This is a genomic window from Serratia sp. TSO36 (genome assembly GCF_057808395.1).
This window is the reverse complement of sequence record NZ_JBJZOU010000004.1, coordinates 1-57671: the sequence shown is the minus strand read 5'-3', so window position 1 is coordinate 57671 and position 57671 is coordinate 1. Positions and strand designations below refer to the sequence as shown.

The 57671-nt window shown below is 59.7% G+C and carries 41 protein-coding genes, 1 tRNA gene and 2 rRNA genes (1 of these 44 running past the window's edge); 13 read left to right on the top strand and 31 right to left on the bottom strand.

Annotation, left to right across the window (positions count from 1 at the left end; all coding sequences use genetic code 11):
- The 3 genes from groL to ACK3CV_RS02020 all read right to left on the bottom strand — a co-directional run.
- A protein-coding gene (groL, locus tag ACK3CV_RS02030; protein ID WP_004929662.1) for a chaperonin GroEL crosses the window boundary here: on the bottom strand, positions 1–61 show its start. 1586 nt of this gene lie to the left of the window's left edge; the window shows 61 of its 1647 coding nt (coding positions 1–61); it begins with the start codon at positions 59–61; the stop codon falls past the left edge of the window.
- 44 nt (positions 62–105) lie between these two features.
- Positions 106–399, bottom strand: coding sequence for a co-chaperone GroES (locus ACK3CV_RS02025; RefSeq protein ID WP_004929661.1), 294 nt, complete (start codon positions 397–399; stop codon positions 106–108).
- A 189-nt stretch (positions 400–588) separates the two neighbouring features.
- The gene (locus ACK3CV_RS02020; RefSeq protein ID WP_033636764.1) at positions 589–1077 is read right to left on the bottom strand and encodes an FxsA family protein; all 489 of its coding nucleotides are present in this window, start codon (positions 1075–1077) and stop codon (positions 589–591) included.
- Positions 1078–1446: 369 nt separating this feature from the next.
- On the opposite strand from ACK3CV_RS02020, the gene aspA reads away from it, so the two are divergent.
- The 6 genes from aspA to ACK3CV_RS01990 all read left to right on the top strand — a co-directional run bounded on the left by aspA (position 1447) and on the right by ACK3CV_RS01990 (position 7294).
- A complete protein-coding gene (gene aspA / locus ACK3CV_RS02015) occupies positions 1447–2883 on the top strand; it encodes an aspartate ammonia-lyase (RefSeq protein ID WP_004929659.1) in 1437 nt (478 codons plus the stop codon).
- A 125-nt stretch (positions 2884–3008) separates the two neighbouring features.
- Positions 3009–4310 (top strand): anaerobic C4-dicarboxylate transporter, encoded by a 1302-nt coding sequence (locus ACK3CV_RS02010; protein ID WP_164038670.1) that lies wholly within the window; start codon positions 3009–3011, stop codon positions 4308–4310.
- A gap of 109 nt (positions 4311–4419) precedes the next feature.
- Positions 4420–4743, top strand: a complete 324-nt coding sequence (cutA, locus tag ACK3CV_RS02005) for a divalent cation tolerance protein CutA (protein ID WP_004929657.1) — start codon at positions 4420–4422, stop codon at positions 4741–4743.
- Entirely contained in the window at positions 4719–6443 is a 1725-nt protein-coding gene (locus ACK3CV_RS02000) for a protein-disulfide reductase DsbD (RefSeq protein WP_060438179.1), read from the top strand. The genes cutA and ACK3CV_RS02000 overlap by 25 nt, the downstream gene beginning before the upstream one ends.
- Before the next feature lie 39 nt (positions 6444–6482).
- On the top strand, positions 6483–7058 hold the full coding sequence (gene dicD / locus ACK3CV_RS01995; protein WP_033636761.1) for a division control transcriptional repressor DicD: 576 nt from the start codon (positions 6483–6485) through the stop codon (positions 7056–7058).
- A gap of 160 nt (positions 7059–7218) precedes the next feature.
- A tRNA-Phe gene (locus ACK3CV_RS01990) sits at positions 7219–7294 on the top strand.
- Between the two features lie 1089 nt (positions 7295–8383).
- Here ACK3CV_RS01990 and ACK3CV_RS01985 read toward each other — a convergent pair.
- The 10 genes from ACK3CV_RS01985 to ACK3CV_RS01940 form a co-directional block, all read right to left on the bottom strand.
- Complete coding sequence (locus tag ACK3CV_RS01985) at positions 8384–8932, bottom strand: helix-turn-helix transcriptional regulator (RefSeq protein ID WP_164040433.1); 549 nt, start codon at positions 8930–8932, stop codon at positions 8384–8386.
- Between the two features lie 123 nt (positions 8933–9055).
- Complete coding sequence (locus tag ACK3CV_RS01980) at positions 9056–9880, bottom strand: MrpH family fimbial adhesin (protein ID WP_164040431.1); 825 nt, start codon at positions 9878–9880, stop codon at positions 9056–9058.
- 153 nt (positions 9881–10033) lie between these two features.
- Positions 10034–10561: a fimbrial protein gene (locus ACK3CV_RS01975; RefSeq protein ID WP_164040429.1), complete on the bottom strand. Its 528-nt coding sequence runs from the start codon at positions 10559–10561 to the stop codon at positions 10034–10036.
- 10 nt (positions 10562–10571) lie between these two features.
- Positions 10572–11054: a fimbrial protein gene (locus ACK3CV_RS01970; protein ID WP_192839560.1), complete on the bottom strand. Its 483-nt coding sequence runs from the start codon at positions 11052–11054 to the stop codon at positions 10572–10574.
- A 14-nt stretch (positions 11055–11068) separates the two neighbouring features.
- Complete coding sequence (locus ACK3CV_RS01965; protein WP_239504675.1) at positions 11069–11560, bottom strand: fimbrial protein; 492 nt, start codon at positions 11558–11560, stop codon at positions 11069–11071.
- Positions 11561–11609: 49 nt separating this feature from the next.
- Complete coding sequence (locus tag ACK3CV_RS01960; RefSeq protein WP_049194495.1) at positions 11610–12266, bottom strand: fimbrial protein; 657 nt, start codon at positions 12264–12266, stop codon at positions 11610–11612.
- Positions 12267–12293: 27 nt separating this feature from the next.
- Complete coding sequence (locus tag ACK3CV_RS01955) at positions 12294–13046, bottom strand: fimbria/pilus periplasmic chaperone (protein WP_049194503.1); 753 nt, start codon at positions 13044–13046, stop codon at positions 12294–12296.
- A 17-nt stretch (positions 13047–13063) separates the two neighbouring features.
- Entirely contained in the window at positions 13064–15604 is a 2541-nt protein-coding gene (locus tag ACK3CV_RS01950; RefSeq protein WP_164142023.1) for an outer membrane usher protein, read from the bottom strand.
- Between the two features lie 46 nt (positions 15605–15650).
- Complete coding sequence (locus tag ACK3CV_RS01945) at positions 15651–16193, bottom strand: fimbrial protein (RefSeq protein ID WP_053091686.1); 543 nt, start codon at positions 16191–16193, stop codon at positions 15651–15653.
- A gap of 89 nt (positions 16194–16282) precedes the next feature.
- On the bottom strand, positions 16283–16831 hold the full coding sequence (locus ACK3CV_RS01940; protein WP_049194491.1) for a fimbrial protein: 549 nt from the start codon (positions 16829–16831) through the stop codon (positions 16283–16285).
- Between the two features lie 416 nt (positions 16832–17247).
- On the opposite strand from ACK3CV_RS01940, the gene ACK3CV_RS01935 reads away from it, so the two are divergent.
- Complete coding sequence (locus tag ACK3CV_RS01935; protein ID WP_049194490.1) at positions 17248–18000, top strand: winged helix-turn-helix domain-containing protein; 753 nt, start codon at positions 17248–17250, stop codon at positions 17998–18000.
- A gap of 69 nt (positions 18001–18069) precedes the next feature.
- Here ACK3CV_RS01935 and ACK3CV_RS01930 read toward each other — a convergent pair whose 3' ends face one another.
- The 11 genes from ACK3CV_RS01930 to fes form a co-directional block, all read right to left on the bottom strand.
- Entirely contained in the window at positions 18070–18561 is a 492-nt protein-coding gene (locus tag ACK3CV_RS01930) for a hypothetical protein (protein ID WP_152903828.1), read from the bottom strand.
- Positions 18542–19369 (bottom strand): winged helix-turn-helix domain-containing protein, encoded by an 828-nt coding sequence (locus ACK3CV_RS01925; protein WP_239504676.1) that lies wholly within the window; start codon positions 19367–19369, stop codon positions 18542–18544. Before ACK3CV_RS01925 ends, ACK3CV_RS01930 begins: the two co-directional genes overlap by 20 nt.
- A gap of 229 nt (positions 19370–19598) precedes the next feature.
- The gene (locus ACK3CV_RS01920) at positions 19599–20216 is read right to left on the bottom strand and encodes a DUF2238 domain-containing protein (protein WP_049194489.1); all 618 of its coding nucleotides are present in this window, start codon (positions 20214–20216) and stop codon (positions 19599–19601) included.
- 121 nt (positions 20217–20337) lie between these two features.
- Positions 20338–21357, bottom strand: coding sequence for a 7-bladed beta-propeller protein YncE (yncE, locus tag ACK3CV_RS01915; RefSeq protein ID WP_405051226.1), 1020 nt, complete (start codon positions 21355–21357; stop codon positions 20338–20340).
- Between the two features lie 106 nt (positions 21358–21463).
- Entirely contained in the window at positions 21464–22324 is an 861-nt protein-coding gene (locus tag ACK3CV_RS01910; RefSeq protein WP_004930014.1) for an isochorismatase, read from the bottom strand.
- A 3-nt stretch (positions 22325–22327) separates the two neighbouring features.
- On the bottom strand, positions 22328–23956 hold the full coding sequence (locus ACK3CV_RS01905) for a (2,3-dihydroxybenzoyl)adenylate synthase (RefSeq protein ID WP_164040423.1): 1629 nt from the start codon (positions 23954–23956) through the stop codon (positions 22328–22330).
- Positions 23957–23963: 7 nt separating this feature from the next.
- Positions 23964–25169: an isochorismate synthase gene (locus ACK3CV_RS01900; RefSeq protein WP_164040421.1), complete on the bottom strand. Its 1206-nt coding sequence runs from the start codon at positions 25167–25169 to the stop codon at positions 23964–23966.
- Between the two features lie 211 nt (positions 25170–25380).
- Complete coding sequence (entS, locus tag ACK3CV_RS01895) at positions 25381–26637, bottom strand: enterobactin transporter EntS (RefSeq protein WP_033636752.1); 1257 nt, start codon at positions 26635–26637, stop codon at positions 25381–25383.
- 176 nt (positions 26638–26813) lie between these two features.
- Positions 26814–30758 (bottom strand): enterobactin synthase subunit F, encoded by a 3945-nt coding sequence (locus ACK3CV_RS01890; protein WP_164040419.1) that lies wholly within the window; start codon positions 30756–30758, stop codon positions 26814–26816.
- Positions 30759–30790: 32 nt separating this feature from the next.
- Positions 30791–30997 carry an MbtH family protein gene (locus ACK3CV_RS01885; RefSeq protein ID WP_033636748.1) on the bottom strand — a complete coding sequence of 69 codons (207 nt, stop codon included), beginning with the start codon at positions 30995–30997 and terminating at the stop codon, positions 30791–30793.
- Positions 30972–32345: an enterochelin esterase gene (gene fes, locus ACK3CV_RS01880; RefSeq protein WP_072265060.1), complete on the bottom strand. Its 1374-nt coding sequence runs from the start codon at positions 32343–32345 to the stop codon at positions 30972–30974. The genes ACK3CV_RS01885 and fes overlap by 26 nt, the downstream gene beginning before the upstream one ends.
- Positions 32346–32629: 284 nt before the next feature.
- Here fes and ACK3CV_RS01875 point away from each other — a divergent pair, with 284 nt between their 5' ends.
- Positions 32630–34912, top strand: a complete 2283-nt coding sequence (locus ACK3CV_RS01875) for a TonB-dependent siderophore receptor (RefSeq protein ID WP_164040417.1) — start codon at positions 32630–32632, stop codon at positions 34910–34912.
- Positions 34913–34968: 56 nt separating this feature from the next.
- Here ACK3CV_RS01875 and ACK3CV_RS01870 read toward each other — a convergent pair whose 3' ends face one another.
- The 3 genes from ACK3CV_RS01870 to ACK3CV_RS01860 all read right to left on the bottom strand — a co-directional run bounded on the left by ACK3CV_RS01870 (position 34969) and on the right by ACK3CV_RS01860 (position 41330).
- Positions 34969–36201, bottom strand: coding sequence for a YncE family protein (locus ACK3CV_RS01870; protein WP_033636746.1), 1233 nt, complete (start codon positions 36199–36201; stop codon positions 34969–34971).
- A gap of 47 nt (positions 36202–36248) precedes the next feature.
- The gene (locus ACK3CV_RS01865) at positions 36249–39158 is read right to left on the bottom strand and encodes a condensation domain-containing protein (RefSeq protein WP_164040415.1); all 2910 of its coding nucleotides are present in this window, start codon (positions 39156–39158) and stop codon (positions 36249–36251) included.
- 78 nt (positions 39159–39236) lie between these two features.
- Positions 39237–41330 (bottom strand): TonB-dependent receptor, encoded by a 2094-nt coding sequence (locus ACK3CV_RS01860; protein WP_033636744.1) that lies wholly within the window; start codon positions 41328–41330, stop codon positions 39237–39239.
- Positions 41331–41864: 534 nt separating this feature from the next.
- Here ACK3CV_RS01860 and ACK3CV_RS01855 point away from each other — a divergent pair.
- Both ACK3CV_RS01855 and ACK3CV_RS01850 read left to right on the top strand, forming a co-directional pair.
- Complete coding sequence (locus ACK3CV_RS01855) at positions 41865–43475, top strand: condensation domain-containing protein (RefSeq protein WP_164040413.1); 1611 nt, start codon at positions 41865–41867, stop codon at positions 43473–43475.
- Between the two features lie 64 nt (positions 43476–43539).
- Entirely contained in the window at positions 43540–46635 is a 3096-nt protein-coding gene (locus tag ACK3CV_RS01850; RefSeq protein ID WP_164142025.1) for an amino acid adenylation domain-containing protein, read from the top strand.
- A 42-nt stretch (positions 46636–46677) separates the two neighbouring features.
- On the opposite strand, the gene ACK3CV_RS01845 is transcribed toward ACK3CV_RS01850, so the two are convergent.
- A complete protein-coding gene (locus ACK3CV_RS01845) occupies positions 46678–48021 on the bottom strand; it encodes a condensation domain-containing protein (RefSeq protein ID WP_033636741.1) in 1344 nt (447 codons plus the stop codon).
- A gap of 274 nt (positions 48022–48295) precedes the next feature.
- Positions 48296–49612, bottom strand: coding sequence for a glutamate/aspartate:proton symporter GltP (gltP, locus tag ACK3CV_RS01840; RefSeq protein ID WP_015376334.1), 1317 nt, complete (start codon positions 49610–49612; stop codon positions 48296–48298).
- A 900-nt stretch (positions 49613–50512) separates the two neighbouring features.
- Here gltP and acs point away from each other — a divergent pair.
- The 3 genes from acs (at position 50513) to actP (ending at position 54523) form a co-directional block, all read left to right on the top strand.
- Positions 50513–52471 carry an acetate--CoA ligase gene (gene acs / locus ACK3CV_RS01835; RefSeq protein ID WP_033649947.1) on the top strand — a complete coding sequence of 653 codons (1959 nt, stop codon included), beginning with the start codon at positions 50513–50515 and terminating at the stop codon, positions 52469–52471.
- Positions 52472–52562: 91 nt separating this feature from the next.
- Entirely contained in the window at positions 52563–52874 is a 312-nt protein-coding gene (locus ACK3CV_RS01830) for a DUF485 domain-containing protein (RefSeq protein ID WP_004930047.1), read from the top strand.
- Positions 52871–54523 (top strand): cation/acetate symporter ActP, encoded by a 1653-nt coding sequence (gene actP, locus ACK3CV_RS01825; protein WP_130042843.1) that lies wholly within the window; start codon positions 52871–52873, stop codon positions 54521–54523. The genes ACK3CV_RS01830 and actP overlap by 4 nt, the downstream gene beginning before the upstream one ends.
- A 347-nt stretch (positions 54524–54870) precedes the next feature.
- Here the strand turns inward: actP and rrf are convergent.
- Both rrf and ACK3CV_RS01815 read right to left on the bottom strand, forming a co-directional pair.
- Positions 54871–54986, bottom strand: a 5S ribosomal RNA gene (rrf, locus tag ACK3CV_RS01820).
- A 98-nt stretch (positions 54987–55084) separates the two neighbouring features.
- Positions 55085–57671, bottom strand: a 23S ribosomal RNA gene (locus ACK3CV_RS01815); the annotation flags it as partial.

Sequence of the window (57671 nt, the reverse complement as noted above, 5' to 3'; positions counted from 1 at the left end):
TCACGCCGCGGAGCATTTTCACGCGAGCGTCATTGCCGAATTTTACGTCTTTAGCTGCCATTGGTATTTCCCTTCAACTCGTTCAGTTCAGAAGATAAAGCGCAATTACGCTTCAACAATTGCCAGAATGTCGCTTTCGGACATGATCAACACTTCTTCATTGTCGATCTTCTCTGCTTTCACGCCGTAGCCGTCGTTGAAAATCACGATATCGCCAACTTTCACATCCAGCGGTTGGATGTTGCCGTTTTCCAGCACACGCCCTTTACCCACTGCAACCACTTCACCGCGAGTGGATTTGCCCGCAGCAGAGCCAGTCAGGACGATGCCGCCAGCAGATTTTGATTCAACTTCTTTGCGCTTGACGATAACGCGGTCATGCAATGGACGAATACTCATTGAACGCTCTCCTGTAAGAAGGTCTCTATCAGATTTAGGGTTGTACACCGGATGGTTGTTATTACCGGCCTCGTGGCATTTGAGATGGGGGCGTTCCAGCCCCCTTCAAGGGGGCTAACGAAAAAAATTTCGCATTTTTGGCCGCGCGGGTGCTACAGAGAGAAAAAACGCGGCCTGAGCCGCGTTTGCTTAACGATCGTGAGGCTTGCGCTCCTCGTCCGGGCGGTGTTCCAGCACCGAGCGTTCGTCGTCCTTGCGCTGGAATTCACCGTCGAAGGTGTTGCCGTTGGCGGCGTCACCGCCCGTCCAACCGCCGGGGCGATAAACCGACAGATGCGGCATCAGCTTCAGCGTCAGCGTTTTTTGCACCGGCGGCAGCAGCAGCAACAGGCCGAGGAAGTCGGTGAAGAAGCCCGGGATCAGCAGCAGGAAGCCCGCCAGCACCAGCGACACGCTTTTCACCATTTCCGCCGCCGGGCTTTCGCCGGCCGCCAGTTTTTGCTGCATCTGCACGAAGGTTTTCATGCCCTGATTGCGCACCAGCGAAATGCCGACGCAGGAGCTGAACACCACCAGCAGCAGGGTGACAGCCACGCCGAGCACGGCGGCGACTTTGATAAAGATGGATATTTCTATGTAAGCCAGCAGAAATATCAGCAGTAGCGGTAACCAGCGCACCTGGTTCTCCTATCGGTAGGTAAAGCGCGGCCGCCACGGGGCGACGGCGCGAAAAAAGAGGCCGTAAACGGCCGACACCATTACAATGAGGGCATCCCCCCACCATTTCAACCGAGAGCCGGTTTTTATTGCTAAAGTTCACAAACGTGAAAGAAGTCACAGAACCGGAAAAGGGCATATCCTTAAACACCATAAGGTGATCTGGATTCAGTCATTTCTTACCAACCAGCATATGATCTGGGCAGCAACGGGCGATTTGGTTAATCGTTTCACGCCCCAAGCCTTCGGCAACATTAATTTAGGCTGTGCCCTTATTAGCCTTGACCTGACACATTATTAATTCGGCAGCAACACATAGAGAAGGTTCTCATGTCAAACAACATTCGTATCGAAGAAGACCTGTTAGGAACACGTGAAGTCCCCGCAGACGCTTACTACGGAGTCCACACTCTGCGTGCGATTGAAAACTTCTACATCAGCAACAGCAAAATCAGCGATGTCCCCGAGTTCGTTCGCGGCATGGTGATGGTGAAAAAGGCCGCGGCGATGGCCAACAAAGAACTCAAAACCATCCCGCGCAAAATCGCCGACGTGATCATCCAGGCCTGCGACGAGGTGCTGGATAAAGGCAAGTGCATGGATCAGTTCCCGGTGGACGTGTTCCAGGGCGGCGCAGGCACCTCGCTGAACATGAACACCAACGAAGTGCTGGCGAACATCGGCCTGGAGCTGATGGGCCACCAAAAAGGCGAATACCAGTACCTGAACCCGAACGATCACCTCAATAAGTGCCAGTCCACCAACGACGCCTACCCGACCGGGTTCCGCATCGCGGTGTACGCCTCCAACCAGAAGCTGATCGACGCCATCAACCAGCTGCGCGAAGGCTTCGACCGCAAGGCGAAAGAGTTCGAAACCATCCTGAAAATGGGCCGCACCCAGCTGCAGGACGCGGTACCGATGACCCTCGGCCAGGAATTCCACGCCTTCAGCGTGCTGCTGAACGAAGAGACCCGCAACCTGCACCGCACCGCGGAGCTGCTGCTGGAAGTGAACCTGGGCGCCACCGCCATCGGCACCGCGCTCAACACCCCGGAAGGCTATCAGCCGCTGGCGGTGCAAAAACTGGCGGAAGTCAGCGGCCTGCCGGTGGTGCCGGCGGAAGACCTGATCGAGGCCACCTCCGACTGCGGCGCCTACGTGATGGTGCACAGCGCGCTCAAACGCCTGGCGGTGAAACTGTCCAAAATCTGTAACGACCTGCGCCTGCTCTCCTCCGGCCCGCGCGCCGGCCTGAACGAAATCAACCTGCCAGAGCTGCAGGCGGGGTCGTCCATCATGCCGGCCAAAGTGAACCCGGTGGTGCCGGAAGTGGTCAATCAGGTGTGTTTCAAGGTGATTGGCAACGACACTTGCGTTACCATGGCGGCCGAAGCGGGCCAGCTGCAGCTGAACGTGATGGAGCCGGTGATCGGCCAGGCGATGTTCGAGTCGATCCACATCCTGACCAACGCCTGCTACAACCTGCTGGAAAAATGCATTAACGGCATCACCGCGAATAAAGAAGTCTGCGAACACTACGTCTTCAACTCGATCGGTATCGTCACCTATCTGAACCCGTTCATCGGCCACCATAACGGTGACATCGTCGGGAAGATCTGCGCCGAAACCGGCAAGAGCGTGCGTGAAGTGGTGCTGGAACGCGGCCTGCTGACCGAAGCCGAGCTGGATGACATCTTCTCCGTGGAGAACCTGATGCACCCGGCCTATAAAGCCAAACGCTATACGGATGAAAATGAACAATAACAGACCAACCCGGTAGCCCTGAAAGGCACGCTAAATCCTCTGGATAGCGTGCCTTTTTACTTTTAGGCGCCCACAAAATTTTAACGTTTGATTTTCAATTTCTCTCATTTTAAGGAGTAAACACTATGCTAGCCGTAGAATTGGTTATCGTTCTGCTGGCCATCTTTTTAGGGGCCAGGTTGGGCGGTATCGGTATCGGGTTCGCGGGGGGATTGGGCGTTCTGGTCCTGGCGCTGATCGGCGTCAAGCCGGGCAGCATTCCCTTCGACGTGATTTCCATCATCATGGCGGTGATCGCGGCGATCTCCGCCATGCAGGTCGCCGGGGGGATGGATTACCTGGTGCAGCAGACCGAAAAGCTGCTGCGCAAGAACCCCAAGCACATCACCATTCTCGCCCCTATCGTCACCTACTTCCTCACCATCTTCGCCGGCACCGGCAACATCTCGCTCTCGGCGCTGCCGGTGATCGCCGAAGTGGCGAAAGAACAGGGCATCAAGCCTTGCCGGCCGCTGTCGACCGCCGTGGTGTCCGCCCAGATCGCCATCACCGCCTCGCCGATCTCCGCCGCGGTGGTGTACATGTCTTCGGTGATGGAAGGCCACGGCGTCAGCTACCTGCACCTGCTGATGGTGGTGATCCCGTCCACCTTCTGCGCCGTGCTGGTGATGTCGCTGCTGGTGACCTGGCTGTTCGACTCCAAGCTGTCTAACGATCCGGTGTACCTGAAACGCCTGGAAGAAGGCCTGATCACCCTGCGCGGCAACAACGCGCTGGCGATCAAGCCGCGCGCCAAAACCTCGGTGCTGCTGTTCCTGCTGGGCGTGCTGTGCGTGGTCGCCTACGCCATCATCAACAGCCCGGGCCTTGGCCTGGTGGCCAAGCCGCTGATGAACACCACCAACGCCATCCTGATCATCATGCTGAGCGTCGCCACGCTGACCACCCTGCTGTGCCGCGTCGACACCGACATGGTGCTGAACTCCAGCACCTTCAAGGCGGGCATGAGCGCCTGTATCTGTATCCTCGGCGTCGCCTGGTTGGGCGATACCTTCGTGCAGGCCAACATCGACTGGATCAAAGAGACGGCCGGCAGCGTCATTCAGGCGCACCCGTGGCTGCTGGCGGTGATCTTCTTCTTCTGCTCGGCGCTGCTGTACTCGCAGGCCGCTACCGCCAAGGCGCTGATGCCGATGGCGCTGGCGCTGAACGTGTCGCCGCTGACCGCCGTCGCCTCCTTCGCCGCCGTCTCCGGCCTGTTCATCCTGCCGACCTACCCGACGCTGGTCGCCGCGGTGCAGATGGACGATACCGGCACCACGCGTATCGGCCGCTTCGTGTTCAACCACCCGTTCTTCATTCCCGGCACCATGGGCGTGATTTTCGCCGTGGTATTCGGCTTCCTGCTCGGCAGCATCATGCTGTAACGCTCCGACCGGGGCTGCGGCCCCGGTTTTCCTTCTGGCGATAAACTCGCCTTCTAGCCAATCCACCTTCAGGGTATAGTGCCCATTCGAACCGATGAGAGGGCTGAAGATGTCTGATTGCGAAGCTGTCGTCATACTCTGTACCGCACCCGATGAAGCCAGCGCCCAGGAACTGGCGGCGCGGGTCCTGGGCGATAAGCTGGCGGCCTGCGCCACGCTGCTGCCCGGCGCCACCTCGCTGTATTACTGGGAAGGGAAACTGGAACAGGAATACGAAGTGCAGATGCTGTTCAAAAGCGATCGCCGCCGTCAGCAGGCCCTGCTCGACACCCTGAAACAACATCACCCTTACCAGACGCCCGAGCTGCTGGTGCTGCCGGTGATGGCCGGAGATAAAGACTACCTGTTATGGATCAACGCTTCCTTAAACTGATTTTGCTGCTGTGCAGCCTGTTCTTCCTGCCGCAGGCGGCGCAGGCTTCGCTGTTCGCGCCGAAGGGCGGCAGCCAGTTCGTGCCTGTCGATCAGGCCTTCGCCTTCGATTTCAAACAGCAAGGCAGCCAGGTGACGCTGAACTGGCAGATCCGCCCCGGCTACTACCTGTATCGCCAGCAGATCAAACTGGTGCCGCAGCAGGCGACGCTGGGCGCCTTTACCCTGCCCGAAGGGCTGAGCCACAAGGACGAGTTCTTCGGCGAAGTGGCGATTTTCAAGCAGCAGCTGAATCTGCAGGTGCCGCTGCAACAGGCGGCGGCCAACGCCAGCCTCAGCGTCACCTATCAGGGCTGCGCCGAGGCCGGCTTCTGCTATCCGCCGGAAACCCGCATCATCCCGCTGGATGCCGTCAGCGCCGGCGATGTCGCCCCGCTCCCGGCGGCTGCCCCTGCGCCAACCGAACAGCCCGCTACGCCGGCCAGCCTGCCGTTCTCGCCGCTGTGGGCGCTGCTGATCGGCATCGGCATCGCCTTCACTCCGTGCGTGCTGCCGATGTACCCGCTGATCTCCGGCATCATCCTCGGCCGCGACCGGCCGCAAAGCAGCGGCCGCATTCTGGCGCTGGCGGTGGTTTACGTGCAGGGCATGGCGCTCACCTACACCCTGCTGGGGCTGGTGGTGGCCGCCGCCGGCCTGCAGTTCCAGGCGGCGCTGCAGCACCCTTACGTGCTGATCGGCCTGTCGGTGCTGTTTATCGCGCTGGCGCTGTCGATGTTCGGCCTCTATTCCCTGCAGCTGCCCTCGGCGCTGCAAACCCGGCTGGCGAACTGGAGCAACACCCAGCGCGGCGGCTCGCTGACCGGCGTGTTCCTGATGGGCGCCCTGGCCGGGCTGATTTGCTCGCCCTGCACCACCGCGCCGCTCAGCGCCATCCTGCTGTATATCGCCCAGAGCGGTAACCTGTGGGCCGGCGGCGGCACGCTGTACCTGTACGCGCTGGGGATGGGCATTCCGCTGGTGATCGTCACCCTGTTCGGCAACCGCCTGCTGCCGCGCAGCGGCCCGTGGATGCAGTACGTGAAAGAGGCCTTCGGCTTCGTCATCCTGGCGCTGCCGGTGTTCCTGCTGGAGCGGGTGATCGGCGATCTGTGGGGCCTGCGTCTGTGGAGCCTGCTCGGCCTGGCGTTCTTCGGCTGGGCCTTCGCTCTGAGCCTGAGAAGCGCGCGCGGCTGGGCGCGCGCCCTGCAGCTTCTGCTGCTGGCGGCGGCGGTGATCGCCGCGCGGCCGCTGCAGGACTGGGCCTTCGGCGCCGATCAGACGCAGCAGGCGGCTCAGCCGCACCTGACGTTTACCCGCATCAACAACGTCGAGCAGTTAGATCTGGCGCTGCAACAGGCGCGGGGCAAGCCGGTGATGCTGGACCTGTACGCCGACTGGTGCGTAGCCTGTAAAGAGTTCGAGAAATACACCTTCAGCGATGCGGCGGTGCAGGCGAGCCTGGCCAACGCGGTGCTGCTGCAGGCGGACGTCACCGCCAACGGCGCGGAACAGGCGGCGCTGCTGAAGCATTTGCAGGTACTGGGGTTACCCACGATCCTGTTCTTCGATCCGGCGGGCCAGGAGCTGACGGCCGAGCGGGTCACCGGTTTTATGAAGGCGGAAGCCTTCAACGCGCATTTGCAGAAAGTGATGCGATAACTGACACTGAAGATCGGAAGCGAATGGGAGGAAGCACAAGTGCAACGTGAACACGTCCTTGATACCGCGCTGGGCCTGTTGGAACAACAGGGCCTGGCGACCGCCACATTAGAGATGCTGGCGGAAAAACTCGACGTTCAGCCCGGCGATCTCAAACGGTTCTGGCCGGATCGCGAAGCGCTGCTGTACGACTGCCTGCGCTACCACGGCCAACAGATCGACACCTGGCGCCGCCAGCTGCTGCTGGACGAAAACCTGAGCCCGCAGCAAAAACTGCTGGCGCGCTATGACGTGCTGGCGGAATACGTGCAGCACGACCGCTATCCCGGCTGCCTGTTTATCGCCGCCTGCAGCTTCTTCCCGGAAACGGATCATCCGATCCACCAGCTGGCGGAGCAGCAAAAGCTGACCTCGCTGGAGCTGACCCGCGAACTGCTGCGCGAAATGGACGCCGACGACGCCGACATGGTGGCGCAGCAAATGGAATTGATTCAGGAAGGCTGCCTGAGCAAACTGCTGGTAAAACGCCAGCTCCAGGACGTATCGGTCGCCAAACGGCTGGCGGAAGACATCTTGCAGGTGGCGCAGTGCCGCCGCAACGGGGCGCTAAGCTAGGCGAGCCGCGCTTGCGGCGCCGTCAGCCCAAGGAGATAGCCTGAACAGGCGCAATTTTTGCGCCCTTTGCCTGAAAAGCCAGCAACCGGACGCGTTTTAACGCCTTTCATGCATAAAGCCGTTGACGGCCATCGGCCAATACGGTTTAATGCTGCCCGTTGCCCGGATAGCTCAGTCGGTAGAGCAGGGGATTGAAAATCCCCGTGTCCTTGGTTCGATTCCGAGTCCGGGCACCATATTTAGAGAACCCAGCCTATGGCTGGGTTTTTGCTTTTCAGGGACAGGACTCTCCATCGAACTACGTTCGATTATTCGGCCAAAGGCCTCACCCTTCGGGCCAGCGCTGAAGCGCTGTTCAACACGGCGCCAGCGCCGGTTGTCCGAGTCCGGTCGCCCTATTTAGAAGAACCCGCCCAAAAGGCGGGTTTTTGCTTTTCAGGGCCAGGACTCTCCATCGAACTGCGTTCGATTATTCGGCCAAAGGCCTCACCCTGCGGGCCAGCGCTGAAGCGTTGTTCAACACGGCGCCAGCGCCGGTTGTCCGAGTCCGGTCGCCCTATTTAGAGAACCCTGCCTATGGCTGGTTTTTTGCTTTCCGAGATACGGACTCGTCATCGAGCCGCTCGGTGATTGCAATTAGCCCCACAGCCACCGTCGCATCGTTCTGTCAACCATCTCTCCCTGTAGCATCAAACGCCTTTTTTTCATACGTTTCGCATGCATAAAAAATGAAAACACACTCAAGCAAAACAGTAATATCGCCAGAAAAAATAAACTCACTGTACCTTCCTTTGGCAACGCTTATTGGCGCGCTTTATTTCTAAAAAACCACCTAGCCAGATACCGGACTGGTATTATTCCCCAAAGTTATCTTTAGAACTGAATCCATAGCACTCTCCGACCAGGATCACAAAAAAAGCAGAGAGGCATCCCTGCTTTTTAATATGAATAATGACTACTGACAGATGGCGGCATACTTTTCATAACGGCTGCAGAAAAATGGAATTCTACGTCTCATCCTTCTCTTTTCTTTCGGTTTTTCGGCACCGTTACTTTCCCCTATTCATTGTCCCACACGTTGATCGTTACCGTTCAGACATACCCCGACACTGCTGTTTCCAGCGCAGTTTAAGCCAACATACACACAAGTTGGCAGCGTCGCGTAGACGAGAGTCAATGAAATAACGCACCTTGAGCAGACTTGTAATATGTAAAACCAATAGATAAATAAAAAACATTCACAATGCAAATTTAATTATAAAAATAAAACCCAGACAGAGATAAAAATATAGCAAAAATAAAAAACAAAACATCCCTCATCACGGTTAGGAATATTCTCCCTCATGAGAAATCAGCCAATAAATAAAGTCGTGAGACCGTCTCAGCATCATTTTACTCATCACCGAGCGCTTGTGGCTATGCACCGTTTTTACGCTTACGCCCAGCACCCGGGCGGTTTGCGATTGATCGAACCCACGCCGTAAATAGCTCATCACTTGCCGCTCTCGAAGCGTCAGCGCGTGGCGCTCACGCAAACAGGCTGCGCCGGTGCCATTCAGCGTTTCAGTCAGCAGCTCAAACAAACGATGCTGACTGTCAGTTCGATACAGCACCTGTGGCGCTTCCCGCAACGGCGTTATCGTTCTTTCCTTGATAGTCACAACCGGCGTCATCGCACGGGTAACGCTACTTCTCCGCCAACGCTGAGCACGCCGGCGAGAGGAAACGATCACCATATCCGCTTGTATTTCGGCATCCGGCCTTAAAAAATTCACGGTCTTCTGATGGGTTAGCGCATACTCACCGATGCTTTGCTCCAGCCCCGCCGCGAAATAACGATTCTCATCATCTATAACAATATTTATTGTTTTCATTTCGCCCTCTCAGCACATATAAAACCTATAGAACCTTATTAGGTTTCATCATAACCACCCTCACAAAGATAAATGGCGTGATCGTTAACGTGAAAATTAAAAACACCAATTCATGCGGGTCATTTAAATAACTTCAACTACCGCCACCGCCGAGCCCGAAAAACTTCCTGACGATAACGGGGCATAGGCAAGCAATAACGATGAAAACGTCACTTCTTTTCCCCCAATGGCCGGAACGTCCAACAATGCTGAGCCAGAGGTTCCATTGATACTTAATAAGGAAACCAGGATGCCGTCTGAACGCAACTTCACGTTATAATCTTCTCCGCCCTGGTAGGATAATACCTTCAGCCTCACTCTGGCGGCGCCGGTACAATAAACGCGGGCCGTCGTCTGGGCCCGATGGCCGGTCACCTCATCTGCCGCCAAGGTGCCATGCTGTAAAACAATATTGTTCATCAGATAGCAGGACAGCGGTGGCGGCGGTGGCTTTATTGGCGGTGGAGTGGCCGTGCCTGTACAGGTATGCCCAAAGGTTCCCACAGCGCCGACTCCCCCCCTTGAATCGGAGTTCAAATCGAATACGATGCAGGGCGCGACGCCGCCGTTTTTCTCCACAAGATAGGACCAATTACCGATATAGCCCTTGGGGCCCGACGCTACCCAGGTGGAAACTACCGTGCTGAACCTCTGATCCCCTTTAATTTGAATATAATCCTTTGAAACCGTATCACCTGGAAAACCAATACGCGACCTGACATAACACTGCGGTGACTGTAAAAAAGTGCCGCACTTTAAAATGCCGTCGGGGTCTAACGGCCTCGGCTCTGCCGCTGTCACTATATATGACAAGGCGCCCGAGTCTGACAACGTCCACTCAAGAGTTATCGTTGCATAAGAACCGGCAGAAATAACCCATAAAATGGCGATTAAAAAAAATTTTAACAAACCCTTCTCCTTTTAAGTTTCATTTTTTGCCAGACTCACCAAAATAACCGTCGCTGCAATACAATCGCCCATAGCGGCGTATGGCGTATTAAACTAAAAACATCGTTGGTTAATATCTCACTACCGCCATTTTTATATCAAACAACGGCAGGCTCACTCGTACTCCAAACTAAACGTCGCCACTGCGTTAAATACGCCGCGTACCAGTGCCTTTTTGGCAATAGCGTCGGGTTCTCCCTGCACATACGCCTGCAGCCGAATATTGTTGCTGCCTGAAGACAAGCGCACTTTGCCGCCGGGGCGATTCACCGGCAACGCTTCGCCCGCCGCACTCTCCAGCCCGATAGCGATGCCAGCGGCCTGGCTGCCCGCCGCCGGCGCCAGCAGCCCCGGCAAAGCGGCGCTCTCCTTGCCGCTCAGGGTCACGGTAACCGTTTTACCCAAGCTGAGATCGCAGTCCGCCAGGGTAATGGCAAACGGCACGCCCGGCGTTCGCTGATTCAGGTACAGGTATTTATCCACCACGTTGCCGAAATCCAGCGCTATCGTCTCCTGTCCCGGTGGGATCACACAGGGTTCCGCCACCAGTGCGCCGCTAAATCGCAGATTATCCGCCGCGCCGGCCAACGGCGGCAGGCAACACAGCGCCAGCGCTAATCCCATCACGATCCGTTGTTTCATTTTCGCCCCCTCACTGGTAATCGACCTGCAGCGTCGCCGTCGCCACAAACGCCCCTTCTTTCAGAACGGCCCCCGGTTTGGCGACCGGCACAGCCTCCAGGCGCGGCGGGTTGCCGGGATCAATCTTGAAGCTGGTGTTGAGCACAAAGGGCGTATCATTCTGATAAAGACGAATGCCGAGATCGGTTTTATCGGTTTGTACCGCCGCCCGATCAAAGGCGGTGGCCGTCCCCTTCAAGGACAGCATCATTTCCCACGGCCGCACCCCCGGCGAATCGCAGCTGATAAGATAATCCACCTGCTGCCGATAGTTGACGCCATCAACTTTACTGACCCCCACCCGCTGACCAAAATCCACCGCCACCGTGCCGCCGTCATTGATGGTGCAAGGCGGTGGTGCGCGCAGCGTGCCGCGAAAACGCATCGCAGTATCCTCCGCCGCCAGACTCTGTTGGCCAAAGGCCAACAGCAGAACGATAGCCGCCTGTTTCATCTTCACTCCCCGCTTCATTGGTAATCCGCGCGCATGGTGGCGGATGCCGTGAACTCACCGGTCGGTAGCTGAACGCCGGCCTGTTTTATCGGCACCGCTTTCAACTCCGGCACATTCGGGTACGTAAAGTTTTGCCAGCTGTTCAATGGGATACGGGAATCACCGCGCAGCAGCGCAATCCCCAAACCGTTCACGCTGGTTTGCAACAGCTGCCCGTTAAACCCTGCGCCATTGCCCGCTATCTGCAGCTTCATGCTGTTTCTCGCCTGCCCCGTGCAGCTCAGGGAGTAATTTATTGGCGTGAGGTAATTGCTGCCGTCGATTCGCGTGGTCAATACTTCATTGCCAAAATCCACCTCGATCGGTTTGCCGCCGTTGATCACGCAAGGCAATGGCGCCAACACGGTTACGCTCACGGTCACAGTCGTCGCCGCCGTCACCGGCAGCGTGATGCATCCCATAACCGCTGCCGCAAGCAGCCGCTGTATTCCGTTTCCTGTTTTCACCCCGTCACTCCATATGGGTTGTTGGCGCTGCGCCGGCTTTCACCCGCCGTCAGTCATAACTCAAACTAAAATCCACCATGGCGCGATAGCTGCCGGCGCGCAGCGGTGCCACAGTGCGTTCCGGCGCTACGCTGTAGTTCAGCACGTCGCTGCCTGGCGTCAGCCACAGCGGCATACCACGGCTACCCAACCGAACGTCCCGGCCCTGGGCATCCAATAACCTCAGGCCCAGACCGGAGACGCCCTGCGCCTTCACCAACTGCGGGTTATCGGCGTCAGCCGGGGCGTGGAAGGCCACCCGCACCGCCGGTTGGTCATGCGCCCAGCTTAGCGCGCCAGTACGTTCATCCCGGCTGACCGCCGGACTACGCAGGCAATCACGCAGCCGCAGTTCAAATGCCACCGGCACGCCGCGATCGCCCACCTGCGCCAGCCGCCCGGTCGACACGTCCCCCAGGCGAATATCCTGGCGCGCGCTGTCCATCTCCAACCGGCAGGCGCTTTCGGTCAGCGCCCCTTCGATATACAGCACGCCGTTGGCGCCCTCCACGTCCCAGTTATCCGCCGCCTGTGAGGCAGGTAGCAGCCATAGCATCGCCGCCAGACTCAACGGCGCCATCAGCGCCAGACCGCTCAAGGCAATGTAGTAACGCAATTCGCTGTGTGCATAGCTCCAATCACGCAGCCCTGTCTCTTTCCTTGCCATGTTTTTCTCCTTCGCGCGGCGCTGCCGCTACGGCTTGGCTTTCTCCGGCACCACGCTGCAACTGCTGCCGTTGCAGTTAAAGGTCAGCTGTGGCCGGCCACCGTAGTCGTTGATATAGGTCAGCACCGGGCTGCCGCCCAGGCTGGCTGCGCTCACCGTCAGCGGGGCTGTGCCTCTTGGCGGCACCATAAACGGTTCAAAGTCCTTAGCGCCTCCCACGCCTTTGCGACTCGCACCGTCGACGATAGTGACGTAATACGGCGTCGGGTTGTTCACTACGTATTTATCGCCCTGTTTGGTCAGCGTCAGCTGCTCCTGCCACGGCGCCGCGTTGCGCTCCGGGGCGATCGCCGCCGGGCGGTAGAACAGCTTGATGCGCGTCTGCAGGGCAATCTGCAGCGAGTTCGGCTTGTTACTCTTCGGCGGGATCTCGCGCAGGTTGAAGTAGTACAGCGTCTCGCGGTCCTGCGGCAGCATCTTCGCCGCCGGCAACGCCTGGATCTTCACCTGGCTCGGCTTGCCCGGCTCGATGCGCTGCACCGGCGGTAGCACCGTCAGCGGGCTCTGGATCTTGTTGCCCTGCTCGTCTTCCAGCCAGCCCTGCGCCAGATACGGCAGCTGCTTGTTCTGGTTGCTGACGCTCAGGCTCACCGACTGCACGCTGCCGTCGAAAATCACCCTGGTGCGATCCAACGCGATGGCGGCGTGCGCCGTCGGGGCCAGCGCCCCGGCCAGCAACGAAGTGGTGGCCAGTAGGCCGATAACGTTACGTGTGCTCATCATAAAAACTCCTCAATTCAGTGTTCGTTGCCGCCGTCGCCCGCACTTAGCGCCCGGCACGGCAGCAGTAAATTGGTCGTCAGCATCTCCTGCGGCAGCGGCGTCGGCATCTGCACCTCGCACTGCGCCGTGCCGCCCCAGCGCACCGTCATGCGCTCGCCGGCGTTGATGCCGCTCAGGTAGACGCTGCCGCCGTCGTTGACGATGCCGGTCTCCTGCTCGCGTGCGTTCAGCACCGTGGCGCCGAACGGCGGTTCGCTACCGTCCGCCAGTTTGATTACCGCCATCGCCTTCTCCCCGGCGATCACCGCAAACTTGCGGTAACCAATAGCCCCCTCGGTCAGCGTCGCCTGCACCACCGATTTGGTGGCTTCGGCGTTATCACTCAGCGCGTTCAGATCGATACTGGCCTTGTTGCGGTAGTAACTGTTGACGTCCGCCACCACCGCCTTGCCCCAGCGGTTGGTCGCCACGGCACTGCCGTAGCCGCGCACCGGCACCCCGGCCACCCCTTCGGTATCCAGCAGCAACCGGGTGCCACCCGGCATGCCTATGCGGTGCAATGCCCCGCCTTCCACCGTCAGCGTCATGCCGCCCTGCGCGGAAAAGCCCATTGCGCGGTAGCGATCCTGCTGATAGCTGGCGTTGGCGCTCACGCGTGCCATATCGCCGTCGCGGTTGTAATAACCGCTCATATTCATCCCGCTACGCGCATTGCCGACGCTGATCTGGTAGTTGCTGCGTTCATCGATCCGGTCGTAGTAGCCCGCACGGTTGGTTATGTCGTTGCGGTTCAGCGTCGCGTTGTAGCTCAGGCTGCCACTCCCGCCCCAAGGCACCGACAGCGAGACATACATGCCGTCGTCATTCACATCGTTGTAACGGTTGCGATAGGCCGACAGCGACAGGCTCAGGCTTTTAAAACGGCCGATATCGAAATAGCGCGCCATCGTCAGGTTGTAGCGATCGTTGGCCGGCCGATCCCAGTAGGTTTGGTGGTTATAGTTGAGGTATGCACTCAGCCCCAGATCCCGCAACTGCTGGTTATAGCTGATGGTATACATCTCTTTGCTGTTGCCGAAGCGCCGCCCGTATTCACGCGCATCCAGAAACTCGCCCATGCTCATAAAGTTCTGTTCCGAGAAGCGGTAGCCGGCAAAGGTCACCTGACTATCCAGCTCGTCGAAACTCTTCGAGTAGCTGAGGCGATACGAACCGCCGCTCAACGCCTCATTCTCCTGCGGCAATTTGGCGCGCGACTGGGTCACATCGAACGACAGCGCCCCCAGTAACATCAGGTCACGGCCGATGCCCAGCGCCAGCGCGTTATAGTCGCCGCCCAGCAGCGCGCCGCCGTACAGAGACCAGCCATTGCTCACCCCCCAGGAAAATTCGCCGGTGCCGAACATGGGGCCGTGGTAGCGGTGATCCATATCCGACGGCTTGCCCATCGCCAGCTTATAGCGCACCGAGCCGGGTCGCGTCAGATAAGGAATGCTGGCGGTGTTCATCTTGAACGCCTGCACGCTGCCGTCCTGCTCTTCCACCTTCACATCCAGCTCGCCGGACACCGCGTCGTTGATGTCCTGAATGCGGAATGGGCCGGCCGCGACCTGGGTGTCGTACAACACTCGGCCCTGCTGGCTGATGGTCACCTTGGCGTTGCTCTTCGCCACCCCCACCACTTCCGGTGCATAGCCGCGCAGGTTGGGCGGCAGCATGTTGTCGTCGGAACGCAGGCTCATGCCGCCGAAACGGAAGCTGTCAAACAGCCCGGAGTCCAGATAGTCCTCGCCTAACGTCAATTTTGAGCGCAGCGCCGGCAGCGCCCGGTAGGCGTAGTAGCGGCTCCAGTCCAAACGTTTGTCCGTCGGCATACCAGAGCCCGTTTGATGGTTGAGGCTCCCCTGCCAATCGGTACGTAATCGCCAGGCACCCAGATTAACGCCCGCCGTGCCGTTGCCACTCACGCTGTAACCACGTGAGCCAGCCTGCAATTGGTGTTGCGTCTGAGCATTAAGATTGTAATCAAGCAACAGTCCCGGAATCCCCTCATCCCAGCGCGACGGCGGATCCCAATCCTCAGAACTGTACTCCAAGTAAGCTTGTGGAATGCTGAGATACAAAGCCGACGTAGCCAGATCGCCACGCACTTCCATCCCCTTCAGGCTGGCTTCGTCCAGACATTGATTCTGGTGCCACCAGGTCAGTTGCTTCGTCAAACCGGCCTTTAAACCTAACTGCGCCACCAGGTCCGGCGACAAACAAGCGCGACTGCCGTTCGGATCGTCGTCCGGGGCATAAAACGGCACCTGCTGCTCCGGCAGATCGCTCTTATTTAGATGCACCAGCATGCTGTAACGACCCGGCATGATGTAGCCACCGCGAGAGAACTGGCTGAGATCGATGTTTTTGCGATCGTTTACGTCCAACACGTCGGTGTTGAACTGGATTTCTTCCACCGCACCGGCATCAGCCATTAGGCTGCCAAGCACTAAGGCCACACAAGCGCTCAAAATATGCAAACGAAACGGCTTACCAGCAGGCAAAAACATCATGTTCCAAACCTTTTATTTAATAACTTCCCTGAAATGAACAGCCGAGTCAGTAATAATCCATTTTGAATCTCACTGATGAAAAATAGCTTCCCGGCTTTAATGTTTTTTTATTGGCCATCAACGTTATGCCGTAATTCAGCATCTGGTTCCCCAGCAGAATATCTGCCAACGGTAAAGGTTTACCCGGTATGGCAACATTCCCAAACATATCCGTAATCACGAGTGCGACACCTGAGGCATCGCCATGAATGCCAAACATGTCACCATCCACATTACCGTCGAACGTCACTTGAAATTGACGCCAATCAGGCAGCTTTTTATCTGAGCGCGTTAGAATACAGTTAATTAATTCTATGCTGAAAGGCACATATCTTCCTTTCCCATCTCGAGCAATATCCGATACCGGAATGACCTCCATATCAATTGTTTGCTCACGGCTCTCCGTTGCTATAGCACAAGCTGTATCAATAATGGCCCCTTGCATATTGACGCGCCCCTGTCCCTGCACAGCAGAAATAGCATCCCCCGTAAAGAAAACCAGTAACGGCAATAGGCAAGCCGCCTTCATTCCTTTACCCAAAAATTCCATTCTCATCCCTTAAGAAATAACGGATTCAGGTAAATAGCATGCGGGTTATCCCGCATGCTCATAATCACACGTAGTTCGTCAGATGACGATTACTGGTAAGCCAAGGTAAAGTCGGCAACGGACTGGAACTCACCAGGCACAACAGCATCAGCGACGGTGCTACCCTGCAAATAAGCGGCGAAGCTCAGGGTGTTGGCACCATTCTGCAGTGTTTGTGCTTTAGTCGGCTTGCCCAGTTTAATATCAGCACCGGAACCGTCAGTGATGGCAATACCCGCGCCTTTAGCTGTGCCGGTAATGCCCAGCAGGTTTGCATCTGCTGCAGAGGTAGCACCGGTGAAGGTCAGAGCGACGGTGTTGTTATTTTTCGAAGGATCTTTCTCATCCACAATCAAATCACAGTTTTCCAGTTTGATTTGGAAGTTACGCGGGGTAGATTTTCCGCCGTTTTTCAGCGCTACGTTAGAGATCGCGCCCAGCTCAACGGTCTGATCGATGGACTCAGGAGCGATCGAGCATGGTGCATCAATAATAGAACCGCTGAAGGTCACTTTACCGTGGCCCTGATCGGCGGCGTGTGCCAGAGAAGAAACACCCAAAGCCATTGCGGCGGCCAGCATAATTTTATTCAGTTTCATAAAAATCCCTTACATTCCTTAGTAAGCAGTGGAGTCAATTAAATCCATAAGCGTCACGCAATCAATGCTTCAGATATATTCACAAACATGATTTGCGTAGCTAATACGCTGCGTCTTCACGCTCCGTATCAGTGAGAACAAATTTACACGTCAGAAACAAAAAATAAAATGTTATGTCGCGAAAATACAAAAACACAGGATTTTTATAAAAAAAATAGCAATAAAATAGGTTTTAATGCCAATAAATATCTTTTAATTATCAATGTTTATTTTTAAAAACTTGGCAAGTAACAGATGGGATATCTCATTTATAGCGATATAGAGAAAAATCCTATATACAGGCACACCAAAGGATTGAAAAAAACAAAGACAGGTCTCAGAATAATCTCTCGACAGGAAAGTTGCAGGTTATAAAAATGATTTTTATCATCAACAAAAGTGTCCTCTATAATGAGGAGGAAGGTACGTTGGCGCATATAGACAATGCCAACAATAAAGTAGCCTTACTTAAACCAGCCGGACGTTTGCTCTCATTATTCATCAGGAATAATGGCACACTGCTGCTGCGGGAAAAGTTGATTAATGATGTCTGGGTCGACCATGGGCTTAAGGCATCGAATAACAACTTAAATAATTATGTATCTGGATTACGTAAATCACTAGCACAGTGCGGAATAGAAGAAATTATTGTGACCTATCCCCGCCAGGGGTTTAAATTTTGCGCCATAAATATTGATAAATCTGACAAATTAGATGGAAGTGATAACGACCTGAAATATGATAGTGAGGAAAAAACGGCAATCGCGGAACCAAAAATTGAACCCACCAATCTCCGCCGTTTGCTTCAGCGTCTGGTGATGATTGCCGCCGCTTGTCTGGTGCCTTTTGCACTTGTTATTTTGTATCAAAATAGCACACGCATTAGCGTTTATCCGTTGGGAAACTATGAGCAATGTCAGATCTACAGCATGAAGTTGGAGAGTGGCGATTTGAGGAGAATTAAAAACATCATTCATCAGGCAGGTTTTAACTGCAAGACCAGGGCGGATGTATACTATTACGATAACATTCGTAGTGCAGACTCACAAAGCGCTGAAGAACAGCTCACGTTCTGCCCACGCGAAATTAGTGCTCCTTGTATTAACAGCTATATTAATAATAACAACTAACACCTTAAACTCTCCCTCCAGGGCCGCCTATTTAGCCTCCCCTTGGCCGCACTTTGCCAAGGGTATGGCTTATGACCGAGTACTGCAAACAAACAACGGACCGTAATTGGCAATAAACATGTAATGGCTGCTGTCTATTTGCTCAATGCGCAAATGATACTGCTGCCCAACCATCGGCAAATGCTTATTTAAATCTGGTCGTACAACCGAGTCTTGCTGTCTTATGCTATTTTTCACCACGGTAAAAATATAGTCTTCCCCTCGTCGCCGATAGTCCAGTGTAACCGTTCTACCAACGTTATAGCGGGTTGCTCCGTCAAACAGACTACCGTTAATCAACACTGTTGCACGCCGCGGGCCATCCGGAGCAACGCTGATCAACAATATCCGCTGTATCGTTTTGCCCTCGCGTTGGTTGGTCATCCCGACGACAGCTCGACACGCCGGGATCTGCGGTTTTAAAAATAGCCAGTAACCGGAAATACCGCCGATAATCAGCGAAAATACCAACAACACTCCATAACGAGAGCGCCAAAAAAAATTATAACACAATGTTTTCATGGAAGTTTTCACATTGAACCTTACCCGATGCCATTCGGCTCTGCGGGCAATAATAAAAATAGTAACTCCTGACTCGCCCAGGGCTATTCGGCGTTAGCATTTTGCTGTCGTAATAAAAGAGCGTCGCAGGAACACCGTTTTCATTACACTTAGTATGTTTTTTTTGTTCCAACATGTTCTGCAAATGTGTCAGATCCACCTCAACAGGCCCGATCCTGTGGAAAGAAGTAATAAACTGCACGTCACAATTGCCAATCTTACCCACCTTAGCCACACTCACCGCTGGATACCCTGCATCCCACCACGCCCCTATACCGCTGCCTAACGCCAATAGCGCCAGCACAACTGCAGTAAATTTAAAACGTCTGGTTTGCGTAACGGTAGCCACTGCAGCCGGTTTGGCTGCTGGCTGCAAATCCGGCACCAGTAAACTTTCCGCCTGGCTATCCATCGTATGCAGTTCAGCTGCCGTAAACATAAACCCCTGTCGCGGCAGGGTGACGATGATCTCTTCCTCGCCGAGCGAGGAGAACGCTTTGCGCAAAATAGAAATGGTGTTGTTGAGGTTGTTGCCGGAAGCGACCTGGCCGTGCGCCTCCCATACCTGCGTCAGCAGCGTTTCGCGGGAAAGCACCAGGTTATTGTTGCGCACCAGGGCGGAAAGCAGGCGGTTCAGCGTGGCCGTCAGCACAACCGGCGGAATGTCGTCATGCAGCGAGATCAGCTCCGATCTATCTTCATGATATTTAATATTATTATTAATTATATATCTCATAATTCCCTGCGCGATAAACTGGTTAACGCCCATTAGCCCCTATCAAACGTGGCAATATTAGCATAGCGCAAATGATAAGAAAATTCTTAACAAAAAGAATAAAATTTAATAAAAACAAACAGATATTAAATATCACCATACAATTCTCAGAGTGAATTTTGCAGCCTTTTTCTGATTCAATGCACGCATAAAGTGGATTAACAAACTGAGCATAAATAAAAAAACCCGCCATAAGGCGGGCCTGATCAACGTCGGAAAATACTCAGCGCAGGCGGCGAATTTGCCGGTCTTGCCAGCCGGCGAACAGCAGTAAACCGCATAGCGCGCCGAGCAGCGCGCAGAACATGTCGGACTGGGTATCCCACGGATCGCCCTGGGTGCCGAGAAACTCGTCGGCGCCCTGGCCCAGCGCCAGCGCCGCCCACCACTCGATCAGCTCATACACGGCGCTGATGGCCAGCGCGATGCAGCAAACCACAAAGCCCAGCATCTTGCGCCCCTGCACATAGCCGCCGCGCAGCAGGATCTCGCGCGCCGCCAGCGCCGGCACCAGTCCCTGGAAGAAGTGCCCCAGTTTGTCGTACGGGTTGCGGCCAAGATCCAGCCACTGCTGCACCTCAAACCCCAGCGGCACGCGGGCATAGCTGTACATGCCGCCGAAAATCAGGATCAGCGCATGGACGAAAATCAGCGTATAGAGCAGCGGCGTCAGCGGGTAACGGCGATGGGTCAGCCACAGCAGCGGCAGAGCGATAAATACCGGCGCCACCTCCATCAGCCAAGTGGTGCGATCGTAGGGGCAAATGCCGCTGTGGATCAGCGCGGCCAGCAGCAGCAGGGTGATAACGGACAACAACAGCGGGGTGCGCGAGGCGGGCATAACCAACGTTCCTTCAGGTTAACGGATCAACGCACTCTTTATACCGCAGATCCTGGGGCGAAAAAAAACAGGCGGAGCGTCGCCGCTTCGCCTGTTCAGTGTGTGCTTACCCTAAGCGGGATTATTTCAGCGCTACGCGGATCACGTCGTCCGGCGCGGTGGCTTCTTTCTCGCGGCTGGAAGCCTGCTTGACGCTGACGTACAGCGTCTGGCCGTCCGGCGACAGCGCCAGGCTGTTCGGGTGGGTCGGCGTCTTGATGGTGTTCAGCACTTTGTAGCTATTGGCGTCGATTACGCTCACTTCGCCCGCCTGGCGATGGGTGACGTAAACTTCATTGCGCGCCGGGTTGAACAGCACCGCCAGCGATTCCGGCACATCGATCTTGCTCAGGATGTTGCCGTTGCGGGTATCCACCACCAGCACCTGCGGCTGCTTGGAATCGGTGATGAAAGCGCGATGGGTAGCGGTATCCAGGCTGATGTTCAGGAAGAAGTGCTCTTTGGACTCATCCAGCTTCTTGCGCGACAGCACCTTGTTGGATTGGGTGTCGATGGTCACCAGCTCGCCGTCGGCGTTGGTGACGTACAGACGCTTGGCGGCGGCGTCCAGCGCCAGGCCGGTGCCATATTTGCCGGTGTCGGTCACGGTGGCGCGCAGGGTCAGATCCTTGCCGTCCACCACCCACACCACGCTGGATTCACCCAGCCCGGTGATGTACAGGGTATCGCTGTCGGCATCCGCCACCAGCTCGCGCGGTGCCAGCGGCTTGACGGTCTCGGAACGCTGGCGCGCGTCCAGCACCAGGCGGCCTTTCACGTCGCCGGTCTTGGCGTCGATGGCGGTCACCGAGTTATTGACGGTGTTACCGAAGAACAGCGTGCCAGTCTTGGCGTTGACGGCGGCACCGAACGGCTTGATGTCGTTATGGATAATCTGCGTCACGTCCAGCGTGGTCGGATCCAGACGGTAAACGATGCCGCCCTTGTCCAACTTGCGGCTCTGCGACGTCGCCAGGTACAGCGCGTTCTCGCTCGGGCTGTAGGCCATTTCATAGGCGCCCTTGCCAACCGGCTTGCGCAGCACTTCCGGCGCGGTCTGTGCCAGCAGCGTATTGGAGAACAGCAGCGTGGACAGCAGCATCAGCGGGAATGCCGCACGTTTTCCCTTGGTGATCAAAGTATTCATCGAAATCTCCTTATAGAGCCAACGGGGCGGCCGCTCGGCCGCCCTCTCTCGTTATTAAAAATCAGGCTTTCTCTTCGGAAAGCAGCGCCCACCAGCTGTCGATGGTCGGGTTGCGCGCCAGCGCGATAAAGTCGATGTCGCCGCGGATCTTGCGCCAACGGGTCGCCAGCTCCATGATGCGCACCGAATCCAGGCCGTAATCGATCAGGTTCTCATCGTTGCCCATGTCTTCGCTGTCTTCGTCAAGCAGCGGCAGGATCTGCTGACGCAGCGCATCGATGCTGGCGATACCGGCAGCCGGCAACAGAGACGCGGTGGTCACCACCCGGCCGCAGCGGCCGGCGGTGTAACGCAGCGCCATCAGGTGTTCGTCGCGCGAGAAGTCCGCCAGGCCGTCGGCCACCATGAACGGCTGGATGTTGCGCATGAAGGCGTCGATGGCGGTGGTCAGGCAGCCGATGTGCGCATACACGCCGCAGATAATCAGCTGATCGCGGCCGGACTCCTGCAGGATCTCCTGCAGCGGCGAGCGGTGGAAGGCGCTGTAGCGCCATTTCACCAGCACCGTGTCGTCTTCGTCCGGCGCCAGCGCGGCGGTCACCGCCTGCTGCTCGGGGTGTTTGTTCAGGCCCGGCCCCCACATGTCGTTCAACAGCGCGCGATCTTCATCGCTCTGCTGGTTCGGCTGCGCGGTATAGAACACCGGAATGCCCTGCTGTTTGCAGTAGCGGCGCAGGTTGGCGATGTTCTCCACCACCTGTTTAATCAGCGCGCTGTCTTCGCCCCAGAAATTGAGGAAATACTGCTGCATGTCGTGGATCAGCAGCGCGGCGCGCTGCGGTTCTACCTGCCAGGTGACTTTATTTTGCGGCAGTTCGTCCGCCGTCGGCAGCGCGTAGTCATTAAGTTTTGGAATGGCCATCGATTAATCTCCCTGAGCCTGAGTCTGTAGTTGCGCGTCGAGCTGCTGGCGCAGCCGTTTTTTGTCCACTTTGCCGACCGGGGTCAGCGGCAGGCTGTCCACCTGAATAAAGCGATCCGGCAGTTTGAAGTCCGCCACGCCCTGCTCGCGCAGGTGGCGGCGCAGCACCACCGGCTTCAGCGGCGCGTTGGCGATGATATAGGCGCAGCTCTTCTCCCCCATCAGCGCGTCCGGCATCGATACCAGCGCGGCGTTGATCACGTCCGGATGACGCAGCAACAGGTTCTCGATCTCCTCGGCGGCGATCTTCTCCCCGCCGCGGTTGATCTGATCTTTCTGCCGCCCCTGCACGGTGATGTAGCCGTCTTCGCTGATACTGATCAGATCGCCGGAGCAGTAGAAACCGTCGGCGTCGAAGGCGTCGGCGTTGTGCGCCGGGCTCTGGTAGTAACCGCGGAAGGTATAAGGCCCGCGCGTCATCAACCGGCCGACCTCGCCCGCCGGCAATGGATTGCCGTCGTCATCCGCCACCCACACCTCGTCGTCCGGCGACATCGGCCGCCCTTGCGTCGTCAGGATGTGGCGTTCGTCGTCGTCCAGCCGGGTGTAGTTCACCAGCCCTTCTGCCATGCCGAACACCTGCTGCAGTTGGCAGCCGATTTCGTTCTGAATGCGCGCCGCCAGCGTCTCGCCCAATTTGGCGCCGCCCACCTGCAGCAGTTTCAGGCTGGCGAGCTGGGCATTGCCGCCCCACTCTTCGATCGCCTGCAGCCACAGCGTGACCGCCGGCGGTACCAGCGCCGTCACGTTGATTTGGTGCTGTTCGATCAGGCGGAAGCACTGCCCGGCGTCCGGATCGGCGGCGAACACCACCAGCCCGGCGCCATAAAACACGCCCAGCACGCCCGGCGAACTCATCGGGTAGTTGTGCGCCACCGGCAGCGCGCACAGATAGCGGGTCTGCGCGTCGAAACGGCAGATCTCCACGCTGCGGCGAATGCTGTAGTAGTAATCATTGTGGGTGCGCGGGATCAGCTTCGGCGTACCGGTGCTGCCGCCGGAAAGCTGGAAGAACGCCACCTGATCGGCCGCGGAAGGCTGCGCGACGAAACCGTCGCTCGCTTCGTCCAGCCAGGCGGCCAGCGCCAGCTCGCCCTCGGGCTGGCTGCGCAGCGCCACAACCCGCAGCGAAGGATGCGCATCGCGGAAGGCGCTCAGGAATTGATCGTCAGCAAACAGCGCGTGCTGGCGATCGGCGATCAGCAGCGCCGGTTTGATCTGCTCGGCATAGGCGTTCAGCTCGCTGCGCTGATGGCTGAACAGCGCGTTGACCGGCGCCACGCCAATTTTCAGCAGCGCGAAGAACACGATATAGAACTCCGCCACGTTGCCCAGCTGGACCAATGCGGTATCGCCGGATTTTACGCCGCGGCGCAGCAGAGCGGCCGCCAGGCGATCGGAGCGCTGTTGCAACTCGCGGTAGGTCAGGCTGCCCTGGGCGTCGATAATCGCCGGGGCGTCGTTGTTGGCCTGGCGATCGAGGATCTCGGTCAGCGGCTTGTCAGTCCAGTAGCCGCGTTCGCGATAGCGGCTGGCAAACTCCGCCGGCCAGGGGGTAAAGGCAATGCTCATCTTGTCGTTATCCTTGATTCATACCAAAGGCACGCAGAATGGTGCTGAGTTTGGTGCCTGTTTCATGCCATTCAGATTCGGGTGAAGAGTCTTCCACAATGCCGGCGCCGGCGAACAGACGCACCCGGTTGCCGTCAACGGTGCCGCAGCGGATAGTCACTACCCACTCGCCGTTGCCTTCGTCATCGCACCAACCGACGATGCCGCCGAACAGGCCGCGATCGAACGGCTCCAGCTTGCCGATCAGGGCGTGCGCCTCGGCCGTCGGCATGCCGCACAGCGCTGGCGTTGGGTGCAGCAGGCAGGCCAGCGACAGGGCATTTTCGTCTGGAGACGCTGCCTCGCCGTCGATCGGCGTGGAGAGGTGCCACAGCGTGGTGGTGGTCAACAATTCGGGGGTGTGCGGCACGTTCAGGTAGCGGCAGCGGCCGGCCAGCACGTCACGCATGCTTTCGGTGACGATGCGATGCTCGTGGCGATCTTTCGCCGAGGCCATCAGCCGCTCCCCCACTTCGCGATCGCGCTGCGGGTCGGCCTCGCGCCGGGCGGAACCGGCCAGCGGGTTGGAATAGAAACGGCCACCGTCCTGGCGCAACAGCAGCTCCGGGCTGGCGCCCAACAGCGCGCCCTGCTCCAGCGGCACGTGGAAGTGGAAACCGTGCGGGTTTTGGGCGATCACGCGCGCCATCAGCGCATGGCGATCCACCGGCCGGCGCGTTTCGATCTCCAGCAGGCGCGACAAGACCACTTTATCCAGCTCACCGGCCTTCATCGCGTCAACGGCATCGCTGACCATGTTCATGAACGGCTGCTGCTGCGGCAGCTCCGTTATGCCAGCCAGCTCCGGCCCCTCTGCCGCCGGCTGAACGCCGGCCATAAAAGCGGCGCGATCGAACCAGCGGCTCTGCTGCGGAATAAACAGCGCCGAAGGCTGCCGGGTATCGAACGGGATAGCGCCGCACAGCAGCGGATTTTTGATGCCGGCCTGACGAGCCTCGGCAAACGCCTGCCGCACGCTGCGCTGGAACTCGCCGTTCAGGTCGGCGCCGTCCGCGGCCGGCAGGCGAATGCGGCTGAAACATCCGGTGGTGGTCAAGCTGCGGAAAGGGGAGGTAAAGAAGAAGCCCGACGCCGGAGAAAAATCAGCGGCGAACCGGTGTTCTTCGCGCTCCTGCATTTCCTTTCGATTGATGTCGTTCACGGCAGTATCCATCGCTTCGCCCTCAGATTTTGAAGTGATAACCAATATAATAATGATTATCATTTGAGTTAATTCCGCGCTAAATTACTCGCCGATATTTGCCATGTCAATAAACGTAAGCACTTCTTTCATTTCAAAATCATGACATAAACGCTGTGGGTTTTACGCATGCCGATGATAAGCATTGCTATTTGATCCCACAGCGTTGTCTTAACGCGTTCGACTACTTTTCTGTGGCGGGCTGCGGCTCCGGTTTGTGCAGCGTCACCTGGCGTAAACCGGTCATGGCGAACAGCAACAGGATGCCGAGCAGCGCCGCGCCGAAGCCGAAACCGCTGGCGCTCATCGCCGGCAGCATAAAGGCGCCCATCGCCCCCAGCAGCAACGCGCCCAGCGCATCGCCCACCACGTTTTGCGCCGTCCACAGGCCGTTGATGCGGCCGAGGAAGTTATCCGGCGTCAGGCTCTGGATCAGGCCGTATTGCAGCAGCGAGTTCAGCGCGCTCAGGTAGCCGAACGCCACCAGGCACAGCAACGCCAGGCTGTACCACGGCATCAGGCCGAACAGGCCAATGGCGGCGAACGCCGCGATCGCCGTCAGCAGCATCACCCATCCGGGGCGCGCCACGTGCGCCACGCGCCCGCTGGTGAAAGCACCGATGGCGGCGCCGAGCGGCACGGCGGCGTACATATAGCCGAGGTGGGCGGCGTCGATGTGCCAACCTTCCGCCATCGCCGGGTACAGCACGCGCACCGCACTAGCCATGGTCAGCAGCGCGCCGATCAGCGCCACCATGCCGATCACCTTGTTCTGGAACAGGAAGGCGAAACCGCCCGCCAGCGCGCGCAGCGGGTGTTCACGCGGCTGCGGCGGCGGCATCAGCTGCGGCAGGCTCAGCAGCGGCAGCAGCGTCAGCAGGGTGCCGAACGCCGCCAGGCCGTAGTTCCAGGCAATGCCCATATGGGCGATCACCAGGCCGCCGATCGCCGGAGAAAGGATCGAGCCGAAGCGCACCGTCAGCATGCTGATGGCGCCCGCCTGCACGATGTTTTCGCGGCCCACCAGCGCCGGCGTGGCCGCCAGCAGCGCCGTCACCCCCACCGCGCCGAAGAAGCCGTCCCACACCGCCAGCAGATAAATGGCCGCCAGCGAAGGCGACGGCAACAGGGCGTTGAGGCACAGGCCGACGAAGCCGATGCCGCAGGTGGAGCGCGCGAACAGGATCAGTCGGCGCCGCTCATAGCGATCGGCCAATACGCCCCCCATCAGCAGCCCGGCGAACATGCCGCCGCCGGCCAGCGTCACCGCCAGCCCGACCTGCAGGGTGGAACCGGTCAACGCCTGGATCTGCACCGGGATGGCGATCGCCATCAGCCCCAGCGCCACGATGGAAATAAAGCGCGCGCAGAATACCGCGCGGAAAGCCCGGTTGGTTTTCAGCAGGCTAAAATCAAGCAGGATGGAGGGTTTGCTACTCATCGGTTATTCACCACATCGTTAAACGGGGATTCTGCAGTTGCGGGGCGCTATGCTAGCACAGATGGCGAAATCAATAATGATAATAAAACTCATTGATATTCAACCGTGAGCAACCGCAAGAAACGCCGCCACACGCGGGGTCATCCCCGTGCCTGGCGGCGAGATGACGGACGCGATTACAGCGTGCGCAAGATCCGGTTCAGCAGCGGCCCCAGCACTTTGAACGACGCCGGCGAAACGATATCGACATGCGCGCAGTCCAGCTCGTGCGCCTGCAGCGCATCGACGTACTGCGACCAGGTTTGCTGCACGTCCATCCCTTCCTGCAGCGTGCGTTTGGCGACGAACAGCGTCGCCTGGCCGTGGAAACGGGCGGTACGCGTGTGCGACAACAACCGCACCGAGTCGGCGTAGTTGGCTTCAATGCTGTCGAACATCGCGGTGCGCGTCTCGCCCAGCGCCGGATCGAGCGTATCCTGCGACACCGCCAGGAACTGCTCGCGCTCGCGCTGCACCTCCTTCAACACGTTGTCGTCCAGCATCACGTCCCAGTTTTGGGTCTCCGGCGGATAGGTATCCAGCAGGCCGAGGAACGCCACCTGCTCGCCGCGCGCCTGCAGCCGGGCGGCGATGCCCTGCGCCAGCGTGCCGCCCAGCGAGTAGCCGATGAAGTGGTACGGCCCATGCGGCTGTACCTGCAACACCGTCTGCAGGTGGGCATCCACCACCTGATCCATATCTTCGCTCAGTGCCAGCGGGCCGTCCGGCCGCGGCGACTGGATACCGACCAGCGACCAGTGCTGATCGAGATAGCGCGGCAATACGCTGAACTGCCAAGAGAAACCGGACGCCGGGTGCAGACAGAACAGCGTCGGCCCCTCGGTGACGCGCAGCGGCAATACGCTGTCGAAGCCGCTGCGATCGGCCTCTTCCTGCGTGCGATCTTCCGCTAACAAGACAGCCAGCTGCTCGACGCGCGACGCCACCATTACCTGGCCGACGGACACCGCCTTGCCCAGATCGCGGCGCAGCTCCGCCGCCAGCCGCATCGCCAGCAGCGAATGGCCGCCGAGCGCGAAGAAATCGTCATCGGCGAACACCTGCTCGCGCTGCAGCAATCGGGCAAATACCGCCGCGATCTCGCTTTCCAGCCCGGCCTGCGGCGGCCGCCCAGCCTTGCGCTCGCCGCCCTGCGGCTGCGGCAAGGCCTTGCGATCCAGCTTGCCGTTGGCGCTCAGCGGCAAATCGCTCATTTCCACCAGCGCCACCGGCACCATGTGCGGCGGCAGCCGGTCGGCCAGCGCCGCGCGCAGGGCTTCCGCATCCCAGCTCGCGCCAGGCTGCATCACCAGATAGCCCACCAGCTGGCGCGCATCGCCGCCGGCGTCCACCGGCGTGCCCTGCAGCACCAGCGCGTGCGTCACCGCCTGGCGCACGCCCGGCAGCGACAGCAAGGCGTGGTCGATTTCGCTCAGCTCGATCCGCTGCCCGCGGATCTTCAGCTGATCGTCGCTGCGGCCCAAATATTCCACCGCGCCGTCCGGCAGCCAGCGCGCCACGTCGCCGGTGCGGTACATGCGCCCGCCCTCGCCGAACGGATCGGCGACAAAGCGGCTGGCGGTCAGATCCGGCCGGCCAAGGTAGCCGTGCGCCAGCTGCACGCCGGTCAGATACAGATCGCCCGCCACGCCCGGCGGCACCGGCCGCAGGCGCGCGTCAAGAATGCGCAGCCCCGTGTTCCACACCGGCAGGCCGATCGGCACGTTGGCGCCGGTCACCTTCGCCAGCGCGTCGCCGTAGGCCGGATGCCAGGTCACGTCCACCGCCGCTTCGGTCGGGCCGTAGAGGTTGTGCAGCGGCACCGCCGTGCGGCTTTGCCACAGGCGGCACAGCTCCGCCGGCAGCGCTTCGCCGCTGCAGAACACCTGGCGCAGCTCGGCGCAGCTCGCCACCGCCGCGTCGTCGTCCAGAGCGGCAACGAAAGCCGCCAGCATCGACGGCACGAAGTGCAGCGTGGTAATGCGGTGCTGCGCGATCAGCTGTTGCAGCTGCTGCGGATCGCGGTGCGCCTCCGGCGGCGCCATCACCAGCCGGGCGCCAACCATCAGCGGCCAGAAGAATTCCCACACCGAGACGTCGAAACTGCACGGCGTTTTCTGCAGCACCGCGTCGTCCGCCCCCAGCGGATACTGGTGCTGCATCCACAGCAAGCGGTTGACGATCGCCTGATGGCCGACCAGCACGCCTTTCGGGCGCCCGGTGGAGCCGGAGGTAAAGATGATATAGGCCGCATGGTTCGGCGTCGGGCCCGCGATCGCCACCCCGGCGGCGTGATCGGCCGGCAGCGGCGCGTCATACAGCAAAATTTCGCCCTTGTCGGCGAACCGCGCCTGCTGCGCCGGGTTGGTGATGACCAGCCGCGGCGCGGCGTCTTCCAGCATCATCGCCAGCCGCTCGTCCGGATAACCGGTGTCCAGCGGCAGATAGGCGGCGCCTGCTTCCACGATCGCCATCAACGCCAGCGACAGGAACACCGAACGCGGCAGCGCCACCGCCACGATGTCGCCCGGCCGCACGCCCTGCGCAACCAGCTCGCGCGCCAGCGCCATGACCTGCTCGCGCGTTTCGCGGTAGGTGAAATTGAAATGCGCATCCGCCAGCGCCGGCGCGTCCGGCGTGGTTTGCGCCTGCTGCGCCAGCAACTGGCTCAGCGTGGTCGCCGGCACCGGGTGCGCCGTGTCGTTGACCCGCGCCAGCAGCGCGTGATCGTCGGCGGTCAGCATATCGGCTTCGCCGATCGGCAACGTTGCCTGCGCGGCGAACTGCGCCAGCAGCAGCGGCAACCGCTGCAGGTGCGCCTGCAGTTCCTGGCGACCGTAACGCTCGGCGTTGGCCAGCAGCTCCACCTTCAACTGATGGTGCTCGTCGATAAACAGCGCAATCTCCAGATCGCGCACCGGCCCGGAGGCCAGATCGTGAGTGATGCCTTCGATACCGGCGAAATCCAGCTGGTAATCGAACATTTTGAAGTTGAAGACCGTGCCGTACAGCGGTTCGCCGTCGCCGATGCGCCCCAGATCGCGCTGCACCTGCTCGGCGTCGTAGCGCTGATGGCGGCGCACCGTTTTCAGCTCGCGGCTGATGCGGGCGGCGGCCTCATACAGCGTGGCCTGCGGCTCGAGATGCATCTCCATCGGCAGCACGTTGATCACCGGCCCGGCGGCGCACAGGGCGGCCGATCCGGTACGGCGCATGAAGATAAAACCGGCGCTGAAACTCGGTTGGCCGCTCAGGCGCGATACCCACAGCGCCACCAGCGCCACTGCCATATCGGCGGCGTTCAGCTTCTGCTGCGCGCCGCATTGCACCAGTTCGGCGAAGGCCTGCGGATCGCAGCGCTGTTCCAATCGATGGATGCGCGGCGTGGGGGTTTGCCCGGCCAGCGGCTGCGGGCAGAGCGTGGCCGGCGGCGGCAACTGCCGCGCTTTTTCGAGCCAGAAATCGGCGTCGCGTTGCCAGGCCGGCGCCTCCCGGTAAGCCTGGTATTCCGCCACCACGTCGCTGAACGCCGTGAAAGGCGTCGGTTCCAGCGCGTCGCCGCGGCAAAGATGGGTGTAAATCGCCGCCACGCGGCGAGCGATGGAGGTGAAGCTGAAACCGTCCACCAGCAGATGGTGATAGCGCTGATACCAGAACCAGCGGTCAACCGCCAGGCGCATCACCACATGGCGATACAGCGGCGCGCCGCTGCCGGCGCGCAGATCGCTCGCCAGATCGATGTCCATCAGCGCGCGTGCGGCGGCTTCGGGATCCGGCGACGTCGTCAGATCGACGAGTTCCGGCTCGTGCACCTCCAGCGCGTCATCCAGCCATTGCACCGGCACGCCGTCGCGTTCCGCAAAACGCAGGCGCAGCATGTCCACCTCGCCCAGGCCCTGGATGATGGCCTGCAGCAGAGGCTCCACGGCAATGGGACCGTTGAGTTCGATGGCGTGGGCCACCGCGTAGGCATTGCGATGCGGGGAGATTTGATCGGCGACCCAGATGCCGGGTTGCGCCGCGACCAGCGGCCATTCGCCCGCAAGCGCCGGGCCGCTGAGAGAGTTAGGGGTGTGTGACACTGCTTATTGCTCCCGTGATTACCTGGCGCCGGTCACGCCTTGCTTGCTGCGACCGGCAGAATGTCTTGCCAATGCTGTTCCAGCCACTCGGTGCACGCGGTGCGCGCCGCCGGGCCGAAGACGATCGTCCAATCGGACGGAATGGCGCGGAAATCCGGCCACAAACTGTATTGTTGTTGTACGTTGCGCAGCACCAGGCTGCGCTGCTGTTGATCATCGAACGGATTCAGGCTTTCCATCATGTGTTCCTCGTGCCGTCGCCGATGCCGGATAAGCGGTGGCGAAAGCGGAGGCCCAGACCGCCTGCAGCCCGTCGGTCAGGCCGCTGCGCCAGCACAGCGCGTCGTGCCCGCCTTCCACCACCCGGTAGTGCACCCGATGGCCGGCGTCGCTCAGGCGAGCCGCCATTTCGCCGCTGACCCGATGCACCAGCTTTTCCTGCGAACCGGCTTCCATAAATACCTTCAGCGCACCGTGGTTGCCCAGGCCATGCCGTTCCACCTGCTGCATCAGCCAGCAGGCGTCGTCGGGGATGCTCGGCAGCTGCAGCATGTCGCGCCGCGGCCACCAGTAGGAACCGGACTGGGTAATTACCGCGCCGAAGCGCTGCGGCCAGCGCAGCCCGGCATACAGGGAAGCCAGGCCGCCAAAGCTTTGCCCCGCCACCACCGTATCGGCCGGTTTGTCGCTGTGCGGCGCCCAGTCGGCCAGCTGCGGCATCAGTTCTTCCTGCACCGCCAGCCAGAAATCGTCCTTGCAGGTTAATTCTCGCGCCCGGTGCGGCAGATCGATGATGTCGATCAACACATACACCGCTTCCGGCAACGCTCCCTCGCGGGTCAGCTGCATCAGCGGCTCCCAGACCGGCATCTGCTTCGCCCAGAACTGACCGTCGAGCAGGATAGCCAACGGACGCTCGGCCGGCTTGCTGTCGCCGGTGGTGTAGATCCAGACGTCGCGGCTGTTGCCCAGGCGCTCGCTCTGCCAGGTATGGCGCTGCAAACGCGCCGGCAGCGGCGGCGTGCAGCGCCCGCTGGCGATCTCATACTCGTCGAACGAACGCCATACCGGCTGCGGCGGCGCATCCGGCATGTGCAGGCCGGAGACGCTGTGGCCGCTGGCGCTTTGCCAGGAGCGATACGGGTTGAGCAGATCGGGGGTGGCGCTGGCGAACACCTGGTGCCACCAGTGGCGCAGGTTGTGCATATTAGCGTGCGCATCGTCGCCGCTGAACGCCGGCGGCCGCTCGTCAAAGCAGGGAATAAAGCAGTAGCTGCCGCGCCAGGCGCCGCTCAGCTCGGTCTGCCAGTACCACACGTCGGTGCCGGCCAGACGCTGCAGGCTTTGCGGCGGATTCGGCTGGTGATGGTCGGTCAGGCAGTTGATGTTGATCCACACGCGGCGGTAGGCGGAGGTCAATTCGCATCCCTGAGGATCGCGCCAGAAAAAGGTGGTTCGCCAGCGGCCATTACCCGCCGGTTCTACCCATGGCGTACCGCGCCGTGCCACCGTCAACCACCATCCTGGACTGCCCGCATTGCTGCTGGCCAATAATCTGCTGCTTTCTGACTGTAGTTCTGTATTCACAACGCCTACCCATTTTGTAGTTGGCGGCACCGGGAACGTCGACTTTTCCCTATCGCCGGCCACCGCCCGAACGCACTGTACGCCAAATACTATTGATAATAATTTGCATTTGCAATAGTGTGTAAGGCTTGGAGATCGTGCTGGTATTGCGCGCAACGGACAGGGATCGGGGATATATCAATGGCATCCCTTGCCGCAGCCGATTTTCTATTTCCGACTACACAAAAACTACAACCGCCCTTCCCCCCGTTCGGCGAGGGATGGCAGCAAGGTAGGACACTCAGATGAAAAGCAAGCTATCACGTTATTCTTTAGCCACTCTTATCGGCTTGGGATTGGGCGCGTCCGCGTTCGCCAACGCCGCGCAGCAGACCGACACCCCCACCACGGAAGAAAACAGCGGCGCCGCGGATAAAAAGCCGCGCGGCGAAGACACCATCGTCGTGACCGCCGCCCGGCAGAACCTGCAGGCGCCTGGGGTGTCCACCATCACCGCCGATGAGATCAAGAAACGCCCGCCGGCGCGCGACATCAGCGAACTGATCCGCACCATGCCCGGGGTTAACCTGACCGGCAACTCCACCAGCGGCCAGCGCGGCAACAACCGCCAGATCGATATCCGCGGCATGGGCCCGGAAAACACCCTGATTCTGATCGACGGCAAACCGGCCTCCAGCCGCAACTCGGTGCGTCAGGGCTGGCGCGGCGAGCGCGACTCGCGCGGCGATACCGCCTGGGTGCCGCCGGAAATGATCGAGCGCATCGAAGTGCTGCGTGGCCCTGCCGCGGCGCGCTACGGCAACGGCGCCGCGGGCGGCGTGGTCAACATCATCACCAAGAAGGCCGGCGATGCGCTGCACGGCTCGCTGAACGGCTACTTCAACGTGCCGCAGCACAAGCAGGAGGGCGCCACCAAGCGCACCGACTTCAGCCTGTCCGGCCCGCTGAGCGATTCCCTGAGCTTCCGCCTGTTCGGCGGCTACAGCAAAACGCAGGCCGACGCCTGGGACATTAACGAATCGCATAAGTCCGAACGCGTCGGCGCCTACGCCAACAGCGTCCCGGCCGGGCGTGAAGGGGTGGTCGATAAAAATATCGACGCCTTGCTGCACTGGGACTTCGCCCATCTGCAGTCGCTGGAGTTCGAGTACGCTTACGGCCGCCAGGGCAACCTGTACGCCGGCGATACCCAGAACACCAACACCAACGCCCTGGTGCAGAGCAACTACGGCGAAGAGACCAACCGCATCTACCGTGAAACCTTCGGCCTGACCCACCGCGGTGCCTGGGACAACGGCGTGAGCACCAACAACTACGTGCAGTTTGAGCGCACCCGCAACACCCGCCTGAACGAAGGGCTGGCCGGCGGTACCGAAGGCATCTTCGACACCAAAAACACCGGCTTCGGCACCACCAAGCTGGACGACTTCCTGGCGCACAGCGAAGTCAGCGTGCCGTTTGAACTGGGCGTCGCCCAGACCGCCACGCTGGGTACCGAGTGGACCCAGCAGCGGATGAAAGACGGCACCTCCACCAGCCAAACGCTGATGGGCGGCACCATTCCCGGCATGACTACCGGTACGCGCAGCCCTTATGCTTCCGCGCATATCTTCTCGCTGTTTGCCGAAGACAACATTGAACTGACCGACACCACCATGCTGACGCCGGGCCTGCGTTACGATCTGCATTCCGAATCCGGCAACAACTGGAGCCCGGCGCTGAACCTGTCACAGGAACTGGGCGACTACTTCACGCTGAAGATGGGCATCGCGCGTTCCTATAAAGCCCCGACGCTGTTCCAGACCAACGGCAACTACCTGCTGTACAGTAAAGGCCAGGGATGTGCCGGCAGCGATACCAAAAACGGCTGCTACCTGCTGGGCAACGACGATCTGAAGGCGGAAACCAGCGTCAACAAAGAGATCGGGCTGGAATTCCATAACGAAGGCTGGCTGGCCGGCGTGACCTACTTCCGCAACGATTACCACAACAAGATTGAGGCGGGTAACTCTCGCATCGCCACCAGCAGCACCGGCACGGCGGTCTATCAGTGGGAGAACGTACCGAAAGCGGTGGTACAAGGGCTGGAAGGCTCATTGAACGTGCCGGTCAGCGAGACCGTCACCTGGAGCAACAACGCCACCTACATGATCGAGAACAAGAACAAGACCACAGGCGATTACCTGTCGGTGATCCCGAAGTTCACCGTCAACTCGACCCTCAGCTGGCAGGCCACGCAGGATCTGTCGATGCAGTCCACCCTGACCTGGTACGGCCGTCAGAAGCCGAAGAAGTACAACTACCAGGGTAAACCGGCCACCGGCGGCGAAACCCGCGAGGTCAGCCCTTATGCCGTCGTCGGCGCCAGCGCGACCTATGACCTGACCAAAAACGTCAGCCTCACCGTCGGCATCGACAACCTGTTCGACAAACGCCAGTTCCGCGCCGGCAATGCGCAGAACGTGGGCGATCCGAACACCGGCGCGATCAACATCGCCGGTGCAGGCGCGGCCACCTACAACGAACCGGGCCGCACCTACTACATGAGCATCAACACCCACTTCTGATGACATGATCCAACGACAAAGGGCGCCGCGGCGCCCTTTTTTATATTTATATTCAGTTAGTTGGTGTGAAGTTGAATACGCACCACGCTTTCCGGCTTGCCGGCCTTGGTGGAAGCGCCGTCGTTTTTCACCGTCACGAACAGTGCGTCGCCTTTCGGATCCAACGCCAGGCTGTTAGGGTGCGGCGGCAGGTCTACGGTTTGCAGGCGCTTGAGCGTCTTGGCGTCGAACACCGTCAGCGTCCCGGCGCCGTGATCCACGCGTACGCCTTTGCGGTTGGCGACGTACAGCCGCTGGCTGCGCTCGTCGAGCAGCAGGCCGATCGGCACCTCATCCGTCAGTTCGCTGGCCAGCACCTTGCCGCTGTCCGCATCCAGCGCGAATACCCGGTGGCCGCTGCTGCGCTTCACGTAGTCGTGCCCCAGATGATGATTGCGATAGTTATCGCGATCGATACCCTGATCGACACCCAGCAGACGATTGCTCGCCGGATCATACACCAGATTCAGCAGCTGATCGGCCTGCACTTCGTGGGTGGCGGTGATCGCCAGCGTGTCGGCGTTCAGGGTGATCACCTGCCCCTGCATGTTGGAGACGAATACCCGGCGGCCCTTCTCATCCAATGTGATGCCCACCGCGTTGTAGCCGAAGCCCGGGATCACTTTCTCCAGCTTGCCGGCCTTGGTATCGACCACGTACAGCACGCTGTCGACGCCGAAGCCCAGCCCCGGCAGGAACAGGCGGCCGCTTTGCGCGTCATACTTGATCTCGCGAATGCGGTACAGGTAGTCCTCGGTGATTTTGAACTTCTTCAACTCCGCCAGCAGGAAGTCCAGGCGCTTGCCGCTGATGCCCGCCTGCTTGTAGGCCTGCTCCAGCACCGCTTTGTCCAGCAGCTTGATGCTACCCAGCGCGTGGTTGGTGGTGGTGTCCACCACCCCGACTTCGCCGTTGAAGCCCTGAGTCAGGTACAGGCGATTGCCCGCATCGTTCAGCGCCACGCCGAAGCCTTTCACCTGCAGCGGGATCTCCGCCTTGATCGCCAGGGTGTTGGGATCCAGCCGCAGCACGCGGGAGCGCGCCTCTTCCTTCCAGTCCGGCGCGCTGACGAACAGCGCCTGTTGCGAGGTGCTGTAGGCCATCTCTACCACCGCCGACGACAGCGCCTCGCGCTTGATGTCCTGCGGTTTGATGCCGGCATCGTCGGCCTGCGCAGCGCCGGCGACCACCAGAGAGGCCGCCACCAGCAGCGAAAGTAACGCGCGCGGGGTTGCTAGGGTTCCAGACATCCTTTTATCTCCTTGAAAATCATGCTTTCGGTTAGAGTGAAACAACGTCATGCCTGCGGCCCGGGCGGCAGCGCCGCCAGAGCGATATCGCCAGCGATGTGCTGCGCAAACTGGGTAAAGACGTGCTGAACGCCGTCGGCGATCAGATTGGCCTGCTCCCGGCTGTAGTGATCCTGGCGGTAGGTCATCATCACCCGCAGGGATTTCGCCCCGGCCAGATCGTCTTCCATCACCTCAAACTGCAGGCCGAGCAGCGACTCGGCTTTTTCCGGCTCCACCTGGCGGTAGGCGATCGCGCTGCCGTCCTGCAGCCGGAACTCGCCGTTCAGCTTGATGCGGCTGTGGATCTGGATAAACACTTCGAACATGTGGTTCTTGCGGTCGGCGTCCACGCCGAACAACCCTTCCTCCACCAGATCGATTGGAATATCGGTGTACGGCAGCGAGCCGTTGATGGTGTTTTTCACCTGGCTGACCAACCCGGCCACCGTCAGCCCCTCGTCGAAGCGAACGCGGTGAACCACCACGGTGGTGAAGTAGCCGACGGTATCGAAGAACTCGGCGTCGTTACGGCCGGAGGTCGAGGTGCCCACCAACAGATCCGCCGGGCCGCCAAGCAGGCGCAGCGCCGAGGTAATCCCGGCATACACCACGTTGAACAGCGAAGCGTTGTTGCGGCGGGCGAGCTGATACAGGCCTTCCGCCACGGCGGGATCGACCTCGAACTCCAGCCAGCCGCCGTTGACGTCCGCCGGTGCCGGCACCGCCGGGTGGGTGGATGGCTCTTGCCGGAAGATCGGCTGGCCGACCGGCGCGCCGCGCAGCGCGTCGAGCCAGTAGTCCAGATGTTGCTGCTGCACCCCGGAGGCCCGCTGCTGCCTGGCGAAGGTGTGGAACTGCGGCGGCTGCCCGCCCCACTGCGGCGCCTGGCCGACGACGCGATGGCGGTAGGCGACGCCCAATTCATCCATCATCAGGTTGAGCGACCATTCATCCAGCACCACATGGTGGAACAGCAGCGACAGCAGCTGCTGACCGTTGTCCGCATCGCGCAGCAGCGTGACGCGCAGCGGCAGCTCGGCGGCCAGATCGAACCGGTGCTGGCCGGCGTCGGCCAACAGGGCGGCGGCGTTGCCCGCCGGCGTCTCGTGGGAGAAGCGGAACCACTGGTACTCCGGCAGCTCGGCGGCCGGCACCACCACCTGCACCACCGCGCCCTGCTGCTCGACGAAGCGTGAACGCAGCACGGTATGGCGAGTCATGACGTCGATAAACGCCTGACGCAGCGCCGTTTCATCCACCGCATCGAAGAAGCGCAGAGAGAACGGCAGGTTGAAAATCTCGTCATGGCCGAAGGCTTCATACACCTTCCACAGCGATTCCTGCGCCAGCGACAGCGGTGCCTGCGCCCGATCATGATCGTCGGCGGTGGCCACCGCGGCATTCGGCTGCGCAACGTTCAGGCGTTTGGCATAGCCCGCCAACCCGCGCGCCGTCGGATGGCTGAACAGATCGTTAATGTTGATTTCGATCTGATGCAGGCTCAGCAAGCGGCCGATCACCCGGGTGGCCACCAGCGAATGGCCGCCGCGATCGAAGAAGTCTTCATCCAGGGTCATTTCCGGCGCCACCAGCGCCTCACGGAACTCCTGCAAAATCAGCGGTGCAACGCTTTCGTCCGCGTCGCTGTTCGCCGCCGGCGCGGCCATCGCCGGGGAAACGGACTCAGCCGCCGGCAATGCGACGGCAATCCGCTGCCCGGCCAGGAAGGCGCTGAACTGCTCCAGCAGGAAAGGCGCCGCGTGCGGAGACAGGCGCGGATCGGTGACCAGCTCGAGCGTCAGCGCTTCCGCCTCCGGCAACTCCAGCAGCAGCGCCAGCTCAAACGGCGTATGCAGCGGCGGCAGCAACAGGCGTTCGGCGTGAACGCCTTCCAGCCGCCACTCTGCGGCCAGATCGTCGCGCCAGGCCACCAGCAGCTGCGCCCGTTGCGGGTCCGGCTGTTCAGCCACGGTTTGCGCCAGCAGCCGCTGCCCGGCGTCGCCCTCGCCATGCTGTACGGTCAGGCGCATCAGCGGCGGCGCCGTCAGGCCCAGCTCCAGGCCGACGCACTCCGCCGTATCCGCTGCCGGCAAGCACAGCTGCACCGCTTGCCCGCCGGCCTGCGCGGCGACGAACTCGGCAAACCGCGCCGCCACCGCCGCCAGCAGCGCCCGCGGCGTGTCGTTGGCGGGCAACAGCGAGCGCGCAATGCGCGTGACCACGCGCGCGCCCACCGGCGGTAAGGCTTCAGCGCGCTGCGCCGGGCTGCGATAATCCTGCAGTGAGACCGCCTGGCGCACCCACGGCAACTGCGGCTCCGGAGTTTCCGCCAGCTCGACCGGCTCCGCCGCGAAAGGCAGAGGCATCGCGTCCCCGTTATAACGGGCGGACAGCATCGCCGGCAGATTACGCCACGGCAGCGTTTCCGCCAGGATGTCATGCAAGACCACGCCCAAAATCACGTTATCGCCCGGCGTGAGCAACAGCAGGCAGCGCAGCGGCGCTTCGCTTTCCAGTACAAACGGCGTTGCCTGCGCTTGCAGCAAGCGACAAATGGCCTGTTGTTCGTCCGCCACCTGACGAAGGCTCACCGGCAACGGCGCCGAGCCGGCGGGGCGTTTCACCAGGCCGTTTTCGTCATCAAAAACGTAGCGCACATCCACGCCCGGCGTTTCCCGCACCAGCGCCTGCAGCGCCGCCGTCAATTGGGCGATATCCACATCCCCCGTCAAACGCCAGGCCAACGCCCGCTGCCCGCGTGCGTCACCCTGCTGCATATGGGCAAACCATGCCCGTTCTTCGGCTTCGCTTACCGGCCGCTCGCCGCTCGCCGACGCCACGCCCAGCGCCTGAAACGCGCTCTCCAGCCGCTGGGCCTCTTCATCGCTCAGAATGCTGTCAAAATCACCGATCACTGCGTTATCTCCTCTGCCCGGCCGTGCCGGGATAGCGCATAAAACGGGGGACATTCGTCCCCCGTCATCGCGATAGCGTTAGAAATTCAGCTCAACCGCCGCGCCGACCAAGCGGCCTCGCTGCAGGGTCGCCGTGTAGATGTCATTACTTCTGACCATCTCGCGGCGGTCGGAATCAAACAGGTTTTTCGCATACAGCGTGGCGCGGCCGTAGTCGAAGGTGTAAGCCAGCTGGGCGTTGGCCGTCCAATAGGAGCCGATACGCCCGCGCGAATCGTTGTCATACGCCGAGTAATAGGAGTCCGAGAACGCCACGTTGCTGCTCAGCTCCCACCCTTTCAGGAACTGATATTTGGCGCCCATATTGGCGGTGTAAGCCGGTGCGCGCGCCAGCTCATGCCCTTCCACGCCGCTGCCCGAGAATTTCTTGATGTCGGTTTTCAGCAGGCCGAGGTTGCCGAACAGTTCAAAGTCCCAACGCGGCTGCCAGGTGGCGCCGATTTCCGCGCCGTAGGTTTCCACCTTGTCGGCGTTGCGGATCACGCTGGAGTTCTCACCCAACGAGTACGGCAGCTGCATGTCTTTGTAATCGTTGTAGAAGATGTTACCCGTCAGCACCACGTTGGCGTCTTTCAGGTGATGGCGGGTGTACAGCTCATAGTTCCAGACATACTCGGAACCGTAGGTATAGCTGACCACCGGCGTGCCGATCGTGATGCCGCCGCCGCCGGCGTTATAGCCGCGCGCGATCTTGGCGCCGTAGGTTTGGGTATCCGTCGGTTTCCAGGCCACGTCCAGCTTCGGCAGGAACACGGTGTAGGTTTCATCGAAGTCGATACGCACCGCCTGACTGCCGCCGTCGCGGCGGCGGTGTTCGCGTTCCAGACGGCTGGCGGCGGTCACGTCCACCTGCGGCGTCAGCGCATAGGTCAGCTCAGCGAACGCCGAATGGGTATCGGTTTTATCCTTGAAGGTCGATCCGCCGAAGATGTTGACGAACTCATCCTGCGTACCGTGGAAATAACGCAGCCCAGCCAGCCCGTGCAGGCGACTGTCCGCGCCGCCGAAGCGCACCACCGGCTCTACGTGAACTTCCTGGCCGTCAATCTCGGCGTATTGGATGTTGTAAGCGGTAGGACGGTTGATGTTGAAATCGGTATAGATAACGCGGTTTTCCAACGTCAGCGCATCGGAGGCCTCCCAGGCCAGATCCCAGATGGTGCTGTTCATGTTGCTTTTGAACACGGCGCGGCGCGGATCGTGGCGCGGATTGGTTGGGTGCGGCTGCGGGTTGAGGCTTTCGTTCTGTGGTGCTGTGCTGCCGAAATGGTTAAAGGTCAGTTTGGTAGTCAGGTCGCGCAAGCCGGCCGGATTGAACAACAGCTTGGCGCGGGCGGTGGTGGCTTCCACTTCGCGCGGATCGCCCACCGGCGCATAGGCCGGCAGATCGGCCTCGCTGCGGCGGCGCTGGCGATCGACGCTCACGCGGAACGCCAGCTGATCTTCCACCAGCGGGCCGGACGCCATGGCGGCCAGTTGCGAAGAGTGTTGGTTGCCGGCGCCGCCCTTGAAGGCGCTTTCCCACTCGAAGGTCGGATCTTTACTGGCCATGACGATGGCGCCGGCGATGGCGTTGCGCCCCTGAATGTAGCTTTGCGGGCCGAGGAACACTTCAACGCGATCCAGATCCCACAGCGACTGCGGGCCGAACGCCTGTTCGTTATAGGTCAGCGAACGGCCGTCCAACGACAGGTTGAGGCGCGGGCGGGTGCCGCTGAGGAAGGCGTTGGCGCCGACGTTCGGACCGGAACCGTCGATACCGCGCACGGTCGGAAGTTCGTTGCCGATGCCCAGATCCACCACGTTGGGGGTCATGCGCAGCAGATCGGGGATCTGCACTGCGTCGGGCATCGATGCGATGCGGTTGCTGTCGAACACCTGCACGCTGGAACTGGTGTCGAAAATAGAACGTTTGACCTTCTCACCGGTAACCAGCAGCGTTTCCGCGTCCTGGTAGGTTTCGTTGCTCTTGGTTTCCGCCGCGTTGACGTTACCGATCGCCAGTGAACAAACCCCTAAAAATACGGAGGAAAACGCCCCAATGGCTTTCATCCCCGCTTTTTCCCCGTTTCCTACGCTTTCATGCCGTTGAGCCGCAAAATGCTTGCCCATAGATGTCTTCTCCTTTCATCCCAGAGGTGCACAAAATTTGATTTTTTTTACACAACCTACATCGACACTCACACAGACCATGACGCTGCGGCCTTCCCGGCCTTGCTGTTGCTTATCCCTGCGGCAAACCCATGTTTTTCGCGGCCAAACGAGCGCGGCCCCGTCCACGGCCAAGCCGCCGGCGAAGCGGCCGGCAGCTTGTATAAAAACGTAAAAGAGTGTTAAGAATGATAATATTTTGCATTTTCTAATGCAAATCATTATCAACAAAGATGAGGAGCCGAGCACGGAAACAGCCAGAAAGCCTTATACTTTTGCAGGTAAAACAAGCGCTGTAATAACAAGCAATCATTTCAATGCTAAGAATAATATAGATAAATTATTCACCTCCAAAGCCCTACCTGCCCGGCATCGCTAAAACCCCTTATAAATAGCACCTTCACGCCAAATGGATTAAATAATAATAATTTTCATTCCTATTAACATTTGGATATATTCTTGCAGTCTCGTTGGCTGAATCAAAATGGATACCCGATGAAAGCTTTGACCACGATGCAGGCCGCCTATTGGGTAGGCCGACAGTCCGCTCCTCCCCTCGGCGGCATAGCCGCCCACCTGTATGCGGAATTCGACGGCGGCGAGCTGGACATCGCCCGGCTGCGCCAGGCTGTCGAGGCGCTGTACCTGCACCATCCGCTGTTACGCCTGCGCATTACCGATGATGGCCGGCAGACGATCGCGCCTTCCGGCCCCCGGCACTCCTTGCATATCGACGACTGGCAACATGCCGATGAAGCGACGCTGGCGGCCGCGCTCGCCGCCAAACGCCAGGCGAAAAGCACCCAACTGCTGCCGCTGGAGCAGGGCGTGCCCTGCGATATCAGCCTGAGCCTGTTGCCGGAGGGGCGCAGCCGCCTGCATGTCGATCTCGATATGATCGCCGGCGATGCCATGAGCTTTCGCCTGTTGATGGAAGATCTGACGGCGTTTTATTACCAGTGCCCGCCGGCGCCCCCCCATGACGTGCCGCCGGCCTACTTCGACCACCTCGAACGGCGCGACGCCGACGAGGCGCTACGCCAGCGGCGCGAACGCGGCCAGCGTTGGTGGCGTGAGCGCCTGGCGCAGGTGCCGCCGGCGCCGCGCCTGCTGCGCACGCCGGACCGCTGCCGCAGCGATCGCCTGGCCGTACAGCTGAATGCGGAAGAAAGCCGCGCGCTGGAGAGCGCCGCCAAACGGCATCACACCTCGCTCTCGACGCTGTTTTTAGCGCTGTTCGCGCTGGCCGTCGGCCAGGGTTGGAACATGACGCGCTTTCGGCTCAACGTGCCGCTGTTCCACCGCGAGAGTGAACGGGAGGACGCGCATCGCCTCATCGGCGATTTCTCTAACCTGGTGCTGCTCGGCGTGGAGCTGAACCCGACGGAAAATCTGAGCGCTTTCTGCCGGCGCCTGATGGCACAGCTGGCGGAGCTGATCGAGCATGCGGATTACCCCGGCGTCAGCGTGATGCGCGATCTGTCGCGCCTGCACGGCAGCCTGCAGCCTTCGCCGGTGGTGTTTACCGCCGGTTTTGGCATCCGCGGCAAGACGCTGTTTTCCGAACGGGTCACCGACACCTTCGGCCATCTCGGCTGGGTCATCTCTCAGGGGCCGCAGGTGGCGCTGGATGCGCAGGTCGCCCACGTCGACGACGGTATTCTGATCAACTGGGACGTGCGGCTGGATGCGTTCCCCGAGCAGGTGCTGCCACGCCTGCTGGCCTGTTACCGGGCGCTGCTGCACTTGGCCGCGCGGCAAACGGAGGCGTTCGATCGCCCGCTGTCGCAGCTGTTGGCGCAATGCACGCCCGACGCGCTGGCGCAGCAGGCGCCGGTGCGCCAGGTGCTGCATCGGCTGCTGGCGCGGGTGGCCCCCGGGGCCGGCTTGCGCGACCACGACGATATCCGCCGGTTGGCCTTGCCGGATGCCGGGGTGAACGCGCTGCTGACGGTGCTCAACAAGTATCTGGCGGCGGCGCTGACGGCGCAGGATCTGGCGGCGCACTCCTCCCCTGCGGCGCTGGCGGCGCTGATCTGCCAACGCTCGCCCGAGGCAGGAAAGCATGCGAAAACGCTGCTCGCCGCGCTGGCACCGCAGCACTGAGATCGGTTTCCGGGCGCGCGGCGCCCGGCTCGTTTTAATCGGTTAGCGACTATAGGGAAGTACCATGGAGACAGCATTAACCGCACTGCAGCAGGCCTATCTTCTGGGCCGCAGCGATCGATGGCCGCTCGGCGGCGTGGCGATGCACGACTTTCGCGAATACCGCGCCCGGCAGCCGGATATGCCGCGCTTTGAAGCGCGCCTGACCGAGCTGGTACAGCACTACCCGGCGTTGCGCACCTGCATCGATGTGCAGCGCGGCACGCAGCACGTACGCCCGGAGGTGACGCTGCATCTGGATCGTCACGATCTGCGCGCCCTTGATGGCGAAGCGGCGCAGCGCCAGGTCGAACAACTGCGCGAGCGTTACTCCCATCAGCGCCACGATCCGAGCCAACCGCTGTGGCGCATCGCCGTGATCCAACTTGCCGAACAGCAGGATCCGACGGGATCGCCGTACGATACGCTGATCTTTACCAGTTTCGATGCCTTGATCCTCGACGGCCAAGGGATCTCCACCGTGATCGCGCGCCTGTTCGACGATCGCCCTCTGACGCGGACCGCCGCCGCGCTGCCGCTCCCCGCCGCATCGGCGGCGCAACGGCAGGCCGACGCCGCCTACTGGCGCGAAAAGCTGCAGGATGTCACCACGCCGTCGGCGTTGCCGTGGCGCGCCCCGCTCGCCAATCTCACCTCATCGCGCTATCGCCGCGCCAGCCTGACGCTGCCGCGCGATACGATAAAACGGCTTGGCCGTCTGGGATCGCCGCATGCGCTGCTGCGCAACAGCCTGCTGTCGGCGCTGATCCTAGATACGCTGGCCCACTGGACCACCGACGGCGAGCTGTGCGTCGGCGTGCCGGTAGCGTTCCCCGCCGCCGACGGCGCTCTGGGCAACGCCTCCAGCTTCGTGGCGGTGCGCTATTCCCGCCACGGCGAAGACTTTATCCAACGCGCGCAAGCCTTACAGGACGACGTGCTCGGCGCGCTCGACCACCTGACGTTTTCCGGCGTCGATCTGGCGCGGCAGTTGCTCGGCCAAAGCCAGGGCGGCCCGGCGCTGCCGGTGATCCTGACCAACTGCCTGGGCTGGGAAACGCTGCCGGCCGAGGCGCCGGTGCGCTTCCACGACGGCCTGACCCAAACGCCACAGGTCGCCATCGACATTCGCCTGACGCTGGACAGCGAAAAAAACCTGCAGCTGTGCGTGGACTACGCCGAGCAGGCGCTGCACGGCGAGCAGGTAGAAGCCATGCTGGCGGCACTGCAGCGACGCATCCTGCACAGCTGCCAACGGGCCGACCTGGCGATCGCGCCGCGGGACTTCATCGATCTGGCGCATTACCGCCACAACGACAGCGAAGCGAATTACGCACCTTATCCTTATTTGGCGCAGCTGGCCGAGCGGCTGTTTGGCGTACAAAACGGCGGCAACGCGCTGATCTGCGGCGAACAGACGCTGACCTACCGCGAACTGGGCCAGCGGATCGCCACGGCGCTCGCCAACCTGCAGAGCCGCGGCGTGCAGCCGGGCAACGTGGTGGCGCTGTATCTGCCGCGCAGCCCGGAACAGATCATCTTCAGCCTCGCCTGCGCCCTGCAGGGCGTGATCTGGGTGCCTGTCGATATCAACTCGCCGCCGGAACGCACCGCCTACCTGCTGGAGAACTGCCGGCCGACGCTGGTGGTGCACGGCGGCGATCTGGAGACGCCGCTCGGCGTAACGCCGGCGGCCCTGCTGGCGCCGACGGATCGCGCGCCTGCGCTACCGGATGAACAGACGTTGGCGGAACGCAGCGCCAGCCAGGCCGCGAGCTACTATCTGTATACCTCCGGCACCACCGGTAAGCCCAAATGCGTGGTGCTCAACAACCGCGCCACCGCCAACGTTATCCACCAGACCCAGCAACGCTGGGCGGTCACCGCCGACGACGTCTTCATCTCCGTCACACCGCCACACCATGACATGTCGATGTTCGATCTGTTCGGTTCGCTGTGCGCCGGCGCCACGCTGGTGCTGCCGGCGCCGCATCAGGAAAAGGACGCCATCAGCTGGAACCAGCTGGTGGAAAAGCATCGGGTCACCCTGTGGTGTTCGGTGCCCGCCATTCTGGAGATGCTGCTCACCTGCAAAACGGCCGACAGTCTGCGTTCGCTGCGCCTGGTGGCGCAAGGCGGCGACTACATCAAGCCGGCGACGGTGCAAACCCTGCGCACCCTGCGCCCGGATCTCGCGCTGTTCTCGCTCGGCGGGCCGACCGAAACCACCATCTGGAGCATCTGGCACCCGATCGCCCCGCAGGAGAGCGGCACCGTGCCTTACGGCCGCCCGCTGCCGGCCAACCGCTACTTCATCTGCCATGACGACGGCAGCCACTGCCCGGCCGGCGTGGTCGGCCGCATTTATACCGCCGGGGTCAACCTGGCGTTGGGCTATCTGGAGCAGGGGGAGCTGAAGCAGCATGACTTCGTCACCCTCGAAGGGCCGGACGGGCAACCGCTGCGCGCTTTCCGCACCGGCGATCAGGGCTACTACCGTGCGGACGGCAACATCATGTTCGCCACCCGGGTGAACGGCTATGTGAAGATCCGCGGCGTGCGCGTCTCGTTGCCGGAAATCGAAGATGTGCTGCGCCGCCATCCGGCGATCCTGGATATGGTGGTGGTGGACTATCCCAGCGGAGAGAACAACGAAGCGGCGCTCGGCGCCCTGTATCTGACCCGCGACGGCAAACCGCTGCCGCTGTCCGAGATCCGCGCCTTCGCCACCGGCTATCTGCCCTGCACCCATATTCCCACGCGCTTTATCCATGCCGAGGCGCTGCCGCTGTCCGCCAACGGCAAAACCGACCGCCATCGCATCCGCGCCGATATGAGCCACCAGCAAACTGCGCCGGCGCTGAACGCCTGTGCGGCGCCGCCGCCGAACGCGCCTTTGGCGCGCAGCGCAGAGATCCTGACTATTTACTGGCAGGCGATCGGCGTAACGCCACGCCCGGAATGGGGGGAAGAGACGGCGTTTATCACCATGGGGCTGAAGTTGCCGCATATCAAACAGGTGGCGGAGCGCCTCAATGACGCTTTCGGCACCCGGCTGGTAAGCAGTTCGCTCCTGCCATGCAAGAACGCGCGCGAAGTGGCGGCATTGCTGGCCAACTGATGCCATAAAACTCGGGCGGGGACATCCCCCGCCCGCACTTTATCAGGCGGGCAACGCCGTCAGAGCCGCCAGCGGTTGTTCCCAGGCTTCCCGCTGCAGCGCGCGCAACAGAAACTCTTGCAGCGCCTCGCCATAGTCCAGCACATCCTCCGTCGGGAACTGTTCCAGATAAATATCGATATCGACCTGCAGATCGCGGGCGTCGGTGCGGCCGCGATAAGTCAGATTAAAACCGTCGCCCGAACCGCCGGCCAATACGCGGCGGGTGCCGCTGCAGCCGGTAAAACGGGGCGCATCGAAGGGTTGCACGTTGATGAAAGGAGAAATAAAGAAGCGCGAGCCTGGCTCCACGCCGCGATCGGCGGCCAGTTGACGCAGGCGGTAGCCGGCGTGGCTGCGCAGCTCCCGCAGTTGCTGCGCCATCGTCATCAGAAAATCTCCCAGCGTCGCCGACGGGGGTGGCGACACCAGCAGCGGCAGCGTGTTGACCGCCAGCGAAGGCACGTTGGTGGCAGCCTGCCCGCGGCGATTCATCGCCGGCATCCACATCGGCAGCGTATCGCCTTGTCGGGTGTCGCGCGGCATCACCTGAAACAGCCAGGCCGCCGACAGCGCCACCAGCAAGTCGGGCCAATTGATGCCGCTGCGTTCCGCCAGCTGTGCCAGTCGTTGCGATACCGCCGCCGGCAGCCGGTGGTGGGTGCTTAGACGCCGCACTCCATAGGCCTCACCGCCCTTGCGCACCGTCGGCAGCGCCTGCGACGGCGGCAGATAGCTCTGCCAAAAGCGCCGATCGCGCTCGCATCGCTCAGAATCAGCGTAGGCCAGCTCGGCCTGTTGAAAGGCGTCAAAGGCGCCTAAGGGAATACCCGCGCTGCCTTCACCCAGATAGTGCGCATACAACGCGGCGCAGCGGTGTTCAATCAAGGCCATGCCGAAGCCATCAACCAGAATATGGTGCGCACGCACGTACCAGAGGTAGCGCTCCGGCCCCAGCTTGAGCAGCCAGGCGGCGGCTAGCGGCTCGCTGTGCAGCGCCCGGCGCTGCGCGATATCTTCGCGCATCAGGCTTTGCGCCGCCTGCCAGGGATCGCCGTGCGTTTGCAGATCGATGCGTTGTAATGGCGGTATGCGCTGTGGATCGTGCCGTAACGGCGGAGGAGCGTCGCCACGCCGCTCACCAAAGCGCAGGGCAAACGCCTGCGTCTCGGCGAGGGTAGTGGCGATCGCCCGGCAGAGCGTCTCTTCCTCTACCGCGCCGCACAGTTCGGTGCAGTGTGCGACGGTGGACAGGGTCTGCCCGGGGTGCAAGGTGTGTTCTTCCCAGAAATCAAGCTGCGCTGGCGCCAGCGGCAACCATTCAGAGGCCAAAGCGGTGTCCGACATGTTACCTACCTTTGATAAGCCCGAATAAAGACGCCGAACGGGCGTAACCCCGCCGTTCAACGGCTTTTGCGTGTCTCCATACATCATCAAATGAAAATGATAATAACATCTATTATCATTTCTATTAATTTGGTAACACTTTAGATTCTGTTAAGCGGGGATGCAAGTCGCGTAGTAGGGCAAAGAAAAGAAAGCGGCAGGTTGAAGGGCCATAAAAACAAAACGCCCCGGCACAACTGCCCGGGGCGTTTTTAACATCGGCGAGACTCGGCGATTAGGCCTGATTGGCCGGCTTCACCTTCTGCGCCAGAAACTCCGTTTCGTAGGCCAGCGCCTTCTTGCGATCGAACTGGTGCTCCCATTTGGCGATCACCAATACCGCCAACGCGTTACCCACGACGTTCAGCGCGGTGCGCGCCATATCCAGGATACGGTCCACGCCGGCAATAAACGCCAGGCCTTCCAGCGGAATGCCGACGCTGCCCAGTGTGGCCAGCAGCACCACGAACGAGACGCCCGGCACGCCGGCGATCCCTTTCGAGGTGACCATCAGCGTCAGCACCAGCACGATCTCCTGCCCCAACGACAGCTCGATGCCATACAGCTGGGCGATAAAGATGGCGGCGATGCTCTGGTACAGCGTCGAGCCATCCAGGTTAAAGGAGTAGCCGGTCGGCACCACGAAGCTGGTGATCGACTTGGGCGCGCCGTAAGCCTCCATCTTTTCGATGATGCGCGGCAGCACCGTTTCCGAGCTGGCGGTGGAATAAGCCAGGATCAGTTCGTCTTTCAGGATGCGGATCAGCGTCCAGATGCGCAGGTTGCACAGCCGGGCGACCGCCCCCAGCACCACCAGGGCGAAGAACGCGATGGCGAAGTACACCAGCACCACCAGCTTGGCCAGCGGCAGCAACGAAGCGAAACCGAAGTTGGCTACCGTGACCGCAATCAGGCCAAACACCCCGATCGGCGCATAGCGCATGATCATGTGGGTGACTTTGAACATGCTTTCGGACACCGCCTTGAACACCTTCAGCAGCGGCTCTTTGGTCTCTTTCGGCAACGACGACAGCCCCAGACCGAACAGCACCGAGAAGAAGATAATCGGCAACATGTCGCCCTTGGCCATCGACGAGAAGACGTTCGACGGGATCAGCGACAGAATGGTCGCCACCAGGCTGTGCGAACCGCTTTGCACCTGTTCGGTGGTTTTCTCATACTGCGAAATGTCCACCGTGGTCAGCGTCGACATATCGATGCCGTGGCCGGGTTGGAATACGTTGGCCAACGTCAACCCCACCACGATGGCAACGGTGGTGATCACTTCGAAGTAGATAATGGTTTTCAATCCGATGCGGCCCAGCTTTTTCGCATCGCCCACGCCGGCAATACCGACGATCAGCGTGGAAATAACGATCGGCACCACAATCATCTTGATCAGACGAATAAAGATATCGCCCGCCGGGCTGAGAATATTACTCACCAGCCACTCACGAGATTCGGTCTGGTTGTGCAATACCGCGCCAACAATAATACCCAGCACCAACGCGATCAGGATTTGCCAAGCCAGGCTAATTTTTACACTTTTCATACCCAAAAAGTCCTCAAAGACCCTTTTCGCCGTACAAAGTCGCAACACGGCGAAAAGAATACTTAATCATTTATTACAGGCTTATGTTAATTCAGTGGAAGCGTTCACCTGCCCTGGGTGCGACGCAGTATAAATCTGTATCATCCGGGCGGCATGCTCTGCAAGCCTTGATTTGTCAGGGTTGAGTGCTGAATCGAATAACAAAAATTTCGCGTTACTATTTCAAAAGGCATAATTGCTTGTTATTAAAAACATAATTTTTCATACAATGAAGCACACAAGCACGCCGGCGACGATTTTTTGAACGCCATTAAAATGCGTTATTTTTCACCCATTCTGCATATTTAATCCGCATAATATGTTTATATTTTGTTACTTAAAAGTCAAATAAATGAGAATTGACCGAGTGACACTTTCGGCCATAAATGCAGCGCCACTTTATATTCAGATTAAAAAACGAACGATATTGCAGAGCGAATGCCATAAGGCATCATCCGACCTTTCATCAGGAATTAAGGTTAATAAAACGTTATTTCACGATGTGTCGTCCATCGTTATATGGTGTTAATACCAACTTCGAATATTAATAGCGAAAAATAATCCAAAAAGATTTATAGCGAGAAATAATTATGACCCTGCGCGTATCTATTAATATCGAGGCAGTTACCCCCGTCTTTGTTTATTCTTTTTTGTTCTTTATATAAGTGTTTTTGGTTAAAAATGCGGGTTTATGGGGATTTAAGCACCAAAGAGATAGATATGCCCTGCAAATGCGACAGAACGATTACAAATCAATATCTTTGTTGCGTGATCTGCCGCGCAAAAAAGAAACAAAGAATCGTAGCAAACTATACTTAACCTTCAGTTGACATATCATTAACAACTTCAAGGAGAAAAGCTATGAGCCAACTGCATAAACACGCTATTCCTTCTGCAATTGCAGAACGCGCCCTGATTAATCCGGCACAATACCAAGAGTATTATCAACAGTCGGTTCAAGACCCAGAGGCTTTCTGGGGTGAGCATGGCAAAATCCTGGATTGGATCAAACCCTATACCAAAGTTAAAAATACCTCGTTCGATCCGGGCCACGTCAGCATTCGCTGGTTTGAAGACGGCACGTTGAACCTGGCGGCCAACTGTCTGGATCGCCATTTGGCCGAGCGCGGCGACCAAACCGCCATTATCTGGGAAGGCGATGACCCGACCCAATCCAAAAAAGTGACTTACAAACAGTTGCACCATGACGTCTGCCAGTTCGCCAACGTGCTGAAAAAGCTCGGCGTGAAAAAGGGCGACGTGGTGGCTATCTATATGCCGATGGTGCCGGAAGCGGCGGTCGCGATGCTGGCCTGTGCGCGCATCGGCGCCGTACATTCGGTGATCTTCGGCGGCTTCTCGCCGGAAGCGGTCGCCGGGCGCATTATCGACTCCAACGCCAAGCTGGTGATCACCGCCGATGAAGGCCTGCGCGCCGGCCGCGCCGTGCCGCTGAAAAAGAACGTCGATGATGCGCTGAAAAATCCCAGCGTGGTCAGCGTCACCAACGTGGTGGTGTTCCAACGCACCGGGAAACCGGGCTACTGGCAGGAAGGGCGCGATCTGTGGTGGCATGAGCTGATCCAGGGCGTCTCCGCCGACTGCCCGCCGGAAGAAGTGAACGCCGAAGATCCGCTGTTTATCCTGTACACCTCAGGCTCGACCGGCAAACCGAAAGGCGTGCTGCACACCACAGGCGGCTACCTGGTGTACGCCGCGATGACCTTTAAATATGTGTTTGACTACCACGACGGCGACATTTACTGGTGCACCGCCGACGTGGGCTGGGTTACCGGCCACAGCTATCTGCTGTACGGCCCGCTGGCCTGCGGCGCCACCACGCTGATGTTCGAAGGCGTGCCTAACTATCCGGGCGTCAATCGCCTGTCGCAGGTGATCGACAAGCACCAGGTCAACATTCTGTATACCGCACCAACCGCCATTCGCGCCCTGATGGCCGAAGGCGACAAGGCGATCGAAGGCACCCGACGCGATTCGCTGCGCATCATGGGCTCGGTCGGCGAGCCGATCAACCCGGAAGCCTGGGAGTGGTACTACAACAAGATAGGCAACGCAAAGTGCCCGATCGTCGACACCTGGTGGCAAACCGAAACCGGCGGCTTCATGATTACCCCGCTGCCGGGCGCCACCGAGCTGAAGGCCGGTTCCGCCACGCGGCCGTTCTTCGGCGTACAGCCGGCGCTGGTCGATAACGTCGGCACACCGCAGGAAGGCGCCTGCGAAGGCAACCTGGTGATCGTCGACTCCTGGCCGGGCCAGGCACGCACCCTGTTCGGCGATCATGACCGCTTCGAGCAAACCTACTTCTCGACCTTCAAAGGTATGTACTTCAGCGGTGACGGCGCCCGTCGCGACGAGGACGGTTACTACTGGATCACCGGCCGCGTCGACGACGTGCTGAACGTCTCCGGCCACCGTCTGGGCACCGCCGAGATCGAGTCTGCGCTGGTATCGCACCCGAAAATCGCCGAAGCGGCGGTGGTCGGCATTCCTCATAACATCAAAGGCCAGGCGATCTACGCCTACATCACGCTGAACCACGGCGAAGAACCGACGCCGGAGCTCTATACCGAAGTGCGCAACTGGGTGCGCAAAGAGATAGGGCCGATCGCCACGCCGGACGTGCTGCACTGGACAGATTCGCTGCCCAAGACGCGCTCCGGCAAGATCATGCGGCGTATCCTGCGCAAAATTGCCGCCGGCGACACCAGCAACCTGGGGGACACCTCCACGCTGGCGGATCCGGCCGTAGTCGACAAGCTGTTGGAAGAAAAACAATCAATGAAAGTGCCGTCATAATTTACGCCGCTTCAGGCCGTTCATTCGGATAACGCGCCGTTGAGCGGCCCTGGCGCGGCGTAATCTCTCAATACCGACTGGAGACACTCTGATGAATGACACCATTTATCAAGGGATTGAAGAAAACCCGCGCTTTAAAGAGCTGGTGAGAAAACGCGGCCGGTTCGCCTGGCTGCTTTCGCTGATTACGCTGGCGCTGTACGTCGGCTTTATTCTGTTGATCGCCTTCGATCCGCAATGGCTCGGCACGCCGATCGCCGCCGGATCGACCATCACCCGCGGGATCCCGGTCGGCGTCGGGCTGATCGTGATCTCTTTCGTCTTGACCGGGATCTACGTGTTTCGCGCCAACGGCGAGTTCGATCGCCTCACCGCAGAAATTCTGCGTGAGGTGAAACAATGAAGCGCTTATTCTCTGCCACCGCGCTGCTGTTGCTGCCCGGTCTGGCCTGCGCCGAAGCCATCGGCGGCGAAGTGCATCGTCAGCCGCTGAACATCCAGGCGATCGTGATGTTTATCCTGTTTGTCGGCGCCACGCTCTACATCACCTATTGGGCGTCCAAACGCACCCGTTCCCGTCAGGATTACTACACCGCGGGCGGACGCATCACCGGCCTGCAAAACGGGCTGGCGATCGCCGGCGACTTCATGTCTGCCGCCTCGTTTCTCGGCATCTCCGCCCTGGTCTACACCTCGGGCTATGACGGCCTGATCTATTCCATCGGCTTCCTCATCGGCTGGCCGATCATTCTGTTCCTGATCGCGGAGCGCCTGCGCAACCTCGGCCGCTATACCTTTGCCGATGTCGCCTCTTACCGCCTAAAACAGAAACCGATCCGTACCCTGTCGGCCTGCGGCTCTTTGGTGGTGGTGGCGCTGTATCTGATCGCGCAGATGGTCGGCGCCGGCAAGCTGATCCAGCTGCTGTTCGGGCTCAACTACCACGTGGCGGTGATCCTGGTCGGTATCCTGATGGTGCTGTACGTACTGTTCGGCGGCATGCTGGCCACCACCTGGGTGCAAATCATCAAGGCGGTGCTGCTGCTGTCCGGCGCCAGCTTTATGGCGCTGATGGTGATGAAGTCGGTTAACTTCGACTTCAACACCCTGTTCGCCGAAGCGGTGAAGGTGCATCCGAAAGGCATCGCCATCATGAGCCCAGGCGGCCTGGTGTCCGATCCAGTTTCCGCGCTGTCGCTCGGCCTGGCGCTGATGTTCGGCACCGCCGGTCTGCCGCACATCCTGATGCGCTTCTTCACCGTGAGTGACGCCAAAGAAGCGCGCAAGAGCGTGTTCTACGCCACCGGTTTTATCGGTTACTTCTATATCCTGACCTTTATCATCGGCTTCGGCGCCATCTTGTTGGTCAGCGCCAATCCGGCCTTCAAAGACGCCACCGGCGCGCTGCTGGGCGGCACCAACATGGCGGCGGTCCACCTGGCCAATGCCGTTGGCGGCAACTTCTTCCTCGGCTTTATCTCGGCGGTGGCCTTCGCCACCATTCTGGCGGTCGTTGCAGGCCTGACGCTGGCCGGCGCCTCGGCCGTTTCCCATGACCTGTACGCCAGCGTGATGAAAAACGGCAAGGCGACCGAGCGCGACGAACTGAGAGTATCCAAGGTCACCGTTGTAGTGCTAGGCATTGTCGCCATTGCCCTGGGGATCTTGTTCGAGAAGCAGAACATCGCCTTTATGGTCGGGTTGGCGTTCTCCATCGCCGCCAGCTGTAACTTCCCTATCATCATCCTGTCGATGTACTGGTCGCGTTTGACCACTCGCGGCGCGATGATTGGCGGCTGGCTGGGCCTGCTGACGGCGGTGATTCTGATGATCCTCGGCCCGACGATCTGGGTGCAGATCCTCGGCCATGAAAAACCGATTTACCCTTATGAATATCCGGCGCTGTTCTCGATGATTGTCGCCTTTGTCGGTACCTGGCTATTCTCGATCACCGACAGCTCGCTGGCCGGGCAGCAAGAGCGGGAACGCTTCCGGGCTCAGTTTGTCCGTTCGCAAACCGGGTTGGGCATCTCTCAGGGCAGCTCGCATTGACCGAATAATAAGTGAAAAAAGCAAACACACCCTAATCAAAGGCCCTTCGGGGCCTTTTCTCTGGCTGTTTTGTCGGAGAAACAGCGCAGCGTAGCTGCGCTTTTTTGCGTTTTACGCATAGCAAAAAGCCCTGAACGTCAGTTCAGGGCTTTCGGCTTGGTTTGATGCCTGGCAGTGTCCTACACAATTCGTCTCATCCTGAGACTCTCCCCTCCGGGGCCGCCGCGAGCGGCGTTAAGGCCCGTTCCCGACGGGCCTTTCGCATGCCCATGCTCGTGCAGAACGCCAGATAACAGACAAAACAAAAAGCCCCATGCTTTCGCATGAGGCTTGTTGTTTTATTTGATGCCTGGCAGTGTCCTACTCTCGCATGGGGAGACCCCACACTACCATCGGCGCTACGGCGTTTCACTTCTGAGTTCGGCATGGGGTCAGGTGGGACCACCGCGCTATTGCCGCCAGGCAAATTCGTTTCATTCCAACCGCTTCACTCTCGTGTCGCCATCAGAACCAATCTCGGAACTTCGCTGAAAATCTCTCTAAAAACACCTTCGGTGTTGTAAGGTTAAGCCTCACGGATCATTAGTACTGGTTAGCTCAATGCATCGCTGCACTTACACACCCAGCCTATCAACGTCTTAGTCTTAAACGTTCCTTCAGGGGCCTTAAAGGCCCAGGGAAGACTCATCTTGAGGCAAGTTTCGCGCTTAGATGCTTTCAGCGCTTATCTTTTCCGCACTTAGCTACCGGGCAATGCCATTGGCATGACAACCCGAACACCAGTGGTGCGTTCACTCCGGTCCTCTCGTACTAGGAGCAACCCCTCTCAATCTTCCAACGCCCACGGCAGATAGGGACCGAACTGTCTCACGACGTTCTAAACCCAGCTCGCGTACCACTTTAAATGGCGAACAGCCATACCCTTGGGACCTACTTCAGCCCCAGGATGTGATGAGCCGACATCGAGGTGCCAAACACCGCCGTCGATATGAACTCTTGGGCGGTATCAGCCTGTTATCCCCGGAGTACCTTTTATCCGTTGAGCGATGGCCCTTCCATTCAGAACCACCGGATCACTAAGACCTACTTTCGTACCTGCTCGAGCCGTCACTCTCGCAGTCAAGCTAGCTTATGCCTTTGCACTAACCTCACGATGTCCGACCGTGATTAGCTAACCTTCGTGCTCCTCCGTTACTCTTTGGGAGGAGACCGCCCCAGTCAAACTACCCACCAGACACTGTCCTCACCCCGGATTACGGGGCCGAGTTAGAACATCAAACATTAAAGGGTGGTATTTCAAGGATGGCTCCACGCAGACTGGCGTCCACGCTTCAAAGCCTCCCACCTATCCTACACATCAAGGCTCAATGTTCAGTGTCAAGCTATAGTAAAGGTTCACGGGGTCTTTCCGTCTTGCCGCGGGTACACTGCATCTTCACAGCGAGTTCAATTTCACTGAGTCTCGGGTGGAGACAGCCTGGCCATCATTACGCCATTCGTGCAGGTCGGAACTTACCCGACAAGGAATTTCGCTACCTTAGGACCGTTATAGTTACGGCCGCCGTTTACTGGGGCTTCGATCAAGAGCTTCGCCTTGCGGCTGACCCCATCAATTAACCTTCCAGCACCGGGCAGGCGTCACACCGTATACGTCCACTTTCGTGTTTGCACAGTGCTGTGTTTTTATTAAACAGTTGCAGCCAGCTGGTATCTTCGACTGGCTTCAGCTCCATCCGCAAGGGACTTCACCTACATGCCAGCGTGCCTTCTCCCGAAGTTACGGCACCATTTTGCCTAGTTCCTTCACCCGAGTTCTCTCAAGCGCCTTGGTATTCTCTACCTGACCACCTGTGTCGGTTTGGGGTACGATTCAATGTTACCTGGAGCTTAGAGGATTTTCCTGGAAGCAGGGCATCAACTACTTCTGCACCGTAGTGCATCGTCATCACGCCTCAGGGTTAGTATGCAACCGGATTTACCAGGTCACACCCCCTACACGCTTAAACCGGGACAACCGTCGCCCGGCCAGCCTAGCCTTCTCCGTCCCCCCTTCGCAGTAACACCAAGTACAGGAATATTAACCTGTTTCCCATCGACTACGCTTTTCAGCCTCGCCTTAGGGGTCGACTCACCCTGCCCCGATTAACGTTGGACAGGAACCCTTGGTCTTCCGGCGAGCGGGCTTTTCACCCGCTTTATCGTTACTTATGTCAGCATTCGCACTTCTGATACCTCCAGCAACCCTCACAGGCCACCTTCAACGGCTTACAGAACGCTCCCCTACCCAACAACGCCTAAGCGTCGCTGCCGCAGCTTCGGTGCATGGTTTAGCCCCGTTACATCTTCCGCGCAGGCCGACTCGACCAGTGAGCTATTACGCTTTCTTTAAATGATGGCTGCTTCTAAGCCAACATCCTGGCTGTCTGTGCCTTCCCACATCGTTTCCCACTTAACCATGACTTTGGGACCTTAGCTGGCGGTCTGGGTTGTTTCCCTCTTCACGACGGACGTTAGCACCCGCCGTGTGTCTCCCGTGATAACATTCTTCGGTATTCGGAGTTTGCATCGGTTTGGTAAGCCGGGATGGCCCCCTAGCCGAAACAGTGCTCTACCCCCGAAGATGAGTTCACGAGGCGCTACCTAAATAGCTTTCGGGGAGAACCAGCTATCTCCCGGTTTGATTGGCCTTTCACCCCCAGCCACAAGTCATCCGCTAATTTTTCAACATTAGTCGGTTCGGTCCTCCAGTTAGTGTTACCCAACCTTCAACCTGCCCATGGCTAGATCACCGGGTTTCGGGTCTATACCTTGCAACTAATCGCCCAGTTAAGACTCGGTTTCCCTACGGCTCCCCTATACGGTTAACCTTGCTACAAAATATAAGTCGCTGACCCATTATACAAAAGGTACGCAGTCACACCACGAAGGTGCTCCCACTGCTTGTACGTACACGGTTTCAGGTTCTATTTCACTCCCCTCGCCGGGGTTCTTTTCGCCTTTCCCTCACGGTACTGGTTCACTATCGGTCAGTCAGGAGTATTTAGCCTTGGAGGATGGTCCCCCCATATTCAGACAGGATGTCACGTGTCCCGCCCTACTCATCGAACTCACGACCTGTGCATTTTAGTGTACGGGGCTATCACCCTTT

Excerpts from the sequence above, each read along its gene's own strand:
- ACK3CV_RS01875 (WP_164040417.1), top strand. The coding sequence starts at position 32,630 with ATGAAAAGCAAGCTATCACGTTATTCTTTAGCCACTCTTATCGGCTTG.
- entS (WP_033636752.1), bottom strand. The coding sequence starts at position 26,637 with ATGAGTAGCAAACCCTCCATCCTGCTTGATTTTAGCCTGCTGAAAACC.
- ACK3CV_RS01925 (WP_239504676.1), bottom strand. The coding sequence starts at position 19,369 with ATGGGCGTTAACCAGTTTATCGCGCAGGGAATTATGAGATATATAATT.
- ACK3CV_RS01910 (WP_004930014.1), bottom strand. The coding sequence starts at position 22,324 with ATGGCCATTCCAAAACTTAATGACTACGCGCTGCCGACGGCGGACGAA.
- acs (WP_033649947.1), top strand. The coding sequence starts at position 50,513 with ATGAGCCAACTGCATAAACACGCTATTCCTTCTGCAATTGCAGAACGC.
- ACK3CV_RS02010 (WP_164038670.1), top strand. The coding sequence starts at position 3,009 with ATGCTAGCCGTAGAATTGGTTATCGTTCTGCTGGCCATCTTTTTAGGG.
- aspA (WP_004929659.1), top strand. The coding sequence starts at position 1,447 with ATGTCAAACAACATTCGTATCGAAGAAGACCTGTTAGGAACACGTGAA.
- ACK3CV_RS01870 (WP_033636746.1), bottom strand. The coding sequence starts at position 36,201 with ATGTCTGGAACCCTAGCAACCCCGCGCGCGTTACTTTCGCTGCTGGTG.
- ACK3CV_RS01855 (WP_164040413.1), top strand. The coding sequence starts at position 41,865 with ATGAAAGCTTTGACCACGATGCAGGCCGCCTATTGGGTAGGCCGACAG.
- ACK3CV_RS01955 (WP_049194503.1), bottom strand. The coding sequence starts at position 13,046 with ATGAGCACACGTAACGTTATCGGCCTACTGGCCACCACTTCGTTGCTG.
- ACK3CV_RS01940 (WP_049194491.1), bottom strand. The coding sequence starts at position 16,831 with ATGAAACTGAATAAAATTATGCTGGCCGCCGCAATGGCTTTGGGTGTT.
- ACK3CV_RS01970 (WP_192839560.1), bottom strand. The coding sequence starts at position 11,054 with ATGAAACAGGCGGCTATCGTTCTGCTGTTGGCCTTTGGCCAACAGAGT.
- ACK3CV_RS01860 (WP_033636744.1), bottom strand. The coding sequence starts at position 41,330 with ATGGGCAAGCATTTTGCGGCTCAACGGCATGAAAGCGTAGGAAACGGG.
- cutA (WP_004929657.1), top strand. The coding sequence starts at position 4,420 with ATGTCTGATTGCGAAGCTGTCGTCATACTCTGTACCGCACCCGATGAA.
- ACK3CV_RS01945 (WP_053091686.1), bottom strand. The coding sequence starts at position 16,193 with ATGGAATTTTTGGGTAAAGGAATGAAGGCGGCTTGCCTATTGCCGTTA.
- ACK3CV_RS01960 (WP_049194495.1), bottom strand. The coding sequence starts at position 12,266 with ATGGCAAGGAAAGAGACAGGGCTGCGTGATTGGAGCTATGCACACAGC.
- ACK3CV_RS01900 (WP_164040421.1), bottom strand. The coding sequence starts at position 25,169 with ATGGATACTGCCGTGAACGACATCAATCGAAAGGAAATGCAGGAGCGC.
- ACK3CV_RS01930 (WP_152903828.1), bottom strand. The coding sequence starts at position 18,561 with ATGAAAACATTGTGTTATAATTTTTTTTGGCGCTCTCGTTATGGAGTG.
- ACK3CV_RS01935 (WP_049194490.1), top strand. The coding sequence starts at position 17,248 with ATGATTTTTATCATCAACAAAAGTGTCCTCTATAATGAGGAGGAAGGT.
- ACK3CV_RS02025 (WP_004929661.1), bottom strand. The coding sequence starts at position 399 with ATGAGTATTCGTCCATTGCATGACCGCGTTATCGTCAAGCGCAAAGAA.
- gltP (WP_015376334.1), bottom strand. The coding sequence starts at position 49,612 with ATGAAAAGTGTAAAAATTAGCCTGGCTTGGCAAATCCTGATCGCGTTG.
- actP (WP_130042843.1), top strand. The coding sequence starts at position 52,871 with ATGAAGCGCTTATTCTCTGCCACCGCGCTGCTGTTGCTGCCCGGTCTG.
- ACK3CV_RS01985 (WP_164040433.1), bottom strand. The coding sequence starts at position 8,932 with ATGAAAACAATAAATATTGTTATAGATGATGAGAATCGTTATTTCGCG.
- ACK3CV_RS01830 (WP_004930047.1), top strand. The coding sequence starts at position 52,563 with ATGAATGACACCATTTATCAAGGGATTGAAGAAAACCCGCGCTTTAAA.
- ACK3CV_RS01950 (WP_164142023.1), bottom strand. The coding sequence starts at position 15,604 with ATGATGTTTTTGCCTGCTGGTAAGCCGTTTCGTTTGCATATTTTGAGC.
- ACK3CV_RS01885 (WP_033636748.1), bottom strand. The coding sequence starts at position 30,997 with ATGGAAAGCCTGAATCCGTTCGATGATCAACAGCAGCGCAGCCTGGTG.
- ACK3CV_RS01905 (WP_164040423.1), bottom strand. The coding sequence starts at position 23,956 with ATGAGCATTGCCTTTACCCCCTGGCCGGCGGAGTTTGCCAGCCGCTAT.
- ACK3CV_RS01850 (WP_164142025.1), top strand. The coding sequence starts at position 43,540 with ATGGAGACAGCATTAACCGCACTGCAGCAGGCCTATCTTCTGGGCCGC.
- ACK3CV_RS01920 (WP_049194489.1), bottom strand. The coding sequence starts at position 20,216 with ATGCCCGCCTCGCGCACCCCGCTGTTGTTGTCCGTTATCACCCTGCTG.
- ACK3CV_RS02000 (WP_060438179.1), top strand. The coding sequence starts at position 4,719 with ATGGATCAACGCTTCCTTAAACTGATTTTGCTGCTGTGCAGCCTGTTC.
- ACK3CV_RS01845 (WP_033636741.1), bottom strand. The coding sequence starts at position 48,021 with ATGTCGGACACCGCTTTGGCCTCTGAATGGTTGCCGCTGGCGCCAGCG.
- ACK3CV_RS01975 (WP_164040429.1), bottom strand. The coding sequence starts at position 10,561 with ATGAAACAACGGATCGTGATGGGATTAGCGCTGGCGCTGTGTTGCCTG.
- yncE (WP_405051226.1), bottom strand. The coding sequence starts at position 21,357 with ATGCTGCTGTCCACGCTGCTGTTCTCCAATACGCTGCTGGCACAGACC.